The organism is Mucilaginibacter sp. BGA-UO-ETr-C110 (assembly GCF_059567985.1).
On sequence record NZ_JCAQPB010000002.1, the window covers coordinates 6,457,559 to 6,515,229 of the forward strand.

Below are 57,671 nucleotides of genomic sequence, written 5' to 3' on the forward strand. Positions count from 1 at the left end.
CATAAGGCCAATTTTTGCCAAATGACAATAACATGGTAAAAACCACGGCACCCAGTAACCACCATTTGATGCGATTTTTAACGATAAATAGACCCCAGACAAACAGAAAGCAAATGACAGCGCCAAAGTAGACTGGCCCTTCGGTAAATGGTTTTTCGCCCCAATAAAGCGGCATAGCGTTTTGTGCTATATATACTGCCTGGTCGGCTGGTGCGCCTTTGTCAACCAAGGCTTTAACAACATGAGAATCAGCGTCTGATGGTCCGCCATGACCGCCACCATAAGCGTTAGGTATTAAAAAGGTGATACATTCACCCACGCCCTGGCTCCATTGATAGGCATAATCTTTAGGCAAACCATTGCTGGGCTCGGTAGTGTGTTGTGTTAAGTTTGATTTACCACGGATGGTATCTTTACCATACTCGTAAGTGCTCCAAAGCATGGATGCATTTACAGCTATAGCCAATACAACAGCAGCGCCCACATAAGCAAATGACTTCAAAAAAGCAGTCGTTGTTTTGTTTTTGATGGCATGATACAGCTCAATAAACACCAGGATAAGCAATACCAGTAAAAGATAGTAGGTCATCTGTACGTGGTTAGCCCTGATTTCCAAAGCCAGTGCCAGTGCGGTTATAGCAGCCCCAATAAAATGCTTCCCTCTTAAAATAAGCAGGATACCCGCTAAAATAGGAGCGAAAAAGGCTATCGCGAAAGCCTGGTTAGCATGCCCTGCTACGAGTAATATAATATTGTAGGATGAAAACGTAAAAGCAATAGCTCCCGCGGCTGCCAGCCATGGGTTGAGTTTCAATACACAAAAGAGAAGGTATGCACCTAATAGAAAAACCAATATGGTACCAACCGGACTTGGCAGCGAATAATTAATAACATTTATCACCCACGAAGTTAAATTGGCTTTATAAGGGGCCCATATTTGAAAGGCTGGCATACCGCCATAGATTTGGTTGGTCCATAATATGGTAGTGTCTTTTGCCCTATAATCATTGATCTCTTTTTGGGTTGATTGTGCTCTTGTAACATCATTTTGCCCGAGGGTTTTCCCCTGAAATGCGGGCGTAAAATAGATAAAGCAGATCACGAGGAAAATAGCAGCTATAATAAAGTGGATGCTATTACGCTTAAACCAGTTGTTCATTTAAGTTTTTTGAAATGGATAATATATATTCCTCAAAAATAGAAATTTGAATGACAATTACATGAAGAGAATCAAGATATCAGAATCAAGAGTCAGGAATGAAAGTTTTATATAAAATTATGGCTGTATAAGAAGAAATCGGGGTTGTGTTTTCTTATATCTTGACTCTAACTTCCTGGCTCCTGATGTTAGCAGGTAAGCTCGCGGCTGCGGATCAGGATAAACAGCAATATCATACCGACAAGGCTCACCACATAGGCTATCACCTGGGGTTTGCCATAGTCTTCGCGGTTTTTGCGTATGCTGAAAAAGTTATAGAGGGCAAGGGCGCCTAAAACCACCCAAAAAAATGTGCTGATCTGGGCACAGGCGGCAAACAGTTGCAGGGCAACCGTGAACACGATGTAATTGGCCACAATGAGTATAACAGACTCAGAGGTGTTGTTATGGTTTGGACGTCTTTTGTATACTTCTTCTGGTAGCATATTGATTATTTCACTTCTTCGTAATCAATAAACTCGCCTTCAGAATCGGGCACGGTACTTCTTTTTCCCTGTGGGATATAATCAACTTTGATAGTGCCGTCAGGTCTTTTTGACGACTGGCGTTGTTGCTGCTGTGCTTGTTGCTGGGCCTTATTAACCACGCTTTCAAAAAGCACAGGGAGCAGGTATCGTACTAAACTGCGTATGATATATAGTATACAAATTGATATGAGTAGAAAACGAATTAAAAGCATCACATTAATTTTTAGCTTACAAATATAAGTTATATAACGTAAAAATTGTTTTAATATGATTACGGATAAATGTGCAAATGTGCGGATTACAGATGTGCGGATGAAAAATCTACTTTTTGATGATACTTATTCAGCTATTCATCCACACATTTGTTAACTCAGGTGCAGTTATGATTTGCACATCTGTAATCTGCATATCCGCACATCTAAAACTTCTCTTCCATCATTTTTTCTAAGGCAAACATTTCATCGCGCAATTTGGCAGCCTGTAAAAAGTCCATATCCTTGGCGGCCGCGAGCATGTCTTTTTTAGTATTGTCGATTGATTTTTTCAAGTCGGCTTTGGTCATATACTGCACTATCGGATCGGCGGCCAGTGATACGGAATCAGCTTCCACATAGGCTTTTTGTACGCCGCCCTGAAAGTCGACCACTGAGGTTTGCTCCATGATCTCCTCGCGCGTTTTGCCAACTGTTGTTGGCGTTATGCCGTGTTTTGTATTGTAAGCGATCTGTATATCCCGGCGACGATTGGTTTCATCCATCGTGATCTGCATGGAATCGGTGATCTTATCGGCATACATGATCACCCGGCCGCGATCATTACGGGCGGCACGACCAATGGTTTGTATCAAGGAGCGCTCAGAACGGAGGAAACCTTCTTTATCAGCATCCAAAATAGCTACTAAGGATACTTCAGGCAGGTCAAGTCCTTCACGCAGCAGGTTGATACCGATCAATACATCAAATTCACCCAAACGCAAACCTCTTAATATCTCTACTCTTTGCAGGGTTTTTACTTCGGAGTGGATGTAGCGGCATTTGATACCCAGGCGGTCCATGTATTTTGCCAGTTCCTCGGCCATACGTTTGGTAAGGGTGGTTACCAGCACACGGTCGCCCATTTTTACGGTTTTATCCACTTCGTCCAACAGGTCGTCAACCTGGTTGATCACCGGGCGAACGTCAATAACGGGATCAAGCAGACCGGTAGGGCGTATTACTTGCTGCACTACCACGCCTTCAGATTTCTCCAGTTCAAAATCGCCGGGAGTAGCGCTCACATAAATGGTTTGCGGAGCCAGTTTTTCAAACTCCTGGAAGTTGAGCGGACGATTATCCAAAGCTGCCGGTAAACGGAAGCCATAGTCCACCAATGACATTTTACGCGATCTATCACCACCATACATGGCCCTGATCTGCGGAACAGTTACGTGGCTCTCGTCAATCACCATCAGATAATCATCCGGGAAGTAATCCAGCAGGCAGAAGGGGCGTGCGCCGGGCTGTCGCCCATCAAAAAAGCGGGAGTAATTTTCGATGCCCGAGCAATAGCCTAGCTCGCGTATCATTTCCAGATCATAGTTAACCCTTTCTTCCAGGCGTTTAGCTTCCAGGAAACGGCCATCATCAATAAACTGTTTTTTGCGGGTCTCCAGTTCTTCCTGTATAGCCCAGATGGATTGGGTAAAACGCTCACGAGGAGCAACGTACAGGTTAGCCGGATACACCACCATGTGGGTCATTTTTTCAACCGTCTTGCCGGTAGTTACATCAAAAGTGCTGAGCTCTTCAATGTCATCGCCAAAAAAGGAAATGCGGTAAGCATAATCCAGGTAAGCAGGGAAAATATCAACTGTATCACCCTTTACCCGGAAAGTGCCGCGCTTAAAATCGGCGGTGGTGCGGGCATAAAGTATCTCGACCAGGCGGTGTAAAAAGGCATTGCGACTAATACGCGTACCTACCGCGAACTTGAAAACAGAGTCGGCAAAGTCATCCGGGTTACCCATACCATAGATGCAAGATATGGACGATACCACGATGACATCCCTGCGGCCCGACATGAGGGCTGAGGTGGTCCGTAAACGTAATTTCTCGATCTCCTCGTTTATCTGGAGGTCTTTTTCAATATAAGTGTTGGTGGTGGGTATAAACGCTTCGGGCTGATAATAATCATAATACGACACAAAGTAGTTCACCGCGTTTTCCGGGAAAAACTGCTTGAACTCGCCGTACAGCTGTGCGGCCAGTGTTTTATTATGACTCAGGATCAGCGTAGGTTTTTGTGTTTGCTGTATTACGTTAGCAATAGAAAATGTTTTACCCGATCCGGTAACACCCAGCAGGGTTTGAAAAGGATCGCCATTATTTACACCTTCAACCAGTTGCCTGATAGCTTCGGGCTGATCGCCGGTGGGGAAGTATTGGGAGGTTAAATTAAAATCCATGTTGTTATGTAAAAATACAAATATTCCTGCAATAGGTTTTGCAATTCAAAATAAGTACAGGATAATGACAACCGTATGTCAGCAGGATTTTTGGGGAACCAAAAATCTTCGCGCCGATAAGGATCAATTTTTCGTTCCCTCTTTTACCCGATAAAAACGAAACTTATAAAATTCAAACAGACCACCTTCTGGAAATACTTTTTAAACCCCTTATTTTAACACTTTTCTGATCGAAAACGATGTAAAAACGCATGCTTATTACCCGTTTTAACTAAATTTTAACGCCATTTTAACACTTTTTAACAAATTTTTGATGGGTTTTGAAAAGTTTAAAAAGTATTAAATTATTGATTGTCAAATAACTAAATGAAAATCTGTCGATTTTTGGCTTGTTTTGTCCCTTTAATCAAACAGCCCTGCTTACAATTTTCAAAGTAAGCAGGGCTGGCCTGTGGTGTAATTAAAGATACAAAAAATATGGGGGATTTGCAATAGGAAGACCCGACTCACCCTGTCATCGCTATGCTCGACACCCCTCTTTTCGCCTGCGGCGCAAAGAGGGTGATAAAAAATACGTCATTGCCACGTCGTTCCTCCTCGCAATGACGCGTGGAGGAAGGTTTTTCACCCTCTTTCCGCCGAAGGCGGAGAGAGGGGCGTCCAGCGCAGCGCAGACGGGCTGAGTCGTCAGCGCTGCGCGAGCTCAGTTAATCCCCCAAACTGATCCGTTTAGCCCGTTCAAAAAGACTGAGCCGCTTCATTTGCTCTTCCACTTCGCTGATGGCTTGCAGGAGATTGTTTTGCGTGGTGGTGAGCTCTGTTAGGGCAGCTATCATCAGCTCCCAAACAGGTTTCATTTGCTCAATCAATTCCTGGCCTTTGGCGGTGAGCTGGATCAGGCGTTTTCTTTCATCGGCCTTATCCTTTTTGGAGCGGATCAGCTTTACTTTTTCCAGCTCCTTCAGCAAACTGATGGTAGAAGGGTGGGTGTACCCAATTTCGCTGGCAATTTCCACCACGCTCAAAACCGATCGCAGGTGCAGGGTATAGATCACCGGGAACCATTTGGGTTCAAAATCAACACCGTTGGCCTTATAGATCAGCACGCCATCCTTACGCAATAGGTCGCTAAGGCGTTGCAATCTGGTTGCAATGGCTAAAATGCCCGATTCATCTATCACATTCATATATAAACCCTGTGCTTAATTTGTCAAATGTAGGTGATAAAAAATAGTATCCCTGCTCATCAACGGAAATGACGGCGGCAATTCATTTTTGGCCAGCCTGGTAAAACCATTGCGTTCATAAAAACGATGGGCCGCTTTAAATGCTTCCACAGTGCCTAAATAAAGATCGGTGATCTGGTTTTGCCGGCAATAATCAATCAGTGTATCAAGCAATGATTGACCGGTGCCCCATTCTTTGCCCCGGTATGCTTCCCGTACAAACATTTTACGGATGGCGCCAGCATGCTTGTCGAAAGCAATTAAGGCGATGGTGCCCGCCAGCCGTTCGTCATGTTGGGCTCCCCAGAAGTTGCCGCCGGTTTGATGATAGTTTTTTTCAATGTCTAACAGATCGGGTTGCTCTTCGATGGTAATAGGAACGCCAAACTCAATTTGCTGTATAGGCAAAACAACGTCAATGATCTGGTCGCTGTAATCATTAGTCAAGGGGGTAATAACAAGTTTGTTCATGGAAATAAAATTTATATACAAAACTACGTAGTTAACTACATATATTCATAATTGAATTGTAAATTTTTTAGTATCAAGTAGCTAGTATCAAGTATCACGACATCTAAAACTTAAAACTTATATTTACGTTATTAAAAAATCTTGATACCTGATACTAGCTACTTGATACTAAATCTAAAAGCATGATCTTTATTCTCAATAAAACCAATACCATTGCTAACCAGTTTTTGGCCGAACTAAGGGATGCGGATATTCAGCAGGATAAAGCGCGCTTTAGGTATAATCAGGAAAAGCTGGGGCAGATACTGGCTTACGAGCTTAGTAAAACACTCTCCTATGAAGCTAAAGAAGTGCAGACCTCATTGGGTACGGCCAGTATAAGCGTACCTGTTGATCAGCCGGTTTTAGGAACTATTCTGCGAGCCGGCTTGCCCTTTCACCAGGGTTTTATAAATTATTTTGATCAATCGGCTTCGGCATTTATTACTGCTTATCGGAAAGTAAAGCGTACCGGCGACTTTGTGATCCAGGTTGATCATATCTCCACCCCAAATCTCGACGGTAAGATATTTATTCTGTGCGATACCATGCTGGCCACCGGACAAAGCATTGTGGTGGTATGCAAGGAACTGATGGCTCAGTATAAAATCAAAGACCTGCATATAGCTGCCGTAATAGCCAGCACCGAAGGTGTAGCGCATGTACGGGCAAACCTGCCCAAAGCCAATTTATGGTTATGTGCCGTTGATGATGAAATGACAAGCAAAGCCTACATTGTACCCGGCCTGGGTGATGCCGGCGACCTGGCTTTTGGGGAGAAAGCTTGACTTTGATTTCGGAATTAAATGATACAAATGGATAGAAATAAAGTCGATCTAAGGTTTAGTATTTTCGATTTTGACGATATTACTCCTGATGATATTACAAAATTATTGGAAATAGAGCCTATTTATAAACAAGTTAAGGGAGAAAAGAGAAATCCCCAAAACACTGATTCTCCTCTTCGGACAAATAATACCTGGTCAATGGGTAGCGGACTTGATAAATACGCCGATTTTGAGACGCAGATGAATAAAATATTGGATATTCTAGAGCAAAAGATGGAGCTTTTTAAGCCATTATGCGCCAAATATTATTGTGAGTTTTCCTGTGCTATCTTCACATATAAAGATAATGGTGAAAGCACCCCTTGGGTACATCTGGATAAACGTTACCATAAAATTGCAGCCCAACTTGATATTGAATTTGATATAGATTTGTACGCTTGGTAAGATGAAGTTTAAAAAGAGTTGATTTCGGATTTAGGAAGGGAATAGTTTAATTTTACCTCCAATATTAATAAAGCACGCGTCATTGCGAGGTACGAAGCAAAAGCCCCCTCTAAGTCTCCCCCAAAAGGGGAGACTTTAAAAAAGAGTTTTAAAGCCCTCTCCTTTGGAGAGGGTTGGGTGAGGCTCTTACAGCAATGACGTGGTGGAAAAATATTCTGTAATCCATGAAATCCGAAATCGAACATCCCAAATCCGAAATAAAATACAAACACATCTTTTTTGATCTCGACCATACCATCTGGGATTTTGATAAAAACGCCGAAGAAACTCTGCATGAGTTGTTTATACTGCATCGTTTACAGGAGATAGGCTTATCATCGGCCGATCTGTTTATCGAAACCTATACTCGCAATAACCACGAACTTTGGGCGCAATACCACGTAGGCACTATCACCAGGGACGAGCTGCGCGAAGCCCGGTTTAAAAGAACATTCATCCAACTTGGCCTGCACCCTGACCTGATCCCGGCCGACTTTGAAGACGCATATGTGCGCCTTTGCCCTACCAAAACCAACCTGTTCCCGCATGCGCACGAAACTTTGCAGTACCTGCAGGGTAAATACACGTTGCACCTCATCTCCAACGGATTTAAAGAATCGCAGCAGTTAAAGATCTCGGGCACCAACCTCGGCGGATATTTTCAGCACATTATCGTATCTGAGGATGTGGGTGTCAATAAGCCTGATAAAGCTATATTTGAATACGCGGTTAACCTGGCTGGCACTACCAAAGCCGAAAGTGTGATGATAGGGGATAGTTTAGAAGCTGATATTTACGGCGCGCTTCATTATGGGATGGACGCTATCTTCTTTAATCCCTTTAACGCGCCAAAACCCGATGATGTGCCGCTACAAATTACTCATTTAAAAGAGCTAACTTTATTGTTATGAGCATTGCCAAAGAGCTTAGGGGCATTGAAACCGCGCTGAATAATTACCGCGAACAGCTGGATATTATTCCTGATGAACTATTTGCCGAGACTCCCGAGGAGGGCAGTTGGTCGTTCGCCGAGGTTTACAGTCATGTGATGCAGATAACTCTTCGCTCGTGCATAGCCATTGAGCGTTGTGCGCACAGTAATTGTCCACCCACCAAAAAAGGCCCGAGTTTACAAGGGTACTTTACCTTGCTTTTTGGTTGTTTCCCGCCCGTAAAGATCAAAATGCTGGATATCATGAACGTGGAGAAGATCAGTAAAGAGGATGCCCGCAACCTGATCATCAAATGCCGTAAGCGGATAGAGGATATTGCCCCGATCATAGCAAAGGCCCCGCCCGATGTTCGTTATGGGCATCCGCGTTTAGGTATGCTCAATGCCAAGCAATGGCTTAAATTTACCCGTATACATTTATTGCGCCATTTAAAACAGTTGGAGCGGATAAAAAGGAAAGTTAATTAGCCTCACCCCGCCCTGGGATTAAAGCCAAGTTGCAGAGTCGACTCACCCGGTCTGTGCTTCGCTAGACCACCCTCTCTTCGGCTTCGCCGCAAAGAGGGTAAGGAAAAGATAAAAATATTTGCAGTCGCTCGGCTGGAGCCGAGCGACTGCAGGAAAAAAGAAAGAAAGCCCCTCTATGCGCGAAGCGGAGAGAGGGGTGACGAGCGTAGCGATGTCGGGGTGAGTCGATTCAAAAAGAAAATTTGCACTACCAACGTAACCTTTTACATTTAACAGAGTCTTAACAATTAGATAATTTAGTTTACCGACATTTGTTAAAATCATTTTACAATGAATTTTGAGTATGCGTATTTGGTTGTTATAAGTTTGCTGCTCCTGGTTGGGGCCTTCTATATCAGCCCTTATGAACTGAATGTTAATGAAGACGAAGACGACGAGTAATCGTTTGTTAATCATTTCAACTATAAATATTAACCGGCAGCGCCTGCCGGATGAGCAATTAACCCCTCTATTTTAATGTCAAAACGTGAAGTTGATATCGTAGTAATATCTGACGTGCACCTGGGTACATACGGTTGCCATGCCAAAGAATTGCTGAAGTATTTAAAAAGCATCAAGCCTAAAATGCTTATCCTTAACGGCGATATTATTGATATCTGGCAGTTTAGTAAATCGTACTGGCCCGAAGCCCACATGAAAGTGGTGCGCCGCATCCTCAAATTTGTTACCGATGGCATACCCGTGCATTACCTCACCGGTAACCACGACGAAATGCTGCGCAAGTTCACCGATTTTAACCTGGGATCGTTCCAGTTGCTGAATAAGATCGTACTCAATATCGATGGTAAAAAAGCCTGGATCTTTCATGGCGATATATTTGACGTAACCATGCAGCACTCCAAATGGCTGGCCAAGCTGGGCGCAGTGGGTTATGATAGCCTTATTTTGATCAATAGTTTTGTTAACTGGTTTTTAACGGCTTTGGGTCGTCAAAAAATGAGCTTTTCGCAAAAAGTAAAAGCCAGTTTTAAAGAGGCTGTAAAATTTATTAACCAGTTTGAACAAACCGCGGCCGACCTGGCTGTAGATAAAAACTACCAATATGTTATTTGCGGGCATATTCACCATGCCGAGATCAGGACTATCGAGAACACCGAAAAAACCGGCTCCGTACTATACTTAAACTCGGGCGATTGGGTGGAGAGCCTTACCTCACTGGAGTATTATAATGGCGAATGGACTATATTTAAATATAACCCCGACGACTTTAAAACCGAAACCGACGACGATGATAAAACCGATGCTGAAGACCTGGACGCCAAGATGGATGTAAAAAGCTTACTCGAACGCTTTAAACAGGAACCGCACTGAGGCATAGTATCAAGTAGTTAGTATCAAGTATCAAGACCATATGTTTATTATCGATTATAAGAGATCCATCATAGGTTCATAGTAAGGCCTTGTTACCAACTACTAAAAATAGCAAAATCTTGATACTTGATACTCACTACTTGATACTAATCACTAAATTACCCCCCGTTATAAAAATATGATGTTTGAAACTGTAACAGAAATGGGTCATATGCCATCTCAGTTATAGTGAAAACTGTTCTACTACTATGAAAATACTTTTTGCCATACAGGGAACCGGTAACGGCCATATAAGCCGGGCTCGTGAAATTGTGCCTTTATTACAGCAATATGGCGAGGTTGACCTGTTAATAAGCGGTACAGAAGCTGAGGTTTCCCTGTCGCAACCCCTTAAATATCGTTTTCACGGTTTTAGCTTTGTATTCGGCAAAAAAGGTGGTGTTGATAACTGGGCTACATTTAAAATTATGAACCTGCCCCAGCTTTGGCGCGATATGCACAGCCTGCCGCTGGATCATTACGATTTGATCATTAATGATTTTGAACCGGTGAGCGCCTGGGCATGCCGCCTGCAAAAAGTGCCCTCGGTATCATTAAGTCACCAGTGTTCCTTTGTTTCGCCTAATACACCCCGGCCCAAAAAGTGGAACTATGCCGAGTGGCTGTTCAAATATTATTCGCCAACCACGCACCATGTGGGTTTCCACTTTGAGCGTTATGCCGATTTTATCCATACCCCGGTGATCAGGAGTGAGATCCGTGAAATGGAAACGGCCAATCTTGGGCATTATTCCGTTTATCTGCCGGCTTATGACGATAAAACACTGCTGAAGCATTTAAGCCAGACCGAAGCCAAATGGCAGATATTTTCAAAACGACAGAAAACACCCTATCGTTCTGGCAACGTCGAGATCTTCCCGGTGAATAACGAGGCTTTTAATACCAGCCTGGCCAATTGCGAAGGCTTGCTTACGGGTGGCGGTTTTGAAGGCCCGGCTGAAGCATTGTTCCTGAAAAAAAAGGTGCTCATGATACCCATGAAAGGGCAATACGAGCAGCAATGCAACGCCCTGGCAGCATCAAAACTGGGCGTGCCTGTGGTTAATGAGATCAACGATAAGTTTGCGGGCCATCTGAATAACTGGATTCAGGACGATAAAAAAGTGATCGTCGATTTCCCCGATGAGACCGCCCAAATTGTCGACGATCTGGTAAAGCGGTACGCGAGGAAGTGATTTTTGGGGAGCAAGGATTTTTGGAACAAAGAGCAAGGACAAAAGAAAAATCATGCTAATCGCTGAATTCAGCTGATCAAGAGTCAGACATTTAGAAATCCTTACTCCAAAATTCTTAGTTTTACGCCGCAAACAACGTCTTTGATGATCAATCTTTTCAGAACCTTTAATCCATTCAATGCTTTATGGCTCATCATCATATTGTTTTTGTCGCGTGTGGGTTATTTGTTTCATGTTCCCGATAAGCTGGAGTTCATTTTTGTAGAGCCCTTTGCCCGCTTGCTGATACCGGTTGCTTATGAATACGCGCTTTCGCCGGTTTTAAATATTTTTTTGGCGGCGGTACTGGTTTTTATACAGGCGCTTTTATTAAATTACCTCATCAACTTTCATAATTTGCTGGGTAAGCCCACGTTTTTGCCGGCGTTAATGTATGTTACCCTATCAGGCTTATTTGCACCATTCCTGATCCTGAGCGCCCCGCTCATCTGTAATTTCCTGTTGATATGGATGCTGTTTAAGCTGTTTAGCTTGTACAAAGGCGAGGATGCCAAATCAACAGTATATGATCTGGGTATGATAGTAGCCCTCGGTTCGCTGATCTATTTCCCCTTTATTTATTTGTTTTTGTCTATCTGGATAGCGCTGGTATTGTTTAAACCTTTCAATTGGCGCGAGTGGATAGCCGGGATATTAGGTTATGCCACAGTATTTTTCTTCCTGGCGGTTTTTTATTATCTGAATGATCGTATTAAAAACTTTGGCAACATCTGGCTGCCCTTAGGAACCAAATTTCCGGATCATATCAGCATCAACTCCTATAATTACCTGCTGCTTATCCCGGTGATCATGATCCTGGTGCTTTGTTTTTTTAAATTACAGCAAAACTTCTTTAAAAGTTACGTGCAAACCCGTAAATCTTTCCAGTTATTATTCCTTATTTTTCTGATCACCGCTTTTTCATTTTATGTAAACGCGGCCTTCCATTTGAATCACTTTTTGTTATGTGTGGCCCCCGTTGCGGTGTTTTTTGCTTACTTTTTTTTGTATGCAACCCGTAAATGGTTTTATGAAAGCCTGTTCTTATTGCTGCTAATCAGCATTATCTACTTTCAGTTTAACAAATTTTAACTTTTACATTCGTTCAAATTTCAACGGTTATATTAGTTTTGTAGCATGAAGTTTGGAGTAGTTATATTTCCCGGGTCTAATTGTGATGAAGACATCATATATGTATTAGAAAAAATAATGGGTCAGCAGGTGGTTAGGTTATGGCATAAAGACCATGATCTGCAAGGTGTTGACTTTGTTGTTTTACCAGGCGGTTTTTCTTTTGGCGATTATCTTCGTTCCGGCGCGATATCCCGTTTTTCACCCATCATGCAGGAGGTTATACAATTTGCAGCAAAAGGTGGCTATGTAATGGGTATCTGCAATGGTTTCCAGATATTGACCGAAGCCGGCTTGCTTGATGGCGCTTTATTACACAATGAAAACCGCAAGTTTATTTGCCGCAACATCTATTTAAAACCGCAAACAACTCAATCATTACTTACAGCCCAACTGGTACAGGATCAGGCTTATAAAATACCTATCGCTCATGGCGAGGGTAACTATTTTGCCAGTGCCGATGTAGTAAAGGCGCTGAATGATAATGATCAGGTATTGTTCAGATACTGCGATGAGGCCGGTAACATTGTTGCCGATGCCAATCCTAACGGATCATTGGAGAACATTGCCGGTATTTGCAATGCCAACAGGAACGTATTTGGATTAATGCCTCACCCTGAACGCGCTGCCGACAGTTTGCTGGCTAATGAAGATGGACTGGCTATTTTTGAATCTATATTATCATTAATTAAGGCCTGATGACCAATTTGGTTATCGATATTGGTAATACGTATACAAAAATCGCGGTTTTTAAGCTGAATGAACTGTTAGCAGTAATGCAGTTTGAAACGGTTGACCCTGACACGCTGGATAATTTTTTAAATAATTATCAGATCGACAGGGCAATCATATCATCTGTAAAAAAACATGTTGAGCCCTGGCAAACCGGTTTAGAGGCAAAAATGCCGGTTACCTATTTCAACGCATTAATAAACAGCGGTATACAGAACCATTATTTAACCCCTGAAACTCTTGGTACTGATCGTTTAGCGGCTGTTATAGGAGCAAGCCATACCTATCCGGAGCTCAACAGTCTGGTAATTACTGGCGGAACCGCTATAACATATGATTACGTTGATGCAGCCGGAAATTATTTTGGCGGCAGTATATCACCGGGATTAAATATGCGTTATAAGGCTTTAAATTATTATACAGCCGGCTTGCCATTGATCAGTACAGACGCCGCCTTTAATGCAGCATATGGCGATAGTACCGAAACAGCTATACGCTCGGGTGTGCAAAACGGAATAAAATATGAACTATTGGGGTTTATGGAAAGCTATAAAGCCAACAATCCCCAGCTAAATATTGTGCTAAGCGGGGGCGACAGTATTTTTTTTGATACTCTATTGAAAAATAGCATCTTTGCCCCCTATATTAAAATTGAACCTTATTTGGTTTTAAAAGGATTAAACGCAGCTATACAAAAGCATAATGATTAAATATACCAGGTTTTTTATAACACTTTTATTGGCTGTTAGTGCATTTGCAGCACATTCACAATCAACGGCTACCACAAGCTCTCCATATTCAAGGTATGGTATAGGTGACATTGATCCTCAGTTAATGCCTCAGAATATAGGTATGGGTGGTATTAGCGTGGCCACAAACAAAATAAGCGGATTTAACAATATCAATATAGTAAACCCGGCTTCATACGGCGCCATAAATCTTACTACTATTGATATAGGCGTTTACAGCAACTTTTTAACCCTAAGCCAAACGGGTTCTGCCAGTCAGAAAAATAGCAATTTCAGGTTAAGCCATTTGGCTTTTGCAATACCGGTAACCAAACGTTCTGCATTGAGTTTTGGCTTGTTGCCTTACAGCGAACGCGGTTATAACTATAAAAACACCGTTAAAGGAAACGGCGTGATACCTGCCGATACCAACCTTACCAATTATACTTACAGCGGCGATGGTGGTTTATCAAAAGCTTATTTTGGTTATGGTTTTGGTATAGGCAAACACCTCTTAATTGGTGCTAACGTATCTTACATCTTCGGTACGTTAAAAGACATTAGTACAACAGAAATAAACACTAATATTAACGGGGTAATATATCCGCTACCAGGTACAACCAACTCAAAAATTGAATCAAGCAATTCTATAGCCGGGTTAAATTATGATTATGGTGTACAATACTCCGTTGATTTTTCTGATACCAAGCACCTTACTTTCGGGTATTCGGGCTCATTAAACTCCAAGCTGAATTCTACCAGCAGTTTTATTGTAAGCCAGTATTTTAATGATAACAGTGGTAACGAAGATATCCCGTTGGATAGCGTTGTCAATAAACAGAGTTCCAAAACAAAAATAAAACTTCCGCTAACCAACCGTTTTGGTATATCGTTCCAAAGCGATGGCAAGTTCCTGGTAGGCGCTGATTATACCATGAGCAAATGGTCGCAACTATCAATTGGTGGCGTAAACCAGGGTTTGCAGGATAGCCGTACGTTTAACGTCGGTGGTCAGTATACGCCAAACATTGCTACCTTACGTAACTATCTGGCTTCGGTTGATTACCGTTTAGGGGCTATATATGATGAAACTTATATGATGGTTAACAATACCAGGATTAAAACATATGCCCTTACAGCGGGTGTTGGTATGCCTTTACGACCTGTTAACGGTAGTTTCTACAAGATCAATATCTCTGCCGAAGTGGGCAGAAGAGGCTCCCTGGTAAATGGCCTGGTACGTGAAAACTATGTCAATATCCATTTAGGCTTCACCCTGAACGATAAGTGGTTCCAGAAATATAAATTTGATTAAGAAAACAGCATGTATAACCGGGTAAAACATTGGAAAGGCTTATGCCTGTTGTTGCCCGTTTTGGTGTTTTTTATATCATCCTGCGAGAACGATCTGAACAAGGTTAAGGAGATCGCGTCAAACGAGGTAGGTACTATAGTAGAGCCTACTACGGGTGTGGATCTTATCCTGAGCGACTCGGCTAAGGTAACTATACACCTTACCGCGCCCTTAATTTTGCAGTACAACCCCCAGAATACCAAAACTACTTATAAAGTAGCGCCTAAAGGGATCAAGATAATTCATTACGACAAACTAACCCAAAAGCAGGATGGTACCATTATTGCCGATACCGGCATACTGCACGCGGGCGAAAAATTGTATGAGTTCCGGAAAAACGTAGTGGCCACCAACTCCCAGGGCGATGTTTACAAATCAGATGAGCTGTTTTGGGATTCGGCCACAAAAAAAGTGTACTCCCATAAAGTTGTGGAGGTTTTTATGAAAAGCGGGAATGTTATGAATGGGAATAGTTTTGAGAGCGATGATGCCTTTTTACACCCTTCTCTTAAAAATAGTAAAGGGGTGTTTCATGTAGACGAAAACGGGGCTCAGTAACGTTTTTTTATCAGGAAAATTTTGTGTTATAGAATTTTACTAAAAATTGTATCTTGCGCCCTCTTTTGAGCAATAGAAACCGTCATGAGTTGTCCTTTAAAAAATAGATTAGCGCATGATAGCTTCATTTCCTTTAAAGAACAGATTATTATAAGAAAAATAATTATAAAAAGTATATGGGTATAATGGGTTATTTGCGCGACCGGATGGGGAAAATTGTTGCCATCCTTATTGGTTTAGCGCTCCTTGCTTTTATTGTAAGTGAGGTTGTAAGGTCGGGCGGCTCTTTTTTCAGAGACGATAGCAACGAATTGGCTGTGGTGAACGGCGAAAAGGTGCCTTACGATGAGTTTAATAAAAAACTGGAACAAAATACTGCACAGTTTAAACAAGCGGGGCAAGCTATTTCTCCGCAGATCACCAGTTACATACAGGAAACTACCTGGAACCAATACCTGAGCCAGATACTGATGGGCAAAGAGATTGAAAAATTAGGTATTGTAGTTGGCACCGACGAAAGCACATCAATGGTTAATGGCAATAGCCCCGACCCACAGATAGCACGTCAGTTCTCTGATCCGCAAACCGGTCAGTTTGATCGTAACAAATTAAACCAGTTTTTGAGCTACCTGCAATCAGCAAAAGCCGATCCAACTCAAAAACAAGCCTGGGCTGATTTCCTGACTCAATTGATCGAAGCAAAGAAAGCGACTAAATACATGGCTTTGGTTACCAACGGCTTGTATGTGAACTCGCTGGATGCTAAAGATGATTATGAAGCAAAAAACAAACTGGTGAATTTTAAATATGCCACACTGGATTATGCTTCTATTCCTGATGCCAAGGTTACTTTAACTGATGAGGACTACAGTACTTATTATAACGCGCACAAAGGCGAATTCAAGAATCCGCAGGATGTACGTTCATTTGAGTATGTAAGCTTTAACGCGGCGCCTTCAAAAGATGATAGCGTTGCTATAAAGGCACAGGTTGATAAACTAGCCGACGCTTTTAAAGCCAGCACCAACGATTCGCTTTTTGTACAGATCAATTCTGAAACAAAAACGCCTATCAGCTTCCAGAAAAAAGGCGGATTAGAGCCAAAGCTGGATACCGTGATGTTTAACGCGGCCAAAGGTTTTGTATATGGTCCTTACATATCAAACGGCAGTTACAAACTGGCCAAATTGACTGATGAGAAAACAACTTTTGATTCGGTAAAAACCCGTCATATATTAATTAACCCGGCTACCGAGGGTGGTGTTGAAAAAGCTATTGCTAAAGCCGATTCAATCAAGAAACTGATTCAAGGCGGTAAATCATTTACCGATCTGGCTGCTACTTTCTCTGCTGATAAAGGCAGCGGTACAAAAGGCGGCGATATCCCTGCATTTGACGTTAATGGTGCTATGGGTGGTGGCCAGGGCCAAATCACTCCGGAATATACCAACGCTGCTTTTAAAGCAGGCAAAGGCGATCTGATCGTGGTTACTTCACAATTTGGAGTACACCTGATCCAGATAGAAGATCAGAAAGGATCTGTAAAAGTGGTAAAAGTTGCCGTTGTTGATAAACCAATAGCAGCCAGCAGCAAAACTCAAACAGTAGCATACAGTCACGCACAACAGTTTTTAGGTAACCTTACCAAAGATAACTTTGACGCCGAGGTAAAAAAAGAAGGATTAAAAAAGAGCGTAGCTGAAGATTTTACAGGTGTTGCAGCCAGCTTACCAGGCTTGGATAATGCACGCGACATTGTAAGATGGGCATATAAAGCCGAAAAAGGTGATATCACCGATAAAGTATTTACCGTAGGTGATCAGTACGTTGTTACCCGCCTAACCGAAATTAAGCCTAAAGGTATATTATCATTAGAGGCTGTTAAAAAACAAATTGAACCAGCCGTACGCAACGAAGTAAAAGCTAAGCAACTGGACGAGAAATTCCAGGGTGCTACAAGCATCGATCAGGCTGCTCAAAAAGCAGGCGTTAAGGTTGTTCCTGTTCAAAACGTGGTTTTTGCAAACCCGATTATCCCGGGCGCATCATTGGAATATAAAGTGATCGGTTCTATTTTTGGTTCACAACCTAACAAACTCTCTAAACCGGTTAACGGTCAGCAAGGTGTTTATGTATACGTTGTGGATGGTTTCACTAATCCTGCGGCACTTACAAATAACGTAAGAGAGAAACAACAAATAGCCCAGGCATTAATGCAACGGGCGGCAGGCCAGATACTGGATGCCTTGAAAGATAATGCTATTGTAAAAGATAACAGGTACAAACTGTTATAAGAAAATTTTAAAGTAATTTTGTATCCGGGATCAGTCTGAGTGCTGTTCCCGGATTTTTTATTATTGGGATTTTTAAAAATCACTAATTCAATAATTGCTTCCAATGGATATACAGGAAAATATAGTGAATAAAGTAGCACAGAGTGGCCTGGTCACTTTGGATCCTGCTGCTTTTTATCCCGCCGGCGAGCGTGTTATTTATGATATTAAAGATAACCTGTTCCACGGTTTGATGCTACGCGAAAAAGATTTCAGGGAATTTATAAAAGAACACGACTGGGCACAATATACCGGCAAAAATGTGGGCATCACCTGCACTGCCGATGCCATTGTACCCGCATGGGCCTATATGCTGTTAGCTAACCGTATGGCTCCGTATGCACGGGAAATTGTTTTTGGCGATGAAGCTGTTTTGGAAACCGTATTGTTTGAAAAAGAAATAGCCAAAGCCGATTTTGAGCAATACCGTGATCAGCGTATTGTACTAAAAGGCTGTGGTGATACCGAAGTACCGGTTTCGGCCTATGTGGAACTCACCAAAAAGCTCAGCCCTATAGTAAAAAGCCTGATGTTCGGCGAGCCCTGCTCAACCGTACCCATTTATAAGCGAAAAGATTAATTTTTTGGTATCAAGTAGTTAGTATCAAGACAGCTGCATTTTATGTAGCGTTAAAGAGTCGTGATACTTGATACTAGCTACTTGATACTATCTCCCACACAATAAAAGAGCGATTAAACCATTTATAGTAAAGCTTTGTCATATCTTCGGCCCGCTATTTGTCAGTGGGTGTGTGATATAAAAAGCAATTATTGCTAATGAGAAAATCCCTTTTGTTTACCATGTTACTCTTTTTATGGGGTAGTAAAGTTTTTTCGCAGGAACTTACAAAAATCAGCGAACCTGTTTTTAAAGTAGGCGAAAAGCTAAGCTATAAAATGAAGTACGGTGTATTTACTGCTGCCGAGGCCGATATCAGGGTGGAAGCCAGCGATAAAAAGTTGGATGCCCCCGCCTTTCATTTAATAGCCGAGGGTAAAACGGCTGGCTCTTTTGATTTCTTTTACAAAGTGCGCAATAAGTACGAATCATACGTTGATCAAAACACCCTGATGCCCTACTTTTATACCGAGAACAGGCGCGAAGGAAAATGGAAACATAGCGATAATGTGACCTTTGATCATAAGGATAGCAAGGTAACCGCGAATAAAGGAGTGTTTACATTTAAAGGACAAACATTTGATTTTGTATCGGCCTATTATTTTGCCCGCACTATTGATGTTTCCAAAATGAAAGTAGGGGAGAAATTCGAGTTGCAGTACTTCCTGGAAGATGGCTTTCATTCTATGGGTATCACCTACGTGGGTACCGAAGTGGTGAGTTGTTCGATGGGGAAATTCAACTGTCTTAAATTTAATCCGACAATCATCCCTGGGCGTATTTTCAGAAAAGATAGTAAATTGTACCTTTGGATAACAAATGATGGCAACAGGATACCTGTAAAGGCGCATGTGGAGGTTATACTGGGCAGTATCACCATGGATCTGCAAGCAGCCAGCGGTTTAAAGTATCCATTAAATCCTATAAAAAAATAATTAAAAGAATATGATTGAGGTTGGTAATGTTTTGGTGCACGAGGATGTAGTGAGAGAGAATTTTGTTTGTAACCTTAACAAATGCAAAGGCGCCTGCTGTTTAGAAGGTGATTCGGGTGCGCCCTTAAATGCCGATGAGCTTGATATTTTAAAAGAGATATATCCTAAAGTGAAACCTTACCTTACCGAAAAGGGGATCAAAACCATTGAAAAGGTAGGTACTTATGTAAAAGATTTTGAAGGCGATTATACCACACCCTGTGTTGATGTAAATAAAGAGTGCGCTTACGTAATATGGGAAAACGGTGTCACCAAATGTGGTATCGAGAAAGCTTACGAGCAGGGTGCTATCAGCTGGAAAAAACCTATCTCCTGTCACTTATATCCTATACGTATTACCGCCTATCCCGAATTTGACGTGCTGAATTATGATCGCTGGAGTATTTGCAGCCCTGCATGTTCTTTCGGAGATGAGCTTAAAGTACGGGTACATGAATTTTTAAAAGATCCCCTGATACGCAAATATGGGAAGGAATGGTACCAGGAGCTGGAGAATGAAGTTTCGGGCATCTGATGATAAGAGTCAAGACAGTCTGTTTTAATTAATGATTTTCTTAATTAAATTAAAGCAAAATCAAAGTTGTTGCATGTCTCAACTCTTGCCTCTTGGTTCTTGATTCTTTTTCTCTTAATTCTCATTGTTTTTGGATAATATTGTAAATATAAGTTATAGCCGATAAATACTTATGAAAACAGCTTTAATAACGGGGGTAACAGGTCAGGATGGTGCGTATCTCGCCGAATTCTTACTAAAGAAAGGCTATGCTGTACACGGTGTAAAACGGCGGTCGTCTTTATTTAATACCGACCGTATAGACCATCTTTATCATGACCCGCATGAACCCAATGTAAAGTTTAAGCTGCATTACGGCGACCTGACCGATTCCACTAACCTCATCAGGTTGGTGCAGGAAGTGCAGCCCGATGAAATATACAACCTTGCCGCGCAAAGCCATGTAAAGGTGAGTTTTGATACGCCCGAATATACTGCCAATGCCGATGGCATTGGTACACTGCGAATCCTGGAAGCTGTACGGTTATTAGGTCTAACCCAAAAAACACGTATATACCAGGCATCAACATCCGAACTTTATGGCTTGGTACAGGCTGTTCCGCAAAGTGAAACCACACCATTTTATCCGCGCTCGCCATATGCGGTAGCTAAACTATACGGCTACTGGATCATTGTAAATTACCGCGAAGCCTATAACATGTATGCTTGCAACGGCATTTTGTTTAATCATGAAAGCCCTATCCGTGGCGAAACTTTTGTTACCCGTAAAATTACACGAGCAGCTTCAAAAATAGCCTTGGGTTTGCAGGACTGCCTGTATGTGGGTAACCTTTCGGCACAGCGCGACTGGGGTCATGCTAAAGATTATATTGAAGCCATGTGGCTAATGCTGCAGCAAGAAAAGGCCGAAGATTTTGTAATAGCTACCGGTGTTACTACTACCGTTCGTGATTTTATAAAAATGGCTTTCAATGAATTAGGCATCGAAGTAGAGTTTAGCGGCAAGGATGAACATGAGCGTGGCGTGATTATTGATATTGATGAGCAAAAAGCGAAAGAGCTGGGCTTAAATACAGATGCCCTTAAGTTTGGACAAACCGTAGTAAAGGTTGATACCAAATACTTTAGGCCAACCGAGGTTGAACTGTTAATTGGAGACGCTACAAAGGCTTTTGAAAAATTAGGATGGAAACCTAAATATGACCTTCAGGCCCTGGTTACCGATATGGTGTTATCAGACCTGCACCTGGTTAAAAAGGATGAATATCTGAAAAAAGGCGGTTTTAACACGCTTAATTACTTTGAATAAAATTTATCAATTCTGCATGAAGAAAATATTTACCAGCGTTATACTATTATTTTTAATAAGCGGGATTGTAAAGGCACAATCAGTATATCAACCTTACTCTTATCAGTTTTACCAGAAACTGGATGCCGATGTTTATTCCACGCAAACCCGTGTACATAGCTCAATAAAACCCTTTTTTGTTGATGATTCATTGATAAGGTTTCATTATGACTCTTTAATGAATTTGAGCGGACTAAAAGGGAAATTCTTTACCGAGCACCAGATTGATGTGAAGGGGAAAGGCTACACTTTTTACACCGATCTTTTACCCGATTTTAACCTGAGCCGGGATTTTTCCAATAAAAAGAACACCAACTCGGGCTCACTTGGGCTGCAGGTAGGGGGTACCGTTGGTAATAAGTTATCCTATAATGTGAGCGCCTATGAAAACAGGGCCGTGCTTCCTGATTACCTGGCCACGTATACCAACCAGGTAGGTATAGCTCCCGGGCAGGCCTATGCGGGTATTTATGGTAATGAGTACCGCTGGTCGTACATTACAGCGTTGGTATCATACACTCCCAATAAATATCTGAACGTAACCGCCGGGCGGGATAAAACTTTTATTGGTGATGGCTATCGCTCTGAGTTATTATCTGATTATGCTTCACCATATCCATTTATTAAATTAACCGCCACCCTGGGTAATGTAAGATACATGGCGATGTGGGCCTACTTTAATGATCCGCTATCTGTTAAAGTAGATAACGGCGACCGTAAAAAATATGGCGTATTCCATTACCTGGACTGGAATGTAAGTAACCGGCTTTCGTTAGGCTTTTTTGATGCGGTTATCTGGCCTGCTAAAGATGACCTTGGCCATGAGCGTGGTTTTGATTTTACTTATATCAACCCTGTTATATTCTTACGGCCTGTTGAGGCAACAAACGGCTCGCCGGATAATGCTTTGATCGGGTTAACAGGTAAATATAAACTTACAGACGGCGTTACAGTCTACGGTCAGTTTGCGCTTGATGAGTTTGAGGCGAAAAACTTTTTCTCCAGCAATGGCAGTTCTCGAAATAAATATGGCTGGCAATTGGGACTTAGAGGCGCAAACCTGTTTAATGTAAGTGGATTAAATTACCTGTTGGAAACTAATAACGTAAAGCCATACACCTATTCAGAGCGTAGTTCCATAGTTAACTATTCTGAAAATGGCGAACCATTAGCGCATCCATGGGGAGCAAACTTTCGTGAACTGGTTGGGTTGTTGAATTACTCCTATAAAAGATTCGATTTTTCCGGAGAGCTTGATTACGGGCATTACGGCTTGGATACGGATGATCTTAACTTCGGTAAAGATCTCTTTCAGCAATACATAGATCCGGCAAGGGCTTTGGGCAACTATACCGGCCAGGGCTTAACAACCAATATGGTTTATGTAGAAGGTAAAGTAGCCTATCTGTTAAACCCTAAATATAACCTGCGTTTTGAATTAGGCGGAATTTATCGTTCTGAAAAGAACAGCCAGTTTCATGACAAAACAGGTATGATCACTTTTGGTATACGCAGCTCGTTCCGGGCTATTTACAATGATTTAGCGAGTTATAAAACGCATTAAATTGCGAGTACACATAAAACAAAAAAAGCGGCTTAGCCGCTTTTTTTGTTTTATGATGCTATGGTATGTGTATTATGCTTAGCGCCTAAATTTCTAACCTGTGCTATAATGTGTTGCGCATCATAGCCGCATTCGGCCCAAAGTTCGGGTTGTTCACCGTGCTCTATGATCTTATCTGGTATGCCCAGGCGTTTTACCGTTGTATTCTGATAGCCATTATCGGCCATAAATTCCAGTACTGCGCTGCCCATTCCTCCTTCAAGGCAACCATCCTCAACCGTAATTACTTTGCTGAACTTCTTAAATACTTCGTGAAGTAAAGCTTCGTCAAGCGGTTTTACAAAGCGCAGGTCATAATGCGCTGGGTAATAGCCTTCGGTATTTAGGGCGGCAGTGGCTTTTACTACTTCGTTACCGATGGCGCCTATGGATAGGATAGCAACCTCGTCGCCATCGCAAACTTTGCGGCCTTTACCAACAGGTATGGCCTTGAACGGACGCTGCCAATCAACCATTACACCGTTACCACGAGGATATCTGATCACAAAGGGGCCCATGTTTTCTTGCTGAGCGGTAAACATCAAGTTACGCAGCTCTTCTTCGTTCATTGGTGCAGATACCGTCATATTGGGTATGCAGCGCATAAAAGCCAGGTCATAAGCTCCATGATGGGTTGGCCCATCAGCTCCTACAAGGCCTGCCCTGTCCAAACAGAATATCACATTGAGTTTTTGAATGGCCACGTCGTGTATCACCTGATCATACGCCCTTTGCATAAAGCTGGAATATATATTGCAGAATGGTACCAAACCTTGAGTAGCCAATCCCGCCGAAAATGTTACCGCGTGCTGTTCGGCTATGCCTACGTCAAAAGCGCGGGTTGGCATGGCTTTCATCATGAGGTTAAGCGAGCATCCCGAAGGCATGGCCGGAGTAATGCCCATAATTTTAGGATTTTGCTCGGCCAGTTCAATAATACTGTGCCCAAAAACGTCCTGGTATTTAGGTGGCTGAGGTTTATCGTACTTGGTTTTCTTGATCTCACCGGTTATTTTATCAAATAAACCTGGAGCGTGCCATTTGGTCTGGTCTTTTTCGGCCAGGGCATAGCCTTTACCTTTGGTGGTAATGCAATGCAATAATTTGGGCCCTGGTATATCGCGCAGGTCTTTGAGCACTTTTACCAGGTGGTTTACATCATGACCATCAATAGGGCCAAAATACCTGAACTTAAGGGCCTCAAAAAAGTTGCTGCGTTTTAGCAGGGTGCCCTTAATGCTTTTTTCTATCTTCTGCGCTATTTTAAAGGCATCTGGACCTATGGCTGATAACTTGGCCAACACATGAGCTATATCATCTCTGAAGCGGTTATATGGCTTGGAGGTGGTGATATCTGTAAGGTATTCCTTTAGCGCACCTACATTGGGGTCGATAGACATGTTATTGTCGTTCAGGATCACCAGTAAGTTTGAACTTTCAATTCCGGCATGGTTAAGCGCTTCAAAGGCCATACCCGCGGTCATGGCGCCATCGCCAATAACAGCAACGTGCTGTCTGTCGGTCTCGCCTTTGTAATGCGAAGCTACGGCCATACCAAGCGCTACAGAAATAGAGGTAGAGGAGTGCCCTACACCAAAGGTATCGTATTCGCTTTCTGAACGTTTTGGAAAGCCGCTGAGGCCTTTATATATACGGTTGGTATGAAATTCGTCACGGCGGCCGGTAAGTATTTTATGGCCGTAAGCCTGGTGGCCTACATCCCAAACTAATTGATCATAGGGGGTGTTCAGTACGTATTGAAGGGCCACTGTTAACTCTACAACACCTAAACTGGCAGCAAAATGGCCACCATTTACCGATACCACATCAATAATATACTGGCGCAGTTCCTGGCAAACCTGTTCAAGCTCAGTTTCGTTAAGTCGCTTTAAATCAGATGGATAATTTATTGTTTTTAATAAATCCCCGGCTGGTACCTGCATTGACATTTGTAAGAATATTTAACTTACAAAGTAAGTTATTTATTTATAAAAACAGGTTATCTAAATGTATTTATTGTTTCAGGATAGTATCAAGTAGCTAGTATCAAGTATCAAGATTCTTGGGGAGTCCGGGAAAAAGAAAAAGTCATGATACTTGATACTAGCTACTTGATACCCTATTCTACTAAAAAATCTTATTTTTACAACAGATTTATGACCGACGACAGTTTTGCTATAAAATTACCCCAATTTGAAGGTCCGTTTGATCTGCTGCTTTTTTTTATTGAAAGGGATGAGCTGGATATACATGATATCCCCATAGCTCGCATAGCCGATGATTTTTTAAACTACATACACCAAATGACCAGCCTTAACATGGAGCTGGCCAGCGAGTTTATTTTTGTGGCCGCCACGCTGATGCGTATCAAGGCAAAAATGTTACTACCCCGTTATGAGGCTGATGATGCCGGCGACGAAGCCGATACCAAAGAAAACCTGATCAGGAAACTGATAGAGTATAAAAAATTCAAGGAACTGTGCGAAGAGATACGCCCTTATGAAGAAGAGCGTTTTAAACAGGAAAAGCGGGGTAATATCAAGCATGACCTGGAGCAGGTAGAAAAGGTTACCCACCCCGGTGAAGAATTATCGGAGTTAAGCTTATATAAGCTGATGATGGTGCATGAGCGGCTGATGCGTAATTATCTTAACCGTAGCGAAGAGGTAAAGCATACCGTTGTTCAATACCCTTACACTATCGAAAAGCAAAAGAAAGCGGTAAGCGATCTGCTCAAGATCAATAAAATGCTTGATTTTAAAGCGATTGCCGGGCATTCAGAAAATAAGGTACACTTTGTTTATAATTTTCTGGCTGTTTTAGAAATGCTGCAGCAGGAGCTGATAGATATACAGATCGGATTAGGATATAATAATTTCTGGATATCAGCCAGAGAGGAGCTTAAAGCAGAAAGCTAAAGGCTTAAAGCTTTTAGATCGTTCAAATACCTGCGTAATAAGCAAAGAGTCAAGGCTCAATACAAAAAAGCTTTCAGCTTTTAGCCTTAGGCTTTAGGCTTTTTGCTAACTTAGGCCCGTTTTATACATAGTGCCGTTTTAATTATATATAATGAAAAGAGACAAATTAATTTTTAAGTTATTGGATGAAGAGCAACAACGCCAGGAAGAGGGTATTGAGCTGATAGCATCTGAGAATTTTGTGAGCCGTCAGGTTATGGAAGCTGCGGGTTCTGTGGCTACCAATAAATATGCCGAAGGTTTACCAGGCAAACGTTATTATGGCGGCTGTCAGGTAGTTGATGAAATTGAAACCATCGCTATTGAAAGAGCTAAGCAACTGTTCAATGCCGAGTGGGCAAATGTTCAACCACACTCAGGCGCTCAGGCTAATGCTGCTGTAATGTTGGCAGTTCTTCAACCGGGCGACAAAATATTAGGATTTGATCTGTCACATGGTGGCCACTTAACCCATGGCTCACCGGTTAACTTTTCTGGTAAATTATATGAGCCGCATTTTTACGGCGTAGTTAGAGAAACCGGACTGGTTGATTATAAACAACTGGAAAAAGTTGCCCTTAAAGAAAAACCAAAACTGATCATTTGTGGCGCTTCGGCTTACTCGCGCGATTGGGATTATGAATTTATACGTAAGGTTGCAGATAAAATAGGCGCATTGGTACTGGCTGATATATCACACCCTGCCGGGCTTATTGCCAGAGGGTTATTAGCCGATCCGCTGCCGCATTGCCATATAGTTACTACCACAACACATAAAACATTACGCGGCCCGCGTGGTGGCCTGATCCTTTTAGGTAAAGACTTTGAAAATCCATTCGGTATAAAAACGCCTAAAGGCGAAGTAAGGATGATGTCGTCATTACTGGATATGGCTGTTTTCCCGGGCACACAAGGTGGCCCATTGGAGCACATCATAGCGGCAAAAGCGATAGCCTTTGGCGAAGCTTTAAGCGAAAGCTATATGAAATACATCCTGCAGGTTAAAAAGAATGCCGCGGCTATGGCCGAAGCTTTTGTTAAGCGTGGTTATGAGATCATATCAGGCGGTACGGATAACCATTTAATGCTGATCGATCTGCGTAATAAAAACATTACCGGTAAAGCGGCCGAAAACGCTTTGGTAACCGCGGATATCACCGTAAACAAAAATATGGTTCCTTATGATGATAAGTCGCCGTTTGTTACTTCTGGTATACGCGTGGGCACCGCAGCTATTACAACGCGTGGCATGAAAGAGAAGCAAATGGAACACATTGTAGAGCTGATAGATGCGGTAATTGTTGACCCGGAAAATGAACCTTCTTTAAAGAAAATACGTAAAAAGGTCCACAAGCTGATGTACGATTATCCGTTGTACAGAGAAAGCAGCGCGGAATAATTAATGACCCAAAGGCAGCAGGAAAATTTAATAACTCAAAAGGAACGTTTAGAGGCCCTGCTGTCGTACCATATTTTAGATACACCTCCTGAAAAGGAGTACGATGCTATTACCCGCCTTACATCTTATGTATGTAATGTTCCTGTTGTCCTCATCACCCTGATTGATGCCGACAGGCAATGGGTTAAGTCTAAATTTAGCGCCGGTGCTGATGAAATCATCAGTGCCGGCGCTTTTTGCAATAGTACCATCCTGACTGACCAGATACTGGAGATAAGTGATACCCTACTTAATGAAACCTTTAAGGATAACGTTGAGGTTGTAAGTCAGCATGTACGGTTTTATGCCGGTGCGCCCTTGATTGACCCGAATGGACATCATTTAGGTACCCTTTGTATTATTGATACAGTACCCCACACGCTCAGCACCGAACAGCGCGACGCTTTGCGGATACTGGCCGATAAGGTGATGTCGCACTTTCTATTGCGCAAACGAAATAGAGACCTGGAAGCAAGCCTTGCAGTTCATAAAGAGTTTCACGACCTTTTTGACAGCTCTCCCGATATTCATTGTATTCTGGATCGGGATTTTAAAATTGAGCGGATCAACCAGTCTGTTAAACAGGTTTTAGGCTATACCGTAGAGGAGGTAACCGGAAAACCGATATGGGATTTCTTCAGGGAGAAGGAAAGGGATATGTTTCTGAATAAATTGCGGGAGGGGTTAAATGGGCAGGATAAATTTGAATTTGAAACACCCATTTTTGCGCCGGATCATGCTGTTAAATGGTTAAGCTGGGCGGCAACGTTTAAAGGCGATAAATGGTTTGCCAGCGGCAGGGATGTAAGTTATCAGAAGCAGGTTGTAAAAGAACTCAAACAATTATCGCTGGTGGCCAGTAAAGTTGTTAATGGTGTAGTGATCAGTAATGCTGCCGATGAAGTAGTGTGGGTGAATGAAGCGTTTGAGCATATTACCGGCTATAATCTTTCGGATGTTGAAAATAAATACCTGGGCACCACTTTAAAAGGTAAGCCGGTTGACAACGCGGCCATTGAAAAATTAGACGCATCGATAAGAAAGAAAGAATCATACGAAGTAGATCTGCTCATCGATCGAAAAGATGGAACCCCGATATGGATCACAGTTGTCAATTCTGTTATTCATAATCAAAAAGGAGAGATTGATAAATCTATCAGGATTGTTATTGATATTACTGCCCGTAAAAAAATTGAGCAGGAGTTAGAGATATTGTCTTTCGCAGCCAGAAAATCGCCCAGTGGTATTTTTATACGCGATGCTGAGGGCAAAATGCTCTGGATGAATGAGGCCCTGGAAAATATCATCGGATATTCGTTTGCCGAGTTGGAAGGAAAGATCATGGGTAATACCCTGGTTGGTGAAGATACTGACCTGGTCGTGTTTGAAAGCGCGGTAATAGCCGTAAGAGAAAACAGACCATACGAGATCGAGATTAAAGTATACAAAAAGGATCATACCCCACGCTGGGTATTTTTATCCAACAGTCCGCTGTTTAACGAAGCCGGTAAGGTTGATCGCCAGATTGGTGTAATGGTTGATATCACCGAGCGTAAAAAAAGCGAGGAAGAGCTTACCAAGCTTTCGTTAGTGGCCAGTAATACCACAAGCGGCGTAGTTATAAACAACAGCGAGGGGAAGGTGGAATGGGTAAATCCGGCATTTGAAAATATCACCGGATATAATATCCGGGAAGTGAGCGGTAACCATTTGGGCGATGTACTAAAAGGTGAGTTAACAGATGTCTCAATTATTCAAAAAACACGCGAACTATCCCGGAATAAACAATCTTTTGATGTCGACCTGCTCATTTATCGTAAAGATGGGCAGCCTTTGTGGATATCGGTTATCAACTCGGTAATTATTGGAAATGATGGTGACGTTGATAAATATATCGAGGTAATTATTGACATCACGGCAAAAAAGAAAGCCGAGATAGAGTTGATCACAGCAAAGGAAGAGGCTTTGCAATTAAGCCGCGCCAAGGACATGTTCATATCGGTGATGAGCCATGAAATACGGACACCACTTAATGCAGTGATCGGAATGTCGCACCTGCTGCTTGAGGATAATCCGATGGATTCGCAAAAGGAAAATCTGAGCATTCTCAAATTTTCGGCCGAGAATTTAATGACACTGATCAATGATGTGCTGGACTTTACCAAAATAGAAACGGGTAACATCGATCTGGAGAAGGCTAATGTGGATATGCGGGAGCTTATTCAGAGCATCAATACCTCCATGCGATACCGTGCGGATGAAAAAAATATTTACCTTAGCAAAAGCATCGATGATGCGGTACCTGCAGTTGTAATAGGCGACAGAACCCGCTTATGCCAGATATTATTGAACCTGGTGAGCAATGCGGTTAAGTTTACAGACGAGGGTGGAATTAATATTGACCTGAAAGTAATTCAGGAAAGTGATAAGGATGTCCGGATACGTTTCTCTGTTTCAGATACAGGCATAGGTATTGCAGCTGATAAACTGGGTACCATATTTGAACAGTTTAAACAAGCCGAACCGGATACTACACGCAAGTATGGTGGCACCGGCCTGGGTTTAGCTATTAGCAAAAGACTGATTGAACTGCATGATTCAAGAATAAATGTTGATAGCATACCAAACAAGGGCTCTACTTTTTGGTTCACTATTACGTTTAAGAAAACAAACACCCATTTGAACAATAATAACAACAATTTGGAAGTAGGACTCAAAATAAATGTTTTAGTAGTTGATGATAACCAGATAAACCGGTTACTGATCAATAAGATCCTGAAAAAATGGGGTGCTAATGCAGATTTTGCTGAAAATGGTCTTGAAGCTATCCACAAAATAGAAAACAACCGGAATTACAATGTGGTATTAATGGATATTCACATGCCGCAGATGGGTGGCTTGGAAGCAACCCAGATCATACGTGCTATGCCCGATCCGTATTTTCAGCAACTACCTATCATTGCCTTAACCGCATCTATGCTGAGCAACCAGATGGGTGAAATAGACAATGCCGGGATGAATGATTATGTTTTAAAACCCTTTGACCCCAAATCACTTTATGATAAGCTGAGCCGGTATCAGCATCAGTAAAGATCCTTACGCCTTTTGTTTGTTCAACATAAACTCTTTGTCATCAGGAAAATCCTTAAAGATCAGCTCATAAGCAATTTTTACCCATATAATAATGCAGGGCCAGGCCTTCATAGAAAGGTTGCTCATCCACTCCCTGGCAGGTCTCGGGAAAGCATCGCTGGGTCCTAAACCGGTAATAACCAACAGCAGCACCAACATAACAATATTGAAAGTGGTAAAAGGCTTATCCTGCATCATTATATAGATCACCGCGCCTGCGGTAGCTATAATAAATGTTGGATGCTCTGATCCTGTGCTAAATAGCACCACCATTAACAGGGCAGAACATAACACCTGTAACTGAAATTTTAGTGAGCTAAATTGTTTAAATCTGAGTAGCGGGATAGCAAAAATAATAGCTCCGGCTATCAGGAAAGGGGTATTAGGTATGGCTGCATTTTGAGTTACACGCCGTGCTACACCCATAATACACCAATCTATACTGCCATTTAAACTTACGTTCATGGAGTTTTTAAGACTTAACTCATGAAACCAGTCCTGGTATGATTGAATAATATAATGAGGGCTGGAAATGATCATAGGCAGGGCAAACAAAACACCAGACCATACTACTGTACTTATAATAAACTTTAATTTATTACGGGAGAAAAGAAAAAACGCCAGGCCAACCACCGGGTAAAACTTAATTAAAGTACCTGCAACAATAAATAAGGTAGCCCATTCATCCTTGCCTTTTTTTACCAGCATAAAACTTATAATGATAAAGGCGGCTATAATAGCATTGATCTGCATGTAATGTGATGTATTGGAAAATTCAATAACACACAATAAAAGGATGGCTGTTTTTATGCGGTTGTTAAACGGAAGCAGATGTACTGCCAGCAGAAAGGCAAGTGCGTTAACTATCTGCCAAAGGAAAAACCCGACCGCTTCTGATGGTATAGCGAATGGAGCCACCAATATGGTAAATGTGGGGCCATACAAAAACACGTCATAATATTCCGCTGGATACAATAAGTACAAGTTTAAGCCTTCCTTTGCGTGGTAATAAGCATGGCGGAATATGAGATAGTTATTATCAATATGCCTGAAGTATTTATACTGCCAGCAATAAGTGGCAACGGCCAAATATAATACCCAAACCCATTGATACCCGGTTAAATAAAGGAACCTTTTTGTCATTGCAGATAATTGTGATAATAATAGTATTTGGTAAAAGTATTGATAAAAAGATAACAGTTCAATTTGTTTTATTGCGCGTAGGCGATAGTGGCAATACTAAGGGTAAGTCCGGGTATTTTTAACAGTTCAATCCCGCATGCCTCAAGCGTTGATCCTGTGGTTACAATATCATCAACCAATAATACGTGTTTGTTGATCAATCTTTCGGGATGTTTGATCATAAATACTTCCTGCATATTCTCAAAACGGGCAAAGCGCGACTTATGGGTTTGTGTAGCCGTTGCTACCGTACGCTGCAGATTATTATCCTCTACAACAGCATGTAGCTTTTCCGCAAGGCCCTCAGCAAAACGGGCGCTTTGGTTATATCCTCGTTCCCTTAAACGCTTTTTGTGCAAAGGTACGGGGATGATCAGATCAGTGGTATTAAAAATAGGGTTTTGAGATAGCTGGGTTCCGGCAATATTGCCTAATAAGTTACCAATCCGTTGCATGCCTTTATATTTAAAATGATGCATCAGGTTTTGCACTTTGCCTCCTTTGGTAAAATAATATAGGGCATAGGCTGCTTCAACTTTTATTTTACCATAAAACTGTTGGGCAACAATGTTCTCGGCTTGTAAATGAAAGTCGGTATAGGGTAGATTGTAACGGCAATCCGAACAAATAATATACTCGTTAGCTACAAGACTGGCCTGGCAAGCCGGGCATAATTCAGGAAAAAGGAGGGAAACAAAATCGGCCAGGTAGCCACGCAGCAATTTCATGCCATGAATTTAAGGCAGATTTTTTAAACTTCGGTAACCTTTGCTTTTTCTTTGATGGCCAATTGCCCGCAAGCCGCGTCAATATCCTTACCCCGGCTGCGGCGTAAGTGAACGTTGATGCCCTGCTTTTGCAGATAAGCAGCAAATGCTTCTACCTTATCTTCGCCGGCGTTAATGTAGCTGGCAAAAGCAATGGGGTTATACTCAATGATATTTACCTTACAAGGCAGGTGTTTGCAAAACTTAGCCAATTCCATAGCATCCTGTATCCCATCGTTAACACCATCAAAAATAATGTATTCGTAAGTTACCGGGTTTTTGGTTTTGGCGTAGTAGTATTTTAAAGCTTCGGCCAGGGCCTTTAACGAGTTTTGCTCATTAATAGGCATTATGGTGTTACGCTTTTCGTCATTTGCGGCGTGTAACGATAGGGCAAGGTTGAATTTTACCTGGTCGTCGCCCAATTTTTTGATCATTTTGGCAATACCGGCTGTGGAAACAGTGATCCTTTTTGGCGACATGTTCAATCCATCCTCAGCAGTGATGCGTTCAACAGATTTCATCATATTGGCATAATTGAGCAAAGGCTCGCCCATACCCATATATACGATGTTTGATAGTGGTACCCCATAATTTTCACGTGCCTGCTTGTCTATCAGCACAACCTGGTCGTAAATTTCATCAGGATTAAGGTTTCTTTTACGCTCCATATATCCGGTAGCGCAGAACTTACAGGTAAGGCTACAACCCACCTGCGACGATACGCAGGCTGTCATCCTGCCAGGGGTTGGAATTAAAACCCCCTCAATTAAATGAGTATCGTGTAAAATAAAAGAATTTTTTATAGTTTTATCAGCACTAACCTGTGACGAATTTATTTTAACATTGTTAATAACAAAATTCTCATCAAGTTTAGTGCGCAGTTCTTTTGAAATATTGCTCATTTCGTTGAAAGAGAAGCACGATTTTTTCCAAAGCCACTCATAAATTTGTTTAGCCCTGAAACTTTTTTCCCCCATACGGATAAAATGCTCCTGCAAGGCTTCCAAACCGAGGCTGCGGATGTCTATTTTATCTTTTGCTTTATTATTCACAATGCAAAAGTACTTAAATTTAAAAAAATCTGTCTTATTTTAAAGTCATTCTTTTAATTGATAAAAAAACATAACTAAAAGTTAATTGTAAGTAATTTTGTAGGGGTGTTTTAAAGAAAAACGTTTTGAGATAGATAATAAGTGATATAATTAATGAAAAGTTTTAGAGCCGATTACGTTTTTCCAATTTTTGCCGATCCTATTAAGAATGGAATTGTTACTGTTGATGACCAGGGCAAGATCATTTCAGTTACAGACCATAACAATCCTCCTGATGGCCCTGTTGAACAACTAAGCGGTATTATTTGTCCGGGATTTGTAAATACTCACTGCCATGTTGAGCTTTCACATCTTAAAGATAAGATAACCCCTAAGGGCGGGTTGGTGAACTTTATAAAAGACATACAGGCAACACGCAAAGCCGATGATAAGCAAATAGCAGATGCCATTCAAGAAGCAGATGAAGAAATGTATGCTAATGGTATTGTAGCGGTAGGCGATATCTCCAATAGCAATATCAGCATTCCTGTTAAAGCTTCCAGCAAATTGTATTACCATACTTTTATTGAAACTTTTGGCTTTTTGCCACAAAACGCCCAGGCTATTTTTGATAAAGCCATAGAGCTCATGCAGGAGTTTAAGCCGCAACCCTGTTCTATTACGCCGCATGCACCGTATTCGGTATCAAAGGAGCTTTTTAAACTGATCCGGAAGCATAGTGATGCGGAACATAACCTCATAAGCATCCATAATCAGGAGTGCGAAGACGAAAATAAATTCTATCGTTATAAATTAGGGGGCTTCCTTGAGCTTTATGAGCATTTTGGTATCGATATCAGCCATTTTAAGCCCCAGGCGCGTAACTCCTTGCAGTCCATTATTCCTTTGCTAACTAACAAGCAGCAGGTTTTGCTGGTACATAACACTTGTACCAATTTAAAAGATATCTACTTTATAAAACGTTTCGACCGTAAAATAAATTGGTGTTTTTGCCCTAATGCCAATTTGTACATTGAAAATCGCCTTCCAAAAATACCTCTCTTTATCGATCAGGGCTTTAACATTACATTAGGTACCGATAGCCTGGCATCAAACGATCGCTTGTGTATATTGAGCGAAATGCGTACCATCCAAAAAAAGTTCCCGGCTATCAGCACGGCTAAATTACTGGAATGGGCTACTATAAACGGAGCATCATTTTTAGGTATTGATGACGAAAAGGGTACCCTTGAGCCAGGCAAAACCCCGGGACTAAACCTGATAACCGGTTTAGACGGGTTAAAAATAACCCCCGAAAGCAAGGTTAAGAAATTGATTTAATAAGTGGATTAGGTTAAATTTGTACCTGGTGGTATGTCAACCACAAATTAACGTATAGTCTTGGGTTGACTCAATTGACAAAAAAGTGGGTTTACATGGTTTACACTTTTTATGGTTAAAATGTATATAAATTATTGATAATCAATTATTTGTGTTTTATTTCCAAGAAAAAGTGTAAACCATGTTTTTGTATAAATATTATTGGCTAAATGTCAATTCAGAAATGACACGACACTGGATTATCATATCAAACTTAATCAACATTAAATTTACCTCAATCAACTCATAAACTAAATGATCAGGCATCTCGATATCACTGTTAAAGGAAAAGTTCAGGGCGTTTTTTACCGCAAAGCAACCAAGGCTGTGGCCGATCAGTTAGGGGTAAGGGGCTTTGTTAAAAATGAGCCGAACGGTGATGTTTTTATAGCTGCCGAAGCCAATGATACCATGCTCGAAATGTTTATGGAGTGGTGCAACGAAGGGCCCGAAGATGCCGAAGTAACTTCTGTAGAAAGCCATGAGGGCGAATTAAAAAACTATCGTAATTTTGAGGTTGTAAAAAGAGCCCTGTAGTTTGCCGGGTTTTATTTGTTAACTACCATCCCAAACATCAACATTGTCAACCGCTAAAAAATTTGCCGGGCAAACGGCTATATACGGTGTAACTACTATAGTACAGCGTTTATTAGGCGCTCTGCTTACTCCGCTTTATACAAAAGCATACAATCCTAATGTATACAGTATTTTCAGTACCATGTTTAGCTATGCTTCTGTTTTGCAGGCAGTGCTATCTTTTGGAATGGAAACTACTTTTTTCAGGTATTTGAATAAATTTCCTGATAATAAAAGACAGGTTTACAATAATAGCTTCTGGGCCGTATTTATGGTAACCGTAGTATTTTTAATATTAACCGTTCCTTTTACGCATACCATAGCAGGTTTAATTAAAATTGGTAAAGGCACCCCACAGGGGGAATTTGAACTATATATCCGTTATTTTTTAGGTATTCTGGTGCTTGATGCCTGGTGCGCTATCCCATTTGCCAAACTCCGTGCCGATAGTCGGCCAATAAAATATGGTAGTATTAAACTGATCAACATTGTAGTTACCGTATCGCTCAACCTCATTTTTATATGGATAATTCCGCAAATCATTAAACACCATATGCCCGGGGCCGAATGGTGTAAGCAATGGTTTACCATGGGTTGGGTGGGTTACATATTTGTATCAAACCTGGTGGCCAGCTTTATAACCTTATTGTTGCTATTGCCAGAGTTGTTAAAGCTGCAGTTAAGCTTTGACGGTGTTATGTTTAAAAATATGCTCACCTACAGCTGGCCGGTAATGATTGCAGGTTTATCATACATTGTTAACGAAAACTTTGATAAAATTTTACTGGGAAAGTTGCTGCCCGATAATATCAGTGAGCGTGAAGTGGGTATTTATTCGGGTTGCGCTCGCATATCCGTTTTTCTCAGTCTTTTTAACCAGGCGTTCCGAATGGGGGCCGAGCCTTTCTTTTTCAGTCACGCAAAAAATAAAAACGCTGGTCAAACCTACTCCCGTATCATGGACTATTTTGTAATAACCATGTGCCTGATGTTTGTAGGTGTTGTAGCCAATATCGAAATACTAAAACATTACGTAAATAACCACGATTACTGGGTTGGATTGCCGGTTGTTCCGCCTTTATTGCTGGGTTATGTAAGCCTGGGCATTTATACCAATCTATCTATATGGTACAAATTGTCCGACCAAACCAAATATGGTTTATACATATCGGGCATAGGTGCTATAGTAACCATAGTGCTCAACGTCATATTTATCCCTAAATACAGTTATATGGCATCGGCATGGATCTCACTGATAGCTTATGCCAGTATGATGATCATGTCGTATATATGGGGACAAAAGAACTATCCCATTCCCTACAATCTTAAAAAGAATGTCATATATATCGTATCATCAATAATACTTGTTTATTTGTCGTTCAGCACATTTAAACGTAATATATTTGTGGGTAATATATTGTTGTTCCTATACGCAGGAGCTGCTTTTATAGCAGAGCGTAAACAATTAAGGGCCATATTTAGTAAACGATGACCATCAGAATAATTAACAAGTCGAAAAACAGTTTACCGGCGTATGAAACAGCTCATGCCGCTGGTATGGATCTGCGTGCGGATATTGAAGAAACAGTACAGTTAAAACCCATGGAGCGTAAACTCATTCCTACAGGTTTGTACATCGAGCTACCCGAAGGTTTTGAGGCACAGATACGGCCACGCAGCGGATTAGCGTTTAAGCATGGTATAGGTATTGTGAATTCGCCGGGTACTATTGATGCTGATTACCGCGGCGAGATCAAAGTGCTGTTGATTAACTTTTCGACAGAGGTATTTGAGATCAATAATGGCGACCGTATTGCCCAAATGGTAGTTGCCCGCCATGAAACAGTAAGCTGGGATGAAGTAGAAGTGCTAAACGAAACTACCCGTGGCGAAGGTGGCTTTGGTCATACTGCTGTTAAATAGATTTTGAGGAGCAAGGATAAAAAATAAGTGTATGTATAATAAGGAATGGAGATATGGCAATACAGTAAATAAGGCAGGCGTACGCCACTTTGGGGCTGTGTTTTGTCTTTTGTCCTTGATCCTTGTTCTAAGTGCCGGGTCTGCGCAGGGCCAAAAGGCTGCCCCGGCTAAGCCCTTGACCCAGGCTGACAGCATGATGGTTAAGCAGCTTTTTTTCTCGGCCATACGCGAAAAAACCATCGAAAATTCCAGGCGTGCAGGCGAAATGTTTGAGCGCATATTGCAGGCCGATCCTGGAAATGATGCCTCCATGTTTGAGTTGGCCAATCTGAAAAGACAACAGAATGATTATGCAGGGGCGCGACCTTTATTGGAAAAAGCGGTTGCTATTAATCCGGATAATGAATGGTATTGGGTAGCCCTGGCCGATGATTATGAAAAAACCAATGCGATTGACAAGCTCGAAAATGTATTTAATCAACTGATAAGGATCAATCCGGATAAGTCCGACTATTATTTTGACAAAGCCAATGCTTATCTCATTTTAAAAAGATATGATGATGCCCTTAAGGTGTATGATCAGCTGGAAAAGCTTAATGGCCCCAGTGATGATATTTTGGCCAGCCGGCAAAAAATTTATTTAAAACAAGGCAAGATCGACCAGGCTGCAACCGAGCTGGAGAAAGCGATTGCTGATAATCCGGGCCAAATGCGTTATTACCTGTTATTGGCCGAAATTTACAATTCGAACGGGTTGAATGATAAAGCCCTGAAAATTTTGTTACAAGCCGAGAAACAAGACAATAACAACGGTATGGTACATTTAGCGTTAGCTGATGTTTACCGCGATAAAAAGAATAACGACGCCTGTTTTAATGAACTGATGCTGGCATTTGCCAATCCCGATGTGAGTATCGATCAAAAAGTAAATATCATTAGCGGGTACTTTCCAAAATTTCCTGAACCCAATGCCAAAGCCAGCGCGCTTGAACTAAGCCGGCTTTTAACGGTAGCGCATCCTGCCGATGCTAAAGCTTATGCCATTTATGGCGACATGCTGTTGCAAAACGCAAAATTAAAAGAAGCCAAAGCCGCATATAAAAAATCAATTCAGCTTAATGAACAGGTATATATAGTACACGAACAGCTGGTACGGGTTGAATTAAGTGAAAATGATCTGGACGCTACCATCAAAGATGGCGAAAACGCACTTTCGCTATTCCCCAACCAGGGCTGGATGAATTATATGGTAGGGGTAGCCTGGGCACAAAAAAAAGAGTATAAAAAAGCGCTTAGTTATGCCACCAATGCAACTTCATTAGAAATTCAGGATAAGGATTTACTTTCGCTGAGCTTTTCGTTATTAGGCGATTGTTATCATAGTCTTAAAGATAACAAAAGCTCTGACGAGGCTTATGATAAGGCGTTAAGCTATAATCCGGATAATGCGTTTACATTAAACAATTATGCCTATTATTTATCGTTAAGAAGTGAGCAGTTGGATAAAGCCGCACAAATGTCGGCCCGTTCCAATGAGCTTCAACCCAATACAGCGTCGTTTGAAGATACGTATGCCTGGGTCCTTTTTAAGCAAAAGAAATATGCCGATGCCAAGGTATGGATATTGAAGGCATTGGCGCATGATAAAACTAATAGTGCTGCTCAATATGAGCATTATGGCGATATTTTGTATTATCTAGGTAATATAGATGAGGCCGTAGAAAACTGGAAAAAAGCTAAAAGTAACGGCGGTCAATCGCCGGTATTAGACCGTAAAATAAATGAGAAAAAATATAGCGAGTAAGTTATTGATAGTGTGCTGCCTGTTGGTTATGGTGAGCTGTAAAGCCCGTAAGCAGGTATTGGTAGCCCGTAATGCCGATTCATCGGCAAAGCCTGTTGATAATAAGTTAAGCAGCAAACTGAATGCTATCAGGGAAAAACAGGTAAACTTTAATACCTTTTCTGGTAAAGCAAAAACCAAGCTCAATATTAATGGTAACAGTAACGATGTTACCCTCAACATCCGCATTGAGCGCGATAAAAGGATCTGGGTTTCCATTACCGCCATTTTGGGGGTTGAAGCCGCCCGTGCCCTCATTACGCCCGATAGTATATTGCTTATCAATCGTTTACAAGGAGTATATCTGCGTAAACCCTTTAGCTATGTATATAAATATGCCAGCAGCCAGGTTAACTATAAAACGCTGGAGTCATTGCTGATTGGTAATGCTGTACCTGAATTGCTGAATGAAAAAGCCGAGCTGACCAATGCCGATGGAAACACCACCCTGAGTGGCAGCCTGCAGGATCTGTTATACAAGCTGGTTTTAGGTGCCGATTTGAAAGTTACGCAAACAAATTTGTCCAATGAAAGTGCGGGACAATCGCTACAGGTGGTTAACAATAGCTTTATCCAGGCAACTAATAGGGTTATGCCATCGCAAATAGATATCGCATCAGTAGTAAAAGATAAAAAAATACAGGTTAATTTGCATTATACAAAGGCCGACTTTGACGTACCGCAGGAATATCCATTCAATATTCCCGCCAATTACGAGCCGGCCAAATAATTAATTATGTTTGTTTGATGAAATTTTTAAAAGCAGTATTTTTTATAATAGCGGTATTTATAGCGGTTGATGTGCATGCTCAAAGCAGTCAGGAGTTAAAACGCAGACGTGATAAATTATCAGAGGAACTGGAACAGCTGAATAAAGATTACCAGGAAACCTCGCAAAATAAAAGAGCTACTTTAAAACAGCTGAGTTTATTAAAAGCACAGATAAACCTGAGGGAAGAGAAAATAAATATCATTAACTCAGAAGTAAGAAATTTAGATAACCAGATCTCTGAGAGCAATAATACCGTACATAGTTTACAAAGCCAGCTTGACCAGCTAAAAAAAGAATATGCAGCCATGGTGCTTTTTGCCTATCGCAATCAAAGTGCCTACAATAAGCTGATGTTTCTTTTTGCTTCGAGGGATTTTAACCAGGCCTATAAACGATTAAAATATTTACAGCAGTTTGGTACCTACCGCGAGCGGCAGGCGGGTTATATACAGGGAACCCAAAAAGAACTGCACATAAAAATAAACGAGCTGGATAAAAACAAGCAGGAAAAAAGCAACCTGCTGGCCGATCAGCAAAAGGAAAAAGAAACACTTGGTAAGGAAAAGAATAACCAGGTAAAAGTAGTAAGCGACCTGTCGCAACACGAAGGGCAGCTGAAACAGCAGCAACGGGAGGTTCAGGCAAAAATAGCCAAAACCAACAGGGAAATTTCGGCAACTATCCGCAGGGAAATTGAGGAAGCCCGCCGCAAGGCTGAGGCAGAAGCAAGAGAGGCCGCCAGGATAGCGGCAGCTAAAGCAAAGGCTGAAAACAGGCCAGCTCCGGTAGCTCCATCTAAACCGGTGACACGGAGTGAGTCAAGCGTGTTGAACGCCACACCAGAGGCAGCTAAACTGTCAAATGACTTTTTGGGTAACCGTGGTCGTTTGCCATGGCCAGTTGCCAATGGAGTGATTACCCAGGGTTTTGGTATGTATACCACGCCGGAGGGTATAAAGAGCGAAAGTACCGGTATTGATATCAGAACCAATCCGGGCAGCTCGGTAAGGGCCGTATTTGATGGTACAGTAGTGAGGGTGGTAGACGTAAGCGGTACTTACCTGGTGATGATAGTTCACGGGGAATACTTTACGGTGTATGCCAATTTACGGTCGGTTAGTGTGGCCAGAGGGCAAAAAGTGAGTACCAAGCAGGCGTTAGGAACGGTAGCGACAGATTCGTCGACCGGGGAAACGGAAGTTCACTTTGAAGTTTATAAAGTGAAGGATCCAACCAATCCTAAAACATGGCTGGCACCTAACTAATTAGTTATGAACTTTATGAAATTTTAATTGTATATATTTGTAACCTTAATTTAAATGCTATGCTAAGTTCAGTTTTTTTATTTTTAAATATTGGTACGAGCGAGATGGTACTGATACTTTTTGCAGCATTAATGCTTTTTGGAGGTGATAAGCTACCTGAGCTGGCACGCGGTTTAGGTAAAGGCATCCGAGATTTTAAAGATGCATCTGAGGATGTAAAACGTGAGATCAACAACCAGATCAACAATTACGAGGAAAAGAAAACCGAGACGCAGGTACAAGATACCCCTGCTGTTGAGGAAAAAATAACAGAACATACAGACGTTACCGCCGAAGATAATGAGGTGCAGCACCCCATACATGGTTCGGTACCCAACACAATCCCTATCTCGGATACTTACGTAAGTACCCATGAAAGTGAGCCAGTAGCTGAAACACACATCGACCTTACCAAGAAAACAACCGCAGATCCTGTTAAAACAGAACACGAATAACACAAGTCATAATAATATTTACATAACATAAAACTTAAAAATCATGGGTGGATTAGGCGCACCAGAAATCATTCTGATCATCATTGCAATACTTTTATTGTTTGGCGGTAAAAAAATACCTGAACTAATGAGAGGTTTAGGAAAAGGCGTTAAAGAATTTAAAGACGCGCAAAACGGCGAAGGCAACACAACTACCGAAGAAAAACCTAAAGTTTAATATTAGGTATTAGGTATCAAGTAATTAGTATCAAGTATCAAGATTTTTGAAAGCTTTAATGTAGCTGTCTTGATACTTGATACTGATGGCTTGATATTTTTGTTTACTGCATACGAACTTATCTGTTGAATTATTTCGTATTTCAACAGATAAGTTTTTTATTTTAGCCCCATGGCTAAATTTTATTCCTCTTTAAGTGAAATAAGGAGTGGGCTGCAACATGCGGAAATTACCGTTGAAGGACTGGTAAACAACTATCTTGATCAAATAAAAAAGAATGCTCATTTAAATGCCTTTAACGAGGTGTTTGAACAGGAAGCATTGATCAATGCAAAAAACATTGACGACCGTATAAAAAACGGTACTGCCGGCAAACTGGCCGGAATGGTTATCGCCATAAAAGATAACATCTGTTATAAAGGGCACCAGGTAAGTGCCTCTTCAAAAATATTAAAAGATTTCACCTCCATTTATTCATCAACCATTGTTGAGCGCTTATTGGCCGAAGACGTGGTTATTATTGGCCGCTGCAATTGCGATGAGTTTGCCATGGGCGGTGCCAATGAAACTTCCTACTTCGGTCCGGTAAAAAACATGGCCGACGAAACAAAGGTTTCGGGCGGTTCATCAGGCGGTTCGGCTGTTGCTGTGCAGGCCAATATGTGTCATGCGGCTATCGGTACCGATACCGGTGGCTCGGTAAGACAGCCGGCTTCATTTTGTGGCGTTATCGGTTTAAAACCAACTTATGGCCGTATTTCAAGGCATGGTATTATTGCTTTCGCTTCATCATTTGACCAGGTTGGCCCCATCACCAGGTCGGTAGAGGATGCCGCTTTGTTGCTGGAAGTTATGGCCGGCCCAGATGATTATGATAGTACACTAGCTCAACAGGAAGTCCCTGCATTTTCTGCACATATCGAAAAAACGGGCAAAAAGAAGATCGCTTATTTACAGGAGGCCATCTCAAGCCCGGGTGTTGATGCTGAGGTAAAAGATGTGCTGATAAAATATATTGATAAACTGCGTGCAGACGGTCATACGGTAACGCCTATCGCCTTTGAGCAATTGGATTACCTTGTACCTGCTTATTATATTTTGGCCATGGCCGAAGCCTCGTCAAACCTGGCCAGGTACGATGGGGTGCATTACGGTTATCGCAGTCCCTCGGCAGATGATCTGCAATCAACTTATAAAAGGTCCCGTTCCGAAGGTTTCGGTAAAGAAGTAAAACGCCGTATCATGCTGGGCACATTTGTACTGAGTGCCGGTTATTATGATGCCTATTATGCCAAAGCCCAGAAAGTACGCCGCCTGATCAGGGAAAAAACCGACCAGATACTAAACGAATACGATTTTATACTGGTACCCACGGCCCCGGAACCTGCTTTTGCCATAGGCAAAGAAGAAAAAGACCCGGTAGTAACGTATCTTTCTGATATTTTTACCGTACAAGCATCGTTGGCCGGTGTGCCTGCTATTTCCTTGCCTGTTGGCAATAATAGCCAGGGTTTGCCGTTAGGTTTACAATTGCTTGCTAAGCATTTTAACGAGCAGGAACTATTGAATTTTTCAAAATATTTCCTTGAACTTTAAAAAAATTAATAATTTAGTAAATAATGGAATCAAGATACTAGAATCAAGAGTCAAGAAATAATAATTTTTTAACTTGTTTTTTTATCTTAATTCTTGATTCTAACATCTTGGCTCTGTTAAATTAAATCCCTAAAGAATGAAGAAACTATTTACGCTTACCATCTGCTTTTTATCACTGCAAATTGTTTACGCAAACGCTTCTTCAAAATCAACATTTCAATGGCCAAGTATTATACAGGATACCATCCTGAGAAAAGCTGTTGCCCAACCTGCCGGCCCAGCGCCCCTAAGAGGTATCTATGAGCGCCGCTTAGATTCTATTAGTAAAGACATTCCGCTGGAGTATAATGAGTATGTACAAACCTATATTGACCTGTACATGCAAAACCGCGATGAGATGGGGCAGGTGATAGGTCTTTCTAAGTATTATTTCCCTATTTACGAAAAAGCTTTCCGCGATGCCGGCATACCCGAAGAAATAAAATTCCTTTCGATAGTTGAATCAAAGCTTGACCCTAACGCGGTATCAAGAGTAGGTGCAACAGGTCCATGGCAATTTATGTTTACTACTGCCAAATTGTATGGCTTAAACATGGATAGTTATGTAGATGAACGCCGCGACCCTATACAAGCCACTTATGCAGCAGCAGCCTATTTAAAAGATGCCTACCAGGAATTTGGCGATTGGCTTTTGGCCATAGCATCTTACAATTGCGGTAAAAGCAATGTAGAGCGCGCGGTTGAAAAAGCAGGGGCAAATGATTTTTGGAGCGCCCGTCAATACCTGCCTGCCGAAACCCGGGGATATGTACCAGCCTTTATTGCGATGAATTATGTGATGCATTATTTTAGCAAGCATAACATTGTTCCGCAAGGCTGTAATTTTTCGCTGAAGACAGACACGGTTATGGTGAAAAAATATGTTGCGCTAAGCAGCATATCACAGGCGCTTAAGGTAAACATCAATGAATTGGCTATATTAAACCCAGCCTACAGGCGGTTAATAGTTAACGGTTCACCGGCAAAACCGCGCAGATTGATACTGCCACAAGTGGCCAAAGAAAATTATGCCGTTTTATATAATGTATTGAATGGTGGCGATGCGGTTGCACCAGAGCCAAAAGTAACTTATGCTTCCTATACTGAAGACAAACCGGAACGTAAGATGCCATCCCGTCACCGGGTTAGAAAAGGGGAAACACTGGCTTCTATAGCGGATAAATATGGGGTAGAAGTGCAGGACCTGAAGGTTTGGAACCACCTGAAAAGTAACCGGGCTCCGGTTGGGGTAAGCATTAAAGTAAGTAATGGCGATGATGCCTCAACAAGCGCGGCGGTTAGCCCGCACAGTAAAAGAGTTTTATAATTAAAGGGTATAAGACTTAGGTGCAGAAACCTGTACCGATAAATGAAATTGATAGTGAAAAAAGATTAAATACCTGAATATGAGGGGCCCGGTTTTGATGCATTTCAAAGCCGGGCTTTTTTATTCGGGTTACCATAAAAAGAATTGTAATTTTGAGCGCTTGAATTTTGAGAAAATGAACAAGAACAACCGGAAACAGGACGCCTTAAACTACCACTCACAAGGTCGTCCGGGAAAAATACAGGTAGTACCTACCAAACCAACCAATTCACAACGCGACCTCACCATGGCGTATTCGCCGGGTGTTGCCGAACCTTGTCTTCGCATAGCAGAAAATGTAGAAGATGTATATAAATATACAGCCAAGGGTAACCTGGTGGCAGTTATCAGTAACGGTACCGCGGTATTAGGCCTGGGTAATATTGGCCCGGAGGCCAGCAAACCAGTAATGGAAGGGAAGGGACTGTTGTTCAAGATCTATGCTGATATTGACGTGTTTGACCTTGAGGTAAATGCTAAAAGTGTAGATGAATTTGTAACTATTGTAAAAGCACTTGAACCTACCTTTGGTGGCGTTAACCTGGAAGATATATCGGCCCCAACCTGTTTCGAGATCGAACGCAGGCTTAAAGCTGAAATGAATATCCCGGTTATGCACGATGATCAGCATGGTACAGCCATTATATCGGGTGCTGCTTTAATGAATGCCTGCGAGATACAGGGCAAAAAGCTTGATAAGATAAAATTGGTGGTGAATGGCGCGGGCGCTGCTGCAGTATCATGTACTAAAATGTACCTTTCACTGGGTGTGAAAAAAGAGAACCTGGTGATGTTTGACATCAATGGTTTGCTTACCCCAGAGCGTACCGATCTGGATGACATCAGGCTGGAATTTGCTACTACCCGTACAGACGTTAAAACACTGGCCGATGCCATGAAAAACGCCGACGTTTTTGTTGGCCTTTCTGCAGCCAATGTGGTTGATGCGGATATGTTAAAGTCAATGGCCAAAAAGCCTATTGTATTTGCGATGGCCAATCCGGTTCCTGAAGTTGATTATGATCTGGCGGTACAAACCCGCGATGATATTATCATGGCTACCGGTCGTTCTGATTATCCGAACCAGGTGAATAACGTATTGGGTTTCCCTTATATTTTCAGGGGGGCGCTTGATGTGAGAGCAACTGCTATTAACGAGGCCATGAAGATAGCCGCTACGCATGCTATTGCCGAAATGGCTAAAAAGCCGGTTCCGGAAGCAGTAAACCTCGCTTATAATACTACCAATCTTAAATTTGGCAGGGATTATATCATCCCTAAACCGATGGATCAAAGACTCATTGTTGAGGTATCATCCGCTGTGGCTAAGGCAGCCATGGAGTCGGGCGTTGCCCGTAAAGCGATAACCGATTGGGAGGCTTATTACGAAGAGCTACGTTCAAGATTGGGCACCAATGATAAACTACTGCGTAACCTGACCAATAAAGCCAAGCAAAACCCTAAACGTGTGGTTTTTGCCGAAGCTGATAATTACAAAATATTAAGATCGGCCCAGATCGTAAAAGAAGAGGGGATAGCTACCCCGATATTGCTGGGTAACGAAGATAAGATCAGGCGTATCATGCGCGAGAATGACCTTGACCTTGGCGATGTGCAGATTCTTGACCCACGGGTGAAATGTGAAAACATGGAAGAGTATGCCGAGTTTCTGTATCAAAAACGCCAGCGCAGAGGGGTAACCTTATTTGAAGCCCGCAAGATGCTGAGCGACCGTAACTATTACGGAGCCTGCATGGTGCAATTTGGCAGAGCGGATGCCCTCATATCTGGCTTAACCAAAAACTATGTTCCTACCATTAAACCTGCCCTGCAAATCATCGGCACAGAAGATGGTGTGAACAGGGTGGCTGGTATGTATATGATGATCACCCAAAAAGGCCCGGTATTTTTTGGCGATACCACTGTGAATGAAAATCCAACTGTACAGGAACTGGTAGATATCACCGTGCTGATAGAACGATCTGTTAAACAGTTCAATATCAGCCCGCGGGTAGCCATATTATCCTATTCCAACTTTGGTTCAAATGAAGGCCCTATCCCCGAAAAAACAAGGGAAACGGTGAAATTGCTGCACAAGCAATATCCGGATATGGTAGTTGATGGCGATATGCAGGCCAACTTTGCCCTGAACTCCGATTTGCTGGCTGATAACTTTCCATTTTCAACCCTAAACGGAAAGCCGGCTAATACTCTGATATTCCCTAACCTGGAATCGGGTAATATTGCCTATAAACTATTGCAGGAAATTGGTGGTGCAGAAGCTGTAGGACCTATATTGCTGGGTCTGAAAAAACCGGTGCACGTATTACAACTGGGCAGCTCGGTTCGCGAAATTGTAAATATGATAACCATAGCGGTTGTTGATGCCCAGGCAAAAGCCGAAGCCGGCAAACCAAAAGGTATTTTTGACAAACTTAAAGGAAGTAAATAATAGTATCAAGTAATTAGTATCAAGTATCAAGATTTTTGATGAGGCATTTATAGAACTGGTGCCGCTGTCGTGATACTTGATACTAACTACTTGATACCCTCAAATTAAATAATAATATTATGTACGATTATATTAGTGGCAAACTGGTATTCAAAAGTCCTTCGCACGTTGTTATAGACGCGGGCGGTATTGGCTATCACATTAATATATCGTTAAATACATATTCAAGGGTTGGAGAAGTAGAAAATTGTAAACTATTTATCTGGCAGTACGTAAAAGAGGATGCGCTCACTTTATATGGTTTTGCAGATGACGGTGAGCGTCGCTTGTTCTTACACCTGGTATCCATATCCGGCATAGGGCCTAATACGGGGCGAATGATGTTATCATCAATTACCCCAGCCGAAATACAAGCAGCTATTGTTAGCGGCAATGTTGCTTTAATTCAACGTATCAAAGGCATAGGTCCCAAATCGGCACAGCGTATTATATTGGAGCTGCAGGATAAGTTGCGCAAGGAAGGTCCTGATACTTTAACGGTTGTGCCTGTAAGCAAAACTGTTAAGGACGAGGCGCTTTCGGCACTTGTAATGCTTGGCTTTGCACGTAACGCTGCTGAGAAGGTATTGGATCAGGAGATCAATAAAAATAATGGAGATTTAACCGTAGAACAGCTTATAAAGTTTGCGTTAAAAACTCTATAATTACGTACAAATTCTAACTTGACCTTTGATAAAAATATTTACTTATAATATTATTATAAGTGTGTTGTTTATTTTGGCATTTAGTGGGCTGGGAAGTGTGTATGCACAACAACGCGTTACAAGTGCTAAAAGAGATACGACACTCTCGGGCACTCCCGTAAACCTAACCGAACCTAAAAACCTAAGGCTCCGGGAAGGTATTTTTGATCCGGATCCTCCCAATCTGATACGAACAGTTGAATACGACCCTGCTACTAACCGGTATATATTGTACGAAAGAGTTGGTAACTTATTATATCGCCCGCCACAGTATTTAACATTTGCACAATATTTAAAGTTAAAGAGCAAATCAAACCAGCGTATATACTATCAGCAACTGGCTGATAATTATGCATATGATTCTCAACAACCCGGTTTTATACCGTCAATAAAAGTACGCAGCCGCACTTTTGAACAAATTTTTGGTGGTCAAACTATTGATATAAGACCGCAGGGATCGGCAGAAATGATATTGGCCGGCCAGTTAAATCAAAACCAGAACCCGCTGTTTAATACCAGGCAGCGTAACCAGTTTAATTTTAATTTCGATCAAAAGATACAATTAAATGTAACCGGAAATATTGGAGATAAATTAAAGATCACCACCAATTATAATACCGACGCGCAGTTTCAGTTTGATAACCAGATAAAATTAGATTACACCGGCTCACCGGATGAGATCATTCAAAAAGTAGAGGCAGGTACGGTAAGTATGCCTTTGAATACCACGCTTATCACGGGCAGCCAGGCTTTGTTTGGTCTTAAAACTAAACTGAAATTTGGCCGCTTGGATGTAACCACTATTCTATCGCAACAGCGGTCGCAATCCAAAACCATTACTATAACCAATGGATCGCAGCAAGGGGAGTTCCGGGTAACGCCGGCTGATTACGAGGCCAATAAGCACTTCTTTTTATCACAATACTTTCGTGATAATTATGACAAGGCACTATCGCGGATACCTATTATCAGCTCCAATGTCAATATCACCAAAATTGAGGTTTGGACAACCAATCGTACCAACGTAACCACCGATTCAAGGGATATATTGGCCTTCCTGGATCTGGGCGAAAATAACCCCTACAATAAAACACGGATACAAGGTGGCGGAAGCGTTTATCCGGCAGGCTTTAAAGGTCCGGGTTTTGCACAACAATCAAATTCCCTGTTAAATAATTTGCCTGCTGATGTGCGTCAAACCAATTCTAACTCAGTAGCCAATTATTTTCAAAGCACCGGAGCCACGGATAACTATTCAAAACTCACTTACGCCCGTAAACTTACCGACAAGGAGTATACCCTGCATCCTCAATTGGGATATATATCGCTCAATTACCCTTTGAATAATGATGAGGTATTGGCAGTAGCTTACCAGTATACGGTTAACGGACAACAATACCAGGTGGGTGAGTTTAGCAGCGATGTGGCTGTTGACCCTAATACGCCCAAGGTGTTGTTTGTGAAATTATTGAAAGGCGAATTGCTGAAAACCAATTTGCCTACCTGGAAACTCATGATGAAGAATATTTATTCATTAGGAGCTTTCCAGGTAAGCCCCACCGATTTTAAACTCACGATTACCAGGCTTGATGACAAATCCGGTATCGAGAAAACAGTAATGGAGGAGGGGCAAAATACAAAAGGAAAGCTCTGGCTGCAGATAACAGACGTGGATAATCTCAATCAGCAAAATAATCTTCAGCCCGATGGGTACTTTGACTTTTTGGAAGGGATCACCATCGACTCACAGAATGGTCGGATCATGTTCCCGGTGCTGGAACCCTTTGGCTCCGATCTGAATAAAAAGTTTTTGCCGGGCGAATCGGACCTCGCTAAACGGTATGTGTACCAACCCCTGTATGATTCAACCAAAACCATAGCGCAACAGTATTTTCCCAATTTAAACCGGTATGTAATTAAGGGTACTTATACCTCCACGGGAGGCTCTGAGTACCAGCTTAACGCGGTTAATATTCCACAAGGATCGGTCATTGTAACCGCCGGCTCATTAAAGCTGCAGGAAGGCAATGATTATACAGTTGATTATAATTCTGGCCGTATCCGGATACTGAACCAGGCGCTGTTATCATCAGGACAGCCGATCACGGTTAAACTGGAAAATAATGAATTGTTTGGCGTGCAGCAAAAATCATTATATGGCTCAAGGTTAGATTACCATGTTAATGATAAACTGGCTTTGGGTGGTACCATCATGCACCTCACAGAACAGCCGCTGAACCAGAATGAAGTTGCCGGCCAAGAATCCATATCCAATACGATATGGGGTTTTGATGCTAATTATAGTTCGGAATCGCGACTGCTTACGCGACTGGTTGATAAGATCCCCTTTATCCATACCAAGGTTCCGTCGTCTATAAATTTCTCGGGGGAGTTTGCACAATTGCTGCCTGGCAGCCCTGGCGCCCTGAATTTTGCCGGCTCAAAAAATGGTACTTCCTACCTGGATGATTTTGAGAATAGCCAGTCGGTGATTGACGTAAAAAGTGCTAACACCTGGCAAATATCAGGCACACCGCAACTCTTTTCCGAAGCTGGATTATCTAATGACCTGAGCTATGGCTATAATCGGGCCCGGCTTGCATTTTATAATATCGACCCGATATTTTATACCAATACCGGCAGTATCCCTATATCAAAGTCTGAGCTTTCAAACCATTATGTAAGGCAGATCATTGAGCAGGAAGTATTCCCGTACAAACAACCAGCTACCGGGCAGCAATTAAGTATTGCTACACTTAACCTGGCCTTTTATCCAACCGTGCGCGGGCCATATAACTATACCACTAACGGTATCAATAACGATGGTACGCTGCAAAATCCAAAATCACGCTGGGGCGGTATGTTCAGGAAAATGGAAACCAATGATTTTGAATCATTAAACGTATCCTACATTGAGTTTTGGGTGATGGATCCTTTTGTTTACAAACCAAACTCAGCTGGTGGCGACCTGTATTTTAACCTGGGTAGTATATCCGAAGATATACTAAAAGACGGACGTAAAAGTTTAGAGAACGCCCTGCCGGTAAATGGCGACCTGTCGCAGGTTGACGAAACCAACTGGGGGCGTGTAGCAAAACTGCAACCCGTAATAAACGCCTTTGATAATAACCCAGATTCGCGCAGGCTGCAAGACGTGGGTTTAGATGGTTTAAATGATGCCGATGAGAAAAAGAAATTTGCTCCCGTTGTGCAACAACTAACTAGCCGCTTAAGCGCGCAGGCAGCCACCAGTTTCTCAACTGACCCCTCTTCTGATGATTACCAATATTATCAGGGGCGCGATCTTGACCAGGCCAGGGCAGGTATTTTGGATCGTTATAGTAAATACAACGGTACCGACGGTAACTCCAAAACAGCTGAACAATCACAGGCCGAACTCGGGATACAAAACTCGGCTGCTACCTCACTGCCCGATGGCGAGGATATCAACCGGGATAATAACATGAGCATAGAGGATTCTTACTTTCAATATAAAGTATCTATTCGCCCCGGAGATATGGTAGTGGGCCAAAATTATGTTAGCGATAAGGTTACTGCTTCGGTAAAGCTGGCCAATGGCAGTACGCAAATGGTTAACTGGTACCAATTCAGGATCCCGATAACCGATTATCAAGCGCAGGTAGGTAACATCCAGGATTTTAAGGCCATCCGTTTTATGCGGATGTTCATGACCAACTTTGCCGATACTGCTATATTACGTTTCGCTACCCTGCAATTGGTACGTGGAGAGTGGCGTTCTTTTAATACCGAAAGAAACCCGCTCAATGTAATTGCCGATCCGGCTATCCCAAATCCGCCGCTTGATAACTCTACCCTTGATGTACAGGCGGTAAGTATCGAACAAAACGGTAACCGCACGCCTATACCTTACGTAGTGCCGCCGGGCATTAACCGCCAGCGTAATTATAATAACCTGCAAACAGATACTAAACTCAACGAGCAATCGCTGTCGTTAAATGTTAAAAGCCTGCGCGATGGTTATTCAAGAGCTGCCTTTAAAACCTTTTTTAATGACCTTCGATCCTATAAGCGCCTGCAAATGTTTGTACACGCCGAAGGCGATCAGCTGAAGGATAATGATCTGAGTGCCTTTATCCGTTTAGGGGTTGATTACCAGGACAATTATTATGAATACCAGGTGCCTCTAAAGGTTACCCTGCCTGGTACCCGCGATCCGGATGCCATATGGCCCGCCGTCAACTCGATAGATCTTGAGCTGGATCTGTTAACCCGGGCCAAACTTAAACGTAATCACTCCAACGTGCCTTACAACCAGGTGTTCAAGTACGTGGAGGGAAACCAAACAGTTTATATCAAAGGTCAGCCGGATCTGAGCAAGTTGCGTACTGTTATGGTGGGTGTACGCAACCCTTACAGGGGAGCGCAGCCGTCAAATATTGACGATGGTTTAGATAAAACCGGTACCGTTTGGTTTGATGAACTGCGTTTAACCGATTTTGACCAGCGTGGTGGCTGGGCAGCAACAGCCCGGTTTGATGCCAAGCTTGCAGATTTTGCCGATATCACCATCGCCGGTACTAAAACCACCGTTGGCTTTGGTACCCTTGATTCCCGGTTGAATGACAGGAGCCGCAGTGACGACCAAACTTATGACGTATCGGCCAATATGGAGCTCGGAAAATTCTTCCCGGATAAAAGCGGTATCCACATACCAGCCTACGTCAATGTATCAAAGCAAACCAGTATGCCACAGTATGACCCCGGCGCGCCCGATGTGGAGCTCAAGGCATCATTAGCAGCCGCAACCTCGAGCCGGGAGCGCGACTCTATACGGAATGCCGCTGTTGATTATACCCTGCGAAAGAGTATCAACTTTACCAACGTACACAAGGCAAAAACTGACCCCAATGCCCCGAGCCATTTATGGGATGTAGAAAACCTGAATGCTTCATACGCCTTTACACAATATACACATCATGATTTTGTGACCCAAAGCGATCTGGAAAAAACGTACAACTTTACGCTGGCCTATAATTATACCAATCAGCCCAAATACTATAGTCCGTTTGCTAAGATCATTAAAAGTAACCTCCTGGCCCTTTTCCGGGATATCAATTTCAGTATCCTGCCTTCGCGGTTAAACCTGAGTATTAATTTTGATCGTTTTTATTCTGAGAATACCTTGCGGGATAATGACCCCAATAACTTTATCCCTGTACCAACAACCACGTTCAATAAATACTTTAATATTACCCGGGTTTATGGTATCGGTTGGAATCTTTCCAAATCATTACAAATGGATATCGACGCCACCAACCTGTCGGTAGTTGATGAGCCGGCTGGTCGTATTAATGGTTTAAAACGGGATACCCTATGGGATAACCTGAAAAAACTGGGGCGTACCACTAACTATAATCACACCATTAACTTTAACTATAACGTGCCGTTCACCAAAATTCCGGGGATGGACTGGGTAGCTATGGTGGCCCGTTACAGCGCGCATTTTAACTGGCAAACACAACCTTTATTTGCCATCAATGATCCTACTTATGATGTGGGTAACAGCATACAAAACTCCAGGGCTATACAGCTAAATCCAACATTAAATATGGTAGCCCTGTACAATAAGTTCCCGTTCATACGCAAGGCTAATAATCCAAATAATACCAAAGCCGGCCTTGAGGGTGTCCTGATAGGGTTGTTAACCAGTGTTAAAAACCTCAGCGCTACTTATACCCGTACCCAGGGTATATTTTTGCCGGGATACCTGCCAGCTTCGGGCTTTTTTGGGGCAGATGCCGGGGCCCCGGGTTTAGGGTTTTTACTGGGTAGTCAAACCGATATTCGGCCTAAGGCTTTAGCTAATGGCTGGATAACCAGGGATACCCTGCAAAATCAGTTGTACGTAACCACCATGAATGAGGATATGCACTTCAGGGGTATCATTGAGCCATTTAAGGATCTGCGAATTGAGCTTATTGCCTTCAAAACGCAGGATCATAATTACCAGGCCAACTTTAAATACCTCCCTACAACCAACAGTATCGAATCTTTAAGCCCGGTAACTACAGGTAATTACAGTATATCGTTTTTAACAATTGCTACCGCGTTTAAGAAAACAACCGGGGTAGATAATACATCACCTATTTATCAAAAGCTTTTGGATAGCCGTGCCCTCATATCTAAAAAATTAGGGGCAACAAATCCAAATTCCGCTGGTAGTACAGATGGTTATGCCGATGGTTACGGGCCAAACTCACAGAATGTACTGGTACCGGCTTTCCTGGCAGCGTATACAGGTAAAAACCCCGCTAAAAGCAACCTTTCACAGTTTCCGTCTATCCCGATACCTAACTGGCAGATTACCTATAACGGCCTGAGCAAGATCCCGTTTTTACAGGATATTTTTGACTCGTTCGATCTGAGCCATGGCTACCGGTCATCGTATAACGTAAATGGTTTCACCTCTTTACTGCAATACCAGGAGGCTAATGGCGGCGTTACTTCGCGAGACCTTAATAACGACTTTTTACCTCAATATCAGTTTTCGCAGGTGACTATTTTTGAGCAGTTTGTACCATTGCTGGGCGCCAGTATCAGGTTCAAAAACAGTATGACCACCAATCTGGAGTACCGGCAAAGCCGCTCACTAAGCCTGAGCCTGCTTAACAGTCAGTTGGCCCAGCAAAACGAGCGCATCATCGTGTTTGGCTTTGGCTATCATACCAAAAACTTCCATTTCCCGTTTGGCTGGTTTAGCGGACCGGGCAAGGATAATGATGTTAATTTTAAGCTCGATTTCTCCCTGCGTGATAATAAAACCCTGATATATCGGGCCGATGTGCAGGAGGCCGAAATATCATCAGGTGCACAAAATATTACCGTGCGCCCATCCATTGATTATGTGATCAACCAGCGATTTAATTTGAACCTGTTTTATGATTCCAACATTACCAGGCCATATACTTCGCAAACATTTAATACCGCGTATACCAATTTTGGCATCAACCTTAAATTGTTACTGCAATAAGCTATAAGAGTACCATGGAAGATTTTAAAGTTACAAGTTCAATAGATCTGAAAACCTACTATTATATCTGTTTAAGGATATATTTGAAAAAGCGTGCGATTATACTCCTGATCCCATTTGTAGCTGTGCAAATCACCTTTTTTTTGGAGCCGCCGGTTTTATGGAGTGACGAACTTTGGTTAATAAGCATTTTTGGCGCCTTATATATTTTTAGTATCTGGGCGATGTACAGGGCTTGTAAAATACAAATACAAAAGACCCCTTACCTTAAAGAAGAGGTGCATTATAAACTTAACCTGGATAAAATTGAACTCTCCGGCGATTCGTTCACTCACGTTTGCACCTGGCAATATGTAGGTACGCTGATGGAGCGGGAAAAATACTTCATGATGTTTAATCAGAACCGGACTTTTTACTATCTGCCCAAAGATGGTTTTGAATCGCGCGAGGCCGCCGTTGGTTTTAAAGAAATGGTAAAAGAAAAAGGAATTAAATTTTCCTATAACTGATCCCAAAACTTTTTAAACCTTAAATTTTAACACTTTTCTGCTCAAAACCGAGGTGAAAACAGCCTAAAAACGCTCGAAAAACACCCATTTTAACACTTTTTAACAAATTTTAACACGGTTTTGATGTGTTTTGAAAGCTTTAAAAAGTATTAAATTATTGATAATCAGTAATGTGTGTGTAATGTGGTCTATTTTCGGCTCTGTTTTGTCTTTAACTAAACAGCCCGGCTTCCTTAAAAAAGGAAGTCGGGCTGTTGTTAATATAAAGATACGAAAATTTAGGGGGAATAACTAACGTCATGCCGAACTTGTTTCGGCATCCCATAAGCAAGGGAGTATAACATGATGGCTAACCTGTCCTGAGGGATCCTGAAACAAGTTCAGAATGACCTCCCTTTTCTATTAATCTATAAAATCCAGTCATACCGAACTTGTTTCGGCATCCCATAAGCAGGGTGTACAACATGATGGCTAACCTGTCCTGTGGGATACTGAAACAAGTTCAGGATGACTTATTGAATTATCTGACCCTTACAGCAATGGTATATTTTTCTTTTCGATTGCCTGTGTCCTCTCAGGCAATTTATTTATTCAACTCCTTCTGGCGCTTTTTTTCGGCTTTGCGTTTTTTGCGGGCTTCTTTTCTGGCCTTGTGTTCGAGTTTGTTCTTTTGATGCTCCTCAATCCGGGCTTTGGTTTCCTGTTGCTTTTTGGCATCAACACCTACGCAAGGTTTTATACCTTCCAACAGGGCTTTCCACATGGTTTTAAAAAAAGGGGAATCTTTAGGGCGCAGCAAAATAACATTGGCCGATCTGGGCGTTTCGCCTGCTTTGTCCGGGTTGTCATGCTTGATCACGAACAGGTTGGCAAACATCGACATCATAGACCGTTTTTTCAGCCGGTCATTAGCGGTGTCGGCCTGGAATATATTTATCTTCAGATCGTTGTATAAAAAACCAACATGACCCTTAAATACATTGGCATTGGCCTGAATGTCAAAGCTCAATTCTTTGATCGATCCCGCGGTGGCCTTCACCATAGCCAGCGGCATTACCGCCGGGTTTAGCGCCTGCAAACTCATGGGTCCCAGGGTGCCTTTATAGGTAAAGGCCGCGTCTTTATCGGTTAAGTTGAAGGCAAACTGCACATTCAATTTACCACGGTTCATGAAATAGGTGGTAAGCTCAACGTTAGTGATATTATTTTTGGCCAGCGTAGCCTTGTTGGTAGTAATATTATAAAAATGACCGCTGGTATTATTAAAAGTGATGGTACCGGTTTTGTTTGATTTATGATTAAACTCTGAATATTCCACATTGATATGACGTACACGCAGGGTGTCGATATTCAGATCGGTACCAATCTGGTGTATCATCACATTGGGGAAAGTATTTACTTTATCAATGGTGCTGGCTTTTGTTTTATTAGGATTGTTGAACACCCTGATGCTACCCCGGTTCAGAACCAGGTTTGACGCTGTTACCCGCCGGTATTTGTGATAACTTAAAAAATCAAAATCATTGAGTTGCAGGCTATCGATATTTATACCGAAGCGATCGCTGTTACTTTTATTAAAAAACACATCTGTTTTGGCTGGTGAAAGTTGCAGCCCCTCTACATTTAACTGCGATTTGAGGGTAGACAGCTTGAGGTATTTGATCTTATAGGTATACAAGCCACTGCTTGTTTTGCCGGTATAATTGTTTAGCTCGGTTATCACATCCTTGCAATAAAGCAGGCGCGAGCGGTCTGTTTGTGTGGCCGAATCAATGAGCAGATCGTTAGCGGTAAGGTTCATTTCCTTCAGTTCAGAAATAGCCACTTTGTTGCCCGAGTAGTCGTGATATTTAAACTT

Annotated in this window: 46 protein-coding genes (2 of these 46 running past the window's edge); 35 read left to right on the forward strand and 11 right to left on the reverse strand. The window is 42.1% G+C overall.

Translation table 11 applies throughout. The features are described 5' to 3' along the window. The 6 genes from AC57BQ_RS27805 to AC57BQ_RS27830 form a co-directional block, all read right to left on the reverse strand. A protein-coding gene (locus tag AC57BQ_RS27805) for a hypothetical protein (RefSeq protein ID WP_496409338.1) crosses the window boundary here: on the reverse strand, window positions 1-1,159 show its 5' end (the start). Its footprint begins 1,319 nt before the window's first position; the window shows 1,159 of its 2,478 coding nt (coding positions 1-1,159); it begins with the start codon at window positions 1,157-1,159; its stop codon lies off the left edge, out of view. A 188-nt stretch (window positions 1,160-1,347) separates the two neighbouring features. Then, window positions 1,348-1,644 carry a hypothetical protein gene (locus AC57BQ_RS27810; RefSeq protein ID WP_496409339.1) on the reverse strand — a complete coding sequence of 99 codons (297 nt, stop codon included), beginning with the start codon at window positions 1,642-1,644 and terminating at the stop codon, window positions 1,348-1,350. A 5-nt stretch (window positions 1,645-1,649) separates the two neighbouring features. Further along, window positions 1,650-1,898, reverse strand: coding sequence for a DUF4834 family protein (locus tag AC57BQ_RS27815; RefSeq protein WP_090471547.1), 249 nt, complete (start codon window positions 1,896-1,898; stop codon window positions 1,650-1,652). 206 nt (window positions 1,899-2,104) lie between these two features. Further along, a complete protein-coding gene (gene uvrB, locus AC57BQ_RS27820) occupies window positions 2,105-4,129 on the reverse strand; it encodes an excinuclease ABC subunit UvrB (RefSeq protein ID WP_496409340.1) in 2,025 nt (674 codons plus the stop codon). 707 nt (window positions 4,130-4,836) lie between these two features. Next, on the reverse strand, window positions 4,837-5,316 hold the full coding sequence (locus AC57BQ_RS27825) for a MarR family winged helix-turn-helix transcriptional regulator (protein ID WP_496409341.1): 480 nt from the start codon (window positions 5,314-5,316) through the stop codon (window positions 4,837-4,839). A gap of 15 nt (window positions 5,317-5,331) precedes the next feature. Then, on the reverse strand, window positions 5,332-5,826 hold the full coding sequence (locus AC57BQ_RS27830) for a GNAT family N-acetyltransferase (protein ID WP_496409342.1): 495 nt from the start codon (window positions 5,824-5,826) through the stop codon (window positions 5,332-5,334). A 182-nt stretch (window positions 5,827-6,008) separates the two neighbouring features. Between AC57BQ_RS27830 and upp the strand changes: the two genes are divergently transcribed. The 17 genes from upp (at window position 6,009) to AC57BQ_RS27915 (ending at window position 23,077) form a co-directional block, all read left to right on the forward strand. After that, window positions 6,009-6,653, forward strand: coding sequence for a uracil phosphoribosyltransferase (upp, locus tag AC57BQ_RS27835; RefSeq protein WP_496409343.1), 645 nt, complete (start codon window positions 6,009-6,011; stop codon window positions 6,651-6,653). Between the two features lie 27 nt (window positions 6,654-6,680). Further along, on the forward strand, window positions 6,681-7,097 hold the full coding sequence (locus AC57BQ_RS27840; protein ID WP_496409344.1) for a DUF4279 domain-containing protein: 417 nt from the start codon (window positions 6,681-6,683) through the stop codon (window positions 7,095-7,097). Window positions 7,098-7,321: 224 nt separating this feature from the next. Beyond that, a complete protein-coding gene (locus tag AC57BQ_RS27845; protein WP_496409345.1) occupies window positions 7,322-8,047 on the forward strand; it encodes a YjjG family noncanonical pyrimidine nucleotidase in 726 nt (241 codons plus the stop codon). Further along, window positions 8,044-8,556: a DinB family protein gene (locus tag AC57BQ_RS27850; protein ID WP_496409346.1), complete on the forward strand. Its 513-nt coding sequence runs from the start codon at window positions 8,044-8,046 to the stop codon at window positions 8,554-8,556. Before AC57BQ_RS27845 ends, AC57BQ_RS27850 begins: the two co-directional genes overlap by 4 nt. 516 nt (window positions 8,557-9,072) lie before the next feature. Further along, window positions 9,073-9,927 (forward strand): UDP-2,3-diacylglucosamine diphosphatase, encoded by an 855-nt coding sequence (locus tag AC57BQ_RS27855; RefSeq protein WP_496409347.1) that lies wholly within the window; start codon window positions 9,073-9,075, stop codon window positions 9,925-9,927. Between the two features lie 248 nt (window positions 9,928-10,175). Further along, window positions 10,176-11,162 carry a glycosyltransferase family protein gene (locus AC57BQ_RS27860; protein ID WP_496409348.1) on the forward strand — a complete coding sequence of 329 codons (987 nt, stop codon included), beginning with the start codon at window positions 10,176-10,178 and terminating at the stop codon, window positions 11,160-11,162. 144 nt (window positions 11,163-11,306) lie between these two features. Next, entirely contained in the window at window positions 11,307-12,293 is a 987-nt protein-coding gene (locus AC57BQ_RS27865; protein ID WP_496409349.1) for a DUF6427 family protein, read from the forward strand. 45 nt (window positions 12,294-12,338) lie between these two features. Then, the gene (gene purQ / locus AC57BQ_RS27870; protein WP_090471569.1) at window positions 12,339-13,031 is read left to right on the forward strand and encodes a phosphoribosylformylglycinamidine synthase subunit PurQ; all 693 of its coding nucleotides are present in this window, start codon (window positions 12,339-12,341) and stop codon (window positions 13,029-13,031) included. Further along, window positions 13,031-13,774: a type III pantothenate kinase gene (locus AC57BQ_RS27875; protein ID WP_496409350.1), complete on the forward strand. Its 744-nt coding sequence runs from the start codon at window positions 13,031-13,033 to the stop codon at window positions 13,772-13,774. The genes purQ and AC57BQ_RS27875 overlap by 1 nt, the downstream gene beginning before the upstream one ends. Continuing rightward, on the forward strand, window positions 13,767-15,107 hold the full coding sequence (gene bamG, locus AC57BQ_RS27880; protein WP_496409351.1) for a BamG family beta-barrel-assembly machinery protein: 1,341 nt from the start codon (window positions 13,767-13,769) through the stop codon (window positions 15,105-15,107). Before AC57BQ_RS27875 ends, bamG begins: the two co-directional genes overlap by 8 nt. A 9-nt stretch (window positions 15,108-15,116) precedes the next feature. Then, entirely contained in the window at window positions 15,117-15,704 is a 588-nt protein-coding gene (lptC, locus tag AC57BQ_RS27885; RefSeq protein ID WP_496409352.1) for an LPS export ABC transporter periplasmic protein LptC, read from the forward strand. Window positions 15,705-15,880: 176 nt separating this feature from the next. Continuing rightward, a complete protein-coding gene (locus tag AC57BQ_RS27890; RefSeq protein ID WP_496409353.1) occupies window positions 15,881-17,998 on the forward strand; it encodes a peptidylprolyl isomerase in 2,118 nt (705 codons plus the stop codon). Between the two features lie 103 nt (window positions 17,999-18,101). Beyond that, entirely contained in the window at window positions 18,102-18,617 is a 516-nt protein-coding gene (locus tag AC57BQ_RS27895; protein WP_496409354.1) for a DUF2480 family protein, read from the forward strand. A gap of 197 nt (window positions 18,618-18,814) precedes the next feature. Beyond that, window positions 18,815-19,591 carry a DUF3108 domain-containing protein gene (locus AC57BQ_RS27900; RefSeq protein WP_496409355.1) on the forward strand — a complete coding sequence of 259 codons (777 nt, stop codon included), beginning with the start codon at window positions 18,815-18,817 and terminating at the stop codon, window positions 19,589-19,591. Window positions 19,592-19,601: 10 nt separating this feature from the next. Continuing rightward, complete coding sequence (locus AC57BQ_RS27905; RefSeq protein ID WP_496409356.1) at window positions 19,602-20,165, forward strand: DUF3109 family protein; 564 nt, start codon at window positions 19,602-19,604, stop codon at window positions 20,163-20,165. Between the two features lie 172 nt (window positions 20,166-20,337). After that, window positions 20,338-21,474, forward strand: a complete 1,137-nt coding sequence (gene gmd, locus AC57BQ_RS27910; RefSeq protein ID WP_496409357.1) for a GDP-mannose 4,6-dehydratase — start codon at window positions 20,338-20,340, stop codon at window positions 21,472-21,474. 16 nt (window positions 21,475-21,490) lie between these two features. Then, window positions 21,491-23,077, forward strand: a complete 1,587-nt coding sequence (locus AC57BQ_RS27915) for a gliding motility protein RemB (RefSeq protein ID WP_496409358.1) — start codon at window positions 21,491-21,493, stop codon at window positions 23,075-23,077. 50 nt (window positions 23,078-23,127) lie between these two features. On the opposite strand, the gene dxs is transcribed toward AC57BQ_RS27915, so the two are convergent. Continuing rightward, window positions 23,128-25,059 carry a 1-deoxy-D-xylulose-5-phosphate synthase gene (gene dxs, locus AC57BQ_RS27920; RefSeq protein WP_496409498.1) on the reverse strand — a complete coding sequence of 644 codons (1,932 nt, stop codon included), beginning with the start codon at window positions 25,057-25,059 and terminating at the stop codon, window positions 23,128-23,130. Between the two features lie 213 nt (window positions 25,060-25,272). On the opposite strand from dxs, the gene AC57BQ_RS27925 reads away from it, so the two are divergent. The 3 genes from AC57BQ_RS27925 (at window position 25,273) to AC57BQ_RS27935 (ending at window position 30,601) form a co-directional block, all read left to right on the forward strand. Then, complete coding sequence (locus AC57BQ_RS27925; RefSeq protein ID WP_496409359.1) at window positions 25,273-26,034, forward strand: segregation and condensation protein A; 762 nt, start codon at window positions 25,273-25,275, stop codon at window positions 26,032-26,034. 151 nt (window positions 26,035-26,185) lie between these two features. Then, window positions 26,186-27,472, forward strand: coding sequence for a serine hydroxymethyltransferase (glyA, locus tag AC57BQ_RS27930; protein WP_496409360.1), 1,287 nt, complete (start codon window positions 26,186-26,188; stop codon window positions 27,470-27,472). A gap of 3 nt (window positions 27,473-27,475) precedes the next feature. Next, on the forward strand, window positions 27,476-30,601 hold the full coding sequence (locus AC57BQ_RS27935; RefSeq protein ID WP_496409361.1) for a PAS domain S-box protein: 3,126 nt from the start codon (window positions 27,476-27,478) through the stop codon (window positions 30,599-30,601). A 6-nt stretch (window positions 30,602-30,607) separates the two neighbouring features. Here AC57BQ_RS27935 and AC57BQ_RS27940 read toward each other — a convergent pair whose 3' ends face one another. The 3 genes from AC57BQ_RS27940 to rlmN all read right to left on the reverse strand — a co-directional run bounded on the left by AC57BQ_RS27940 (window position 30,608) and on the right by rlmN (window position 33,647). After that, window positions 30,608-31,786: a glycosyltransferase family 87 protein gene (locus tag AC57BQ_RS27940; protein ID WP_496409362.1), complete on the reverse strand. Its 1,179-nt coding sequence runs from the start codon at window positions 31,784-31,786 to the stop codon at window positions 30,608-30,610. 68 nt (window positions 31,787-31,854) lie between these two features. Beyond that, entirely contained in the window at window positions 31,855-32,553 is a 699-nt protein-coding gene (locus AC57BQ_RS27945; RefSeq protein ID WP_496409363.1) for a ComF family protein, read from the reverse strand. Between the two features lie 23 nt (window positions 32,554-32,576). Next, complete coding sequence (rlmN, locus tag AC57BQ_RS27950; RefSeq protein WP_496409364.1) at window positions 32,577-33,647, reverse strand: dual-specificity RNA methyltransferase RlmN; 1,071 nt, start codon at window positions 33,645-33,647, stop codon at window positions 32,577-32,579. Window positions 33,648-33,800: 153 nt separating this feature from the next. Between rlmN and AC57BQ_RS27955 the strand changes: the two genes are divergently transcribed. From AC57BQ_RS27955 to AC57BQ_RS28025, 15 genes are all read left to right on the forward strand, one after another. After that, window positions 33,801-34,967: an amidohydrolase family protein gene (locus AC57BQ_RS27955; RefSeq protein WP_496409365.1), complete on the forward strand. Its 1,167-nt coding sequence runs from the start codon at window positions 33,801-33,803 to the stop codon at window positions 34,965-34,967. Between the two features lie 294 nt (window positions 34,968-35,261). After that, a complete protein-coding gene (locus AC57BQ_RS27960) occupies window positions 35,262-35,543 on the forward strand; it encodes an acylphosphatase (protein ID WP_369829188.1) in 282 nt (93 codons plus the stop codon). A 43-nt stretch (window positions 35,544-35,586) separates the two neighbouring features. After that, on the forward strand, window positions 35,587-37,074 hold the full coding sequence (locus tag AC57BQ_RS27965) for an oligosaccharide flippase family protein (protein ID WP_496409366.1): 1,488 nt from the start codon (window positions 35,587-35,589) through the stop codon (window positions 37,072-37,074). Beyond that, entirely contained in the window at window positions 37,071-37,505 is a 435-nt protein-coding gene (gene dut, locus AC57BQ_RS27970; RefSeq protein ID WP_496409367.1) for a dUTP diphosphatase, read from the forward strand. Before AC57BQ_RS27965 ends, dut begins: the two co-directional genes overlap by 4 nt. Before the next feature lie 31 nt (window positions 37,506-37,536). Then, complete coding sequence (locus AC57BQ_RS27975) at window positions 37,537-39,309, forward strand: tetratricopeptide repeat protein (RefSeq protein WP_496409368.1); 1,773 nt, start codon at window positions 37,537-37,539, stop codon at window positions 39,307-39,309. Further along, window positions 39,287-40,078: a lipoprotein insertase outer membrane protein LolB1 gene (lolB1, locus tag AC57BQ_RS27980; protein WP_496409369.1), complete on the forward strand. Its 792-nt coding sequence runs from the start codon at window positions 39,287-39,289 to the stop codon at window positions 40,076-40,078. Before AC57BQ_RS27975 ends, lolB1 begins: the two co-directional genes overlap by 23 nt. Before the next feature lie 17 nt (window positions 40,079-40,095). Continuing rightward, the gene (locus AC57BQ_RS27985) at window positions 40,096-41,385 is read left to right on the forward strand and encodes a murein hydrolase activator EnvC family protein (RefSeq protein WP_496409370.1); all 1,290 of its coding nucleotides are present in this window, start codon (window positions 40,096-40,098) and stop codon (window positions 41,383-41,385) included. A 59-nt stretch (window positions 41,386-41,444) separates the two neighbouring features. Continuing rightward, the gene (locus tag AC57BQ_RS27990) at window positions 41,445-41,879 is read left to right on the forward strand and encodes a Sec-independent protein translocase subunit TatA/TatB (protein ID WP_496409371.1); all 435 of its coding nucleotides are present in this window, start codon (window positions 41,445-41,447) and stop codon (window positions 41,877-41,879) included. A 43-nt stretch (window positions 41,880-41,922) separates the two neighbouring features. Continuing rightward, window positions 41,923-42,096, forward strand: coding sequence for a twin-arginine translocase TatA/TatE family subunit (gene tatA / locus AC57BQ_RS27995; RefSeq protein WP_090471616.1), 174 nt, complete (start codon window positions 41,923-41,925; stop codon window positions 42,094-42,096). Window positions 42,097-42,267: 171 nt separating this feature from the next. Continuing rightward, a complete protein-coding gene (gene gatA / locus AC57BQ_RS28000; protein WP_496409372.1) occupies window positions 42,268-43,692 on the forward strand; it encodes an Asp-tRNA(Asn)/Glu-tRNA(Gln) amidotransferase subunit GatA in 1,425 nt (474 codons plus the stop codon). A gap of 136 nt (window positions 43,693-43,828) precedes the next feature. Further along, window positions 43,829-45,058 (forward strand): lytic transglycosylase domain-containing protein, encoded by a 1,230-nt coding sequence (locus AC57BQ_RS28005; protein WP_496409373.1) that lies wholly within the window; start codon window positions 43,829-43,831, stop codon window positions 45,056-45,058. 175 nt (window positions 45,059-45,233) lie between these two features. Next, window positions 45,234-47,549 carry an NADP-dependent malic enzyme gene (locus AC57BQ_RS28010; protein WP_496409374.1) on the forward strand — a complete coding sequence of 772 codons (2,316 nt, stop codon included), beginning with the start codon at window positions 45,234-45,236 and terminating at the stop codon, window positions 47,547-47,549. A gap of 119 nt (window positions 47,550-47,668) precedes the next feature. Further along, window positions 47,669-48,253, forward strand: a complete 585-nt coding sequence (gene ruvA / locus AC57BQ_RS28015; RefSeq protein WP_090471623.1) for a Holliday junction branch migration protein RuvA — start codon at window positions 47,669-47,671, stop codon at window positions 48,251-48,253. A gap of 25 nt (window positions 48,254-48,278) precedes the next feature. Then, on the forward strand, window positions 48,279-55,304 hold the full coding sequence (gene sov / locus AC57BQ_RS28020) for a T9SS outer membrane translocon Sov/SprA (protein WP_496409375.1): 7,026 nt from the start codon (window positions 48,279-48,281) through the stop codon (window positions 55,302-55,304). 14 nt (window positions 55,305-55,318) lie between these two features. Next, window positions 55,319-55,813, forward strand: a complete 495-nt coding sequence (locus AC57BQ_RS28025; RefSeq protein WP_496409376.1) for a hypothetical protein — start codon at window positions 55,319-55,321, stop codon at window positions 55,811-55,813. A gap of 583 nt (window positions 55,814-56,396) precedes the next feature. On the opposite strand, the gene AC57BQ_RS28030 is transcribed toward AC57BQ_RS28025, so the two are convergent. Next, on the reverse strand, window positions 56,397-57,671 hold the 3' portion of the coding sequence (locus AC57BQ_RS28030; RefSeq protein WP_496409377.1) for a hypothetical protein. 528 nt of this gene lie beyond the right edge of the window; 1,275 of the gene's 1,803 nt are visible here — the last part of the coding sequence; its start codon lies off the right edge, out of view; it ends in the stop codon at window positions 56,397-56,399.

Coding starts and splice junctions, on each gene's coding strand:
- AC57BQ_RS27810 (WP_496409339.1), bottom strand. CDS start 1,644: ATGCTACCAGAAGAAGTATACAAAAGACGTCCAAACCATAACAACACC.
- AC57BQ_RS27815 (WP_090471547.1), bottom strand. CDS start 1,898: ATGCTTTTAATTCGTTTTCTACTCATATCAATTTGTATACTATATATC.
- uvrB (WP_496409340.1), bottom strand. CDS start 4,129: ATGGATTTTAATTTAACCTCCCAATACTTCCCCACCGGCGATCAGCCC.
- AC57BQ_RS27825 (WP_496409341.1), bottom strand. CDS start 5,316: ATGAATGTGATAGATGAATCGGGCATTTTAGCCATTGCAACCAGATTG.
- AC57BQ_RS27830 (WP_496409342.1), bottom strand. CDS start 5,826: ATGAACAAACTTGTTATTACCCCCTTGACTAATGATTACAGCGACCAG.
- upp (WP_496409343.1), top strand. CDS start 6,009: ATGATCTTTATTCTCAATAAAACCAATACCATTGCTAACCAGTTTTTG.
- AC57BQ_RS27840 (WP_496409344.1), top strand. CDS start 6,681: ATGGATAGAAATAAAGTCGATCTAAGGTTTAGTATTTTCGATTTTGAC.
- AC57BQ_RS27845 (WP_496409345.1), top strand. CDS start 7,322: ATGAAATCCGAAATCGAACATCCCAAATCCGAAATAAAATACAAACAC.
- AC57BQ_RS27850 (WP_496409346.1), top strand. CDS start 8,044: ATGAGCATTGCCAAAGAGCTTAGGGGCATTGAAACCGCGCTGAATAAT.
- AC57BQ_RS27855 (WP_496409347.1), top strand. CDS start 9,073: ATGTCAAAACGTGAAGTTGATATCGTAGTAATATCTGACGTGCACCTG.
- AC57BQ_RS27860 (WP_496409348.1), top strand. CDS start 10,176: ATGAAAATACTTTTTGCCATACAGGGAACCGGTAACGGCCATATAAGC.
- AC57BQ_RS27865 (WP_496409349.1), top strand. CDS start 11,307: ATGATCAATCTTTTCAGAACCTTTAATCCATTCAATGCTTTATGGCTC.
- purQ (WP_090471569.1), top strand. CDS start 12,339: ATGAAGTTTGGAGTAGTTATATTTCCCGGGTCTAATTGTGATGAAGAC.
- AC57BQ_RS27875 (WP_496409350.1), top strand. CDS start 13,031: ATGACCAATTTGGTTATCGATATTGGTAATACGTATACAAAAATCGCG.
- bamG (WP_496409351.1), top strand. CDS start 13,767: ATGATTAAATATACCAGGTTTTTTATAACACTTTTATTGGCTGTTAGT.
- lptC (WP_496409352.1), top strand. CDS start 15,117: ATGTATAACCGGGTAAAACATTGGAAAGGCTTATGCCTGTTGTTGCCC.
- AC57BQ_RS27890 (WP_496409353.1), top strand. CDS start 15,881: ATGGGTATAATGGGTTATTTGCGCGACCGGATGGGGAAAATTGTTGCC.
- AC57BQ_RS27895 (WP_496409354.1), top strand. CDS start 18,102: ATGGATATACAGGAAAATATAGTGAATAAAGTAGCACAGAGTGGCCTG.
- AC57BQ_RS27900 (WP_496409355.1), top strand. CDS start 18,815: ATGAGAAAATCCCTTTTGTTTACCATGTTACTCTTTTTATGGGGTAGT.
- AC57BQ_RS27905 (WP_496409356.1), top strand. CDS start 19,602: ATGATTGAGGTTGGTAATGTTTTGGTGCACGAGGATGTAGTGAGAGAG.
- gmd (WP_496409357.1), top strand. CDS start 20,338: ATGAAAACAGCTTTAATAACGGGGGTAACAGGTCAGGATGGTGCGTAT.
- AC57BQ_RS27915 (WP_496409358.1), top strand. CDS start 21,491: ATGAAGAAAATATTTACCAGCGTTATACTATTATTTTTAATAAGCGGG.
- dxs (WP_496409498.1), bottom strand. CDS start 25,059: ATGCAGGTACCAGCCGGGGATTTATTAAAAACAATAAATTATCCATCT.
- AC57BQ_RS27925 (WP_496409359.1), top strand. CDS start 25,273: ATGACCGACGACAGTTTTGCTATAAAATTACCCCAATTTGAAGGTCCG.
- glyA (WP_496409360.1), top strand. CDS start 26,186: ATGAAAAGAGACAAATTAATTTTTAAGTTATTGGATGAAGAGCAACAA.
- AC57BQ_RS27935 (WP_496409361.1), top strand. CDS start 27,476: ATGACCCAAAGGCAGCAGGAAAATTTAATAACTCAAAAGGAACGTTTA.
- AC57BQ_RS27940 (WP_496409362.1), bottom strand. CDS start 31,786: ATGACAAAAAGGTTCCTTTATTTAACCGGGTATCAATGGGTTTGGGTA.
- AC57BQ_RS27945 (WP_496409363.1), bottom strand. CDS start 32,553: ATGAAATTGCTGCGTGGCTACCTGGCCGATTTTGTTTCCCTCCTTTTT.
- AC57BQ_RS27955 (WP_496409365.1), top strand. CDS start 33,801: ATGAAAAGTTTTAGAGCCGATTACGTTTTTCCAATTTTTGCCGATCCT.
- AC57BQ_RS27960 (WP_369829188.1), top strand. CDS start 35,262: ATGATCAGGCATCTCGATATCACTGTTAAAGGAAAAGTTCAGGGCGTT.
- dut (WP_496409367.1), top strand. CDS start 37,071: ATGACCATCAGAATAATTAACAAGTCGAAAAACAGTTTACCGGCGTAT.
- AC57BQ_RS27975 (WP_496409368.1), top strand. CDS start 37,537: ATGTATAATAAGGAATGGAGATATGGCAATACAGTAAATAAGGCAGGC.
- lolB1 (WP_496409369.1), top strand. CDS start 39,287: ATGAGAAAAAATATAGCGAGTAAGTTATTGATAGTGTGCTGCCTGTTG.
- AC57BQ_RS27985 (WP_496409370.1), top strand. CDS start 40,096: ATGAAATTTTTAAAAGCAGTATTTTTTATAATAGCGGTATTTATAGCG.
- AC57BQ_RS27990 (WP_496409371.1), top strand. CDS start 41,445: ATGCTAAGTTCAGTTTTTTTATTTTTAAATATTGGTACGAGCGAGATG.
- tatA (WP_090471616.1), top strand. CDS start 41,923: ATGGGTGGATTAGGCGCACCAGAAATCATTCTGATCATCATTGCAATA.
- gatA (WP_496409372.1), top strand. CDS start 42,268: ATGGCTAAATTTTATTCCTCTTTAAGTGAAATAAGGAGTGGGCTGCAA.
- AC57BQ_RS28005 (WP_496409373.1), top strand. CDS start 43,829: ATGAAGAAACTATTTACGCTTACCATCTGCTTTTTATCACTGCAAATT.
- AC57BQ_RS28010 (WP_496409374.1), top strand. CDS start 45,234: ATGAACAAGAACAACCGGAAACAGGACGCCTTAAACTACCACTCACAA.
- ruvA (WP_090471623.1), top strand. CDS start 47,669: ATGTACGATTATATTAGTGGCAAACTGGTATTCAAAAGTCCTTCGCAC.
- AC57BQ_RS28025 (WP_496409376.1), top strand. CDS start 55,319: ATGGAAGATTTTAAAGTTACAAGTTCAATAGATCTGAAAACCTACTAT.